Annotated in this window: 53 protein-coding genes; 36 read left to right on the forward strand and 17 right to left on the reverse strand. The window is 70.7% G+C overall.

The genetic code is table 11. From position 1 onward, the window contains the following. Positions 1-138: 138 nt before the first annotated feature. Both ACWGJ5_RS40280 and ACWGJ5_RS40285 read right to left on the reverse strand, forming a co-directional pair. Positions 139-1,050 (reverse strand): carbohydrate kinase family protein, encoded by a 912-nt coding sequence (locus ACWGJ5_RS40280; protein ID WP_453314580.1) that lies wholly within the window; start codon positions 1,048-1,050, stop codon positions 139-141. Further along, the gene (locus tag ACWGJ5_RS40285; protein ID WP_453314581.1) at positions 1,047-2,177 is read right to left on the reverse strand and encodes a LacI family DNA-binding transcriptional regulator; all 1,131 of its coding nucleotides are present in this window, start codon (positions 2,175-2,177) and stop codon (positions 1,047-1,049) included. The genes ACWGJ5_RS40280 and ACWGJ5_RS40285 overlap by 4 nt, the downstream gene beginning before the upstream one ends. A 241-nt stretch (positions 2,178-2,418) precedes the next feature. On the opposite strand from ACWGJ5_RS40285, the gene ACWGJ5_RS40290 reads away from it, so the two are divergent. Continuing rightward, positions 2,419-2,847 (forward strand): Rieske 2Fe-2S domain-containing protein, encoded by a 429-nt coding sequence (locus ACWGJ5_RS40290; protein ID WP_453314582.1) that lies wholly within the window; start codon positions 2,419-2,421, stop codon positions 2,845-2,847. A 427-nt stretch (positions 2,848-3,274) separates the two neighbouring features. On the opposite strand, the gene ACWGJ5_RS40295 is transcribed toward ACWGJ5_RS40290, so the two are convergent. Beyond that, the gene (locus ACWGJ5_RS40295) at positions 3,275-4,222 is read right to left on the reverse strand and encodes a hypothetical protein (RefSeq protein ID WP_453314583.1); all 948 of its coding nucleotides are present in this window, start codon (positions 4,220-4,222) and stop codon (positions 3,275-3,277) included. A gap of 283 nt (positions 4,223-4,505) precedes the next feature. Here ACWGJ5_RS40295 and ACWGJ5_RS40300 point away from each other — a divergent pair, with 283 nt between their 5' ends. The 15 genes from ACWGJ5_RS40300 (at position 4,506) to ACWGJ5_RS40370 (ending at position 21,693) form a co-directional block, all read left to right on the forward strand. Further along, the gene (locus tag ACWGJ5_RS40300; RefSeq protein WP_453314584.1) at positions 4,506-4,634 is read left to right on the forward strand and encodes a hypothetical protein; all 129 of its coding nucleotides are present in this window, start codon (positions 4,506-4,508) and stop codon (positions 4,632-4,634) included. A gap of 5 nt (positions 4,635-4,639) precedes the next feature. Then, positions 4,640-4,879, forward strand: a complete 240-nt coding sequence (locus ACWGJ5_RS40305) for a hypothetical protein (RefSeq protein ID WP_453314585.1) — start codon at positions 4,640-4,642, stop codon at positions 4,877-4,879. A gap of 66 nt (positions 4,880-4,945) precedes the next feature. Further along, positions 4,946-7,042, forward strand: a complete 2,097-nt coding sequence (uvrC, locus tag ACWGJ5_RS40310) for an excinuclease ABC subunit UvrC (protein ID WP_453314586.1) — start codon at positions 4,946-4,948, stop codon at positions 7,040-7,042. Further along, positions 7,039-8,058: an RNase adapter RapZ gene (gene rapZ / locus ACWGJ5_RS40315; protein ID WP_453314587.1), complete on the forward strand. Its 1,020-nt coding sequence runs from the start codon at positions 7,039-7,041 to the stop codon at positions 8,056-8,058. Before uvrC ends, rapZ begins: the two co-directional genes overlap by 4 nt. After that, positions 8,055-9,146 (forward strand): gluconeogenesis factor YvcK family protein, encoded by a 1,092-nt coding sequence (locus tag ACWGJ5_RS40320; protein WP_453314588.1) that lies wholly within the window; start codon positions 8,055-8,057, stop codon positions 9,144-9,146. Before rapZ ends, ACWGJ5_RS40320 begins: the two co-directional genes overlap by 4 nt. Beyond that, entirely contained in the window at positions 9,137-10,126 is a 990-nt protein-coding gene (whiA, locus tag ACWGJ5_RS40325) for a DNA-binding protein WhiA (RefSeq protein WP_351217830.1), read from the forward strand. The genes ACWGJ5_RS40320 and whiA overlap by 10 nt, the downstream gene beginning before the upstream one ends. Before the next feature lie 173 nt (positions 10,127-10,299). After that, positions 10,300-13,263, forward strand: a complete 2,964-nt coding sequence (locus ACWGJ5_RS40330; RefSeq protein WP_453314589.1) for a M14 family zinc carboxypeptidase — start codon at positions 10,300-10,302, stop codon at positions 13,261-13,263. A 343-nt stretch (positions 13,264-13,606) separates the two neighbouring features. Next, positions 13,607-14,614: a type I glyceraldehyde-3-phosphate dehydrogenase gene (gene gap, locus ACWGJ5_RS40335; protein ID WP_069781521.1), complete on the forward strand. Its 1,008-nt coding sequence runs from the start codon at positions 13,607-13,609 to the stop codon at positions 14,612-14,614. Between the two features lie 144 nt (positions 14,615-14,758). Further along, positions 14,759-15,970: a phosphoglycerate kinase gene (locus tag ACWGJ5_RS40340; protein WP_453314590.1), complete on the forward strand. Its 1,212-nt coding sequence runs from the start codon at positions 14,759-14,761 to the stop codon at positions 15,968-15,970. A 3-nt stretch (positions 15,971-15,973) separates the two neighbouring features. Beyond that, positions 15,974-16,750: a triose-phosphate isomerase gene (gene tpiA, locus ACWGJ5_RS40345; RefSeq protein ID WP_453314591.1), complete on the forward strand. Its 777-nt coding sequence runs from the start codon at positions 15,974-15,976 to the stop codon at positions 16,748-16,750. 108 nt (positions 16,751-16,858) lie between these two features. Further along, on the forward strand, positions 16,859-17,095 hold the full coding sequence (secG, locus tag ACWGJ5_RS40350; protein WP_453314592.1) for a preprotein translocase subunit SecG: 237 nt from the start codon (positions 16,859-16,861) through the stop codon (positions 17,093-17,095). Positions 17,096-17,328: 233 nt separating this feature from the next. Beyond that, complete coding sequence (locus ACWGJ5_RS40355; RefSeq protein WP_003976875.1) at positions 17,329-17,664, forward strand: RNA polymerase-binding protein RbpA; 336 nt, start codon at positions 17,329-17,331, stop codon at positions 17,662-17,664. A 129-nt stretch (positions 17,665-17,793) separates the two neighbouring features. Continuing rightward, positions 17,794-19,056 (forward strand): MFS transporter, encoded by a 1,263-nt coding sequence (locus ACWGJ5_RS40360; RefSeq protein ID WP_453314593.1) that lies wholly within the window; start codon positions 17,794-17,796, stop codon positions 19,054-19,056. Between the two features lie 52 nt (positions 19,057-19,108). After that, complete coding sequence (pgi, locus tag ACWGJ5_RS40365; RefSeq protein WP_453314594.1) at positions 19,109-20,797, forward strand: glucose-6-phosphate isomerase; 1,689 nt, start codon at positions 19,109-19,111, stop codon at positions 20,795-20,797. A gap of 110 nt (positions 20,798-20,907) precedes the next feature. Then, the gene (locus ACWGJ5_RS40370; RefSeq protein WP_453314595.1) at positions 20,908-21,693 is read left to right on the forward strand and encodes a hypothetical protein; all 786 of its coding nucleotides are present in this window, start codon (positions 20,908-20,910) and stop codon (positions 21,691-21,693) included. Positions 21,694-21,711: 18 nt separating this feature from the next. On the opposite strand, the gene ACWGJ5_RS40375 is transcribed toward ACWGJ5_RS40370, so the two are convergent. Genes ACWGJ5_RS40375 through ACWGJ5_RS40385 form a run of 3 tightly spaced genes read right to left on the reverse strand, consistent with a single transcriptional unit; the run spans position 21,712 to position 25,270 of the window. Then, a complete protein-coding gene (locus ACWGJ5_RS40375; protein WP_453314596.1) occupies positions 21,712-24,012 on the reverse strand; it encodes an ABC transporter permease in 2,301 nt (766 codons plus the stop codon). Positions 24,013-24,014: 2 nt separating this feature from the next. Further along, on the reverse strand, positions 24,015-24,767 hold the full coding sequence (locus ACWGJ5_RS40380; protein WP_453314597.1) for an ABC transporter ATP-binding protein: 753 nt from the start codon (positions 24,765-24,767) through the stop codon (positions 24,015-24,017). Continuing rightward, complete coding sequence (locus tag ACWGJ5_RS40385; RefSeq protein ID WP_453314598.1) at positions 24,764-25,270, reverse strand: PadR family transcriptional regulator; 507 nt, start codon at positions 25,268-25,270, stop codon at positions 24,764-24,766. The genes ACWGJ5_RS40380 and ACWGJ5_RS40385 overlap by 4 nt, the downstream gene beginning before the upstream one ends. A gap of 130 nt (positions 25,271-25,400) precedes the next feature. Here ACWGJ5_RS40385 and ACWGJ5_RS40390 point away from each other — a divergent pair, with 130 nt between their 5' ends. The 5 genes from ACWGJ5_RS40390 to ACWGJ5_RS40410 all read left to right on the forward strand — a co-directional run bounded on the left by ACWGJ5_RS40390 (position 25,401) and on the right by ACWGJ5_RS40410 (position 31,985). Further along, entirely contained in the window at positions 25,401-26,672 is a 1,272-nt protein-coding gene (locus ACWGJ5_RS40390) for an ABC transporter substrate-binding protein (protein ID WP_453314599.1), read from the forward strand. Positions 26,673-26,807: 135 nt separating this feature from the next. After that, positions 26,808-28,418, forward strand: coding sequence for a glycoside hydrolase family 13 protein (locus ACWGJ5_RS40395; RefSeq protein WP_453314600.1), 1,611 nt, complete (start codon positions 26,808-26,810; stop codon positions 28,416-28,418). 28 nt (positions 28,419-28,446) lie between these two features. Beyond that, the gene (locus ACWGJ5_RS40400) at positions 28,447-29,772 is read left to right on the forward strand and encodes an ABC transporter substrate-binding protein (RefSeq protein ID WP_453314628.1); all 1,326 of its coding nucleotides are present in this window, start codon (positions 28,447-28,449) and stop codon (positions 29,770-29,772) included. A 12-nt stretch (positions 29,773-29,784) separates the two neighbouring features. After that, positions 29,785-31,137, forward strand: coding sequence for an ABC transporter permease subunit (locus ACWGJ5_RS40405; protein WP_453314601.1), 1,353 nt, complete (start codon positions 29,785-29,787; stop codon positions 31,135-31,137). A gap of 8 nt (positions 31,138-31,145) precedes the next feature. Beyond that, on the forward strand, positions 31,146-31,985 hold the full coding sequence (locus ACWGJ5_RS40410) for a carbohydrate ABC transporter permease (protein WP_453314629.1): 840 nt from the start codon (positions 31,146-31,148) through the stop codon (positions 31,983-31,985). Between the two features lie 15 nt (positions 31,986-32,000). On the opposite strand, the gene ACWGJ5_RS40415 is transcribed toward ACWGJ5_RS40410, so the two are convergent. From ACWGJ5_RS40415 to tkt, 7 genes are all read right to left on the reverse strand, one after another. After that, complete coding sequence (locus ACWGJ5_RS40415) at positions 32,001-32,423, reverse strand: hypothetical protein (RefSeq protein ID WP_453314602.1); 423 nt, start codon at positions 32,421-32,423, stop codon at positions 32,001-32,003. Positions 32,424-32,479: 56 nt separating this feature from the next. Further along, positions 32,480-32,974, reverse strand: coding sequence for a lamin tail domain-containing protein (locus tag ACWGJ5_RS40420; protein ID WP_453314603.1), 495 nt, complete (start codon positions 32,972-32,974; stop codon positions 32,480-32,482). Between the two features lie 116 nt (positions 32,975-33,090). Further along, the gene (gene pgl, locus ACWGJ5_RS40425; RefSeq protein ID WP_453314604.1) at positions 33,091-33,873 is read right to left on the reverse strand and encodes a 6-phosphogluconolactonase; all 783 of its coding nucleotides are present in this window, start codon (positions 33,871-33,873) and stop codon (positions 33,091-33,093) included. Next, a complete protein-coding gene (gene opcA, locus ACWGJ5_RS40430; protein WP_453314605.1) occupies positions 33,870-34,925 on the reverse strand; it encodes a glucose-6-phosphate dehydrogenase assembly protein OpcA in 1,056 nt (351 codons plus the stop codon). The genes pgl and opcA overlap by 4 nt, the downstream gene beginning before the upstream one ends. Then, complete coding sequence (zwf, locus tag ACWGJ5_RS40435; protein ID WP_453314606.1) at positions 34,922-36,460, reverse strand: glucose-6-phosphate dehydrogenase; 1,539 nt, start codon at positions 36,458-36,460, stop codon at positions 34,922-34,924. Before zwf ends, opcA begins: the two co-directional genes overlap by 4 nt. Before the next feature lies 1 nt (position 36,461). Continuing rightward, positions 36,462-37,580, reverse strand: coding sequence for a transaldolase (tal, locus tag ACWGJ5_RS40440; protein ID WP_453314607.1), 1,119 nt, complete (start codon positions 37,578-37,580; stop codon positions 36,462-36,464). 33 nt (positions 37,581-37,613) lie between these two features. After that, the gene (gene tkt / locus ACWGJ5_RS40445; RefSeq protein ID WP_453314608.1) at positions 37,614-39,716 is read right to left on the reverse strand and encodes a transketolase; all 2,103 of its coding nucleotides are present in this window, start codon (positions 39,714-39,716) and stop codon (positions 37,614-37,616) included. Between the two features lie 379 nt (positions 39,717-40,095). On the opposite strand from tkt, the gene ACWGJ5_RS40450 reads away from it, so the two are divergent. From ACWGJ5_RS40450 to ACWGJ5_RS40465, 4 genes are all read left to right on the forward strand, one after another. Beyond that, positions 40,096-41,052 (forward strand): heme o synthase, encoded by a 957-nt coding sequence (locus ACWGJ5_RS40450; protein ID WP_453314630.1) that lies wholly within the window; start codon positions 40,096-40,098, stop codon positions 41,050-41,052. A gap of 69 nt (positions 41,053-41,121) precedes the next feature. Continuing rightward, positions 41,122-41,442 carry a hypothetical protein gene (locus tag ACWGJ5_RS40455; protein ID WP_228624112.1) on the forward strand — a complete coding sequence of 107 codons (321 nt, stop codon included), beginning with the start codon at positions 41,122-41,124 and terminating at the stop codon, positions 41,440-41,442. Positions 41,443-41,599: 157 nt separating this feature from the next. After that, a complete protein-coding gene (locus ACWGJ5_RS40460) occupies positions 41,600-42,706 on the forward strand; it encodes an amidohydrolase family protein (RefSeq protein WP_453314609.1) in 1,107 nt (368 codons plus the stop codon). Positions 42,707-42,724: 18 nt separating this feature from the next. Next, positions 42,725-43,465 (forward strand): nucleotidyltransferase domain-containing protein, encoded by a 741-nt coding sequence (locus ACWGJ5_RS40465; protein WP_453314610.1) that lies wholly within the window; start codon positions 42,725-42,727, stop codon positions 43,463-43,465. 1 nt (position 43,466) lies between these two features. Here the strand turns inward: ACWGJ5_RS40465 and ACWGJ5_RS40470 are convergent, their stop codons facing one another. The 4 genes from ACWGJ5_RS40470 to ACWGJ5_RS40485 all read right to left on the reverse strand — a co-directional run bounded on the left by ACWGJ5_RS40470 (position 43,467) and on the right by ACWGJ5_RS40485 (position 47,372). Continuing rightward, entirely contained in the window at positions 43,467-44,477 is a 1,011-nt protein-coding gene (locus ACWGJ5_RS40470; protein WP_453314611.1) for a COX15/CtaA family protein, read from the reverse strand. A 48-nt stretch (positions 44,478-44,525) separates the two neighbouring features. Then, complete coding sequence (locus ACWGJ5_RS40475; RefSeq protein ID WP_453314612.1) at positions 44,526-45,299, reverse strand: ABC transporter permease; 774 nt, start codon at positions 45,297-45,299, stop codon at positions 44,526-44,528. A 272-nt stretch (positions 45,300-45,571) separates the two neighbouring features. Then, positions 45,572-46,495: an ABC transporter ATP-binding protein gene (locus tag ACWGJ5_RS40480; protein ID WP_453314613.1), complete on the reverse strand. Its 924-nt coding sequence runs from the start codon at positions 46,493-46,495 to the stop codon at positions 45,572-45,574. An 82-nt stretch (positions 46,496-46,577) separates the two neighbouring features. Continuing rightward, positions 46,578-47,372 carry an aminoglycoside N(3)-acetyltransferase gene (locus tag ACWGJ5_RS40485; RefSeq protein ID WP_453314614.1) on the reverse strand — a complete coding sequence of 265 codons (795 nt, stop codon included), beginning with the start codon at positions 47,370-47,372 and terminating at the stop codon, positions 46,578-46,580. Between the two features lie 184 nt (positions 47,373-47,556). On the opposite strand from ACWGJ5_RS40485, the gene ACWGJ5_RS40490 reads away from it, so the two are divergent. From ACWGJ5_RS40490 to dapD, 11 genes are all read left to right on the forward strand, one after another. Then, positions 47,557-48,291 (forward strand): helix-turn-helix transcriptional regulator, encoded by a 735-nt coding sequence (locus ACWGJ5_RS40490; RefSeq protein ID WP_228624100.1) that lies wholly within the window; start codon positions 47,557-47,559, stop codon positions 48,289-48,291. Next, complete coding sequence (gene sufB / locus ACWGJ5_RS40495; protein WP_031166078.1) at positions 48,288-49,709, forward strand: Fe-S cluster assembly protein SufB; 1,422 nt, start codon at positions 48,288-48,290, stop codon at positions 49,707-49,709. The genes ACWGJ5_RS40490 and sufB overlap by 4 nt, the downstream gene beginning before the upstream one ends. A gap of 65 nt (positions 49,710-49,774) precedes the next feature. Beyond that, on the forward strand, positions 49,775-50,959 hold the full coding sequence (sufD, locus tag ACWGJ5_RS40500) for a Fe-S cluster assembly protein SufD (protein WP_453314615.1): 1,185 nt from the start codon (positions 49,775-49,777) through the stop codon (positions 50,957-50,959). After that, positions 50,956-51,273, forward strand: coding sequence for a non-heme iron oxygenase ferredoxin subunit (locus tag ACWGJ5_RS40505; protein WP_228624096.1), 318 nt, complete (start codon positions 50,956-50,958; stop codon positions 51,271-51,273). Before sufD ends, ACWGJ5_RS40505 begins: the two co-directional genes overlap by 4 nt. A 7-nt stretch (positions 51,274-51,280) precedes the next feature. Beyond that, complete coding sequence (gene sufC, locus ACWGJ5_RS40510) at positions 51,281-52,045, forward strand: Fe-S cluster assembly ATPase SufC (RefSeq protein ID WP_228624094.1); 765 nt, start codon at positions 51,281-51,283, stop codon at positions 52,043-52,045. After that, a complete protein-coding gene (locus tag ACWGJ5_RS40515) occupies positions 52,042-53,298 on the forward strand; it encodes a cysteine desulfurase (RefSeq protein ID WP_453314616.1) in 1,257 nt (418 codons plus the stop codon). The genes sufC and ACWGJ5_RS40515 overlap by 4 nt, the downstream gene beginning before the upstream one ends. 18 nt (positions 53,299-53,316) lie before the next feature. Beyond that, positions 53,317-53,784, forward strand: coding sequence for a Fe-S cluster assembly sulfur transfer protein SufU (sufU, locus tag ACWGJ5_RS40520; protein WP_453314617.1), 468 nt, complete (start codon positions 53,317-53,319; stop codon positions 53,782-53,784). After that, positions 53,781-54,113: a metal-sulfur cluster assembly factor gene (locus ACWGJ5_RS40525; RefSeq protein ID WP_228624088.1), complete on the forward strand. Its 333-nt coding sequence runs from the start codon at positions 53,781-53,783 to the stop codon at positions 54,111-54,113. The genes sufU and ACWGJ5_RS40525 overlap by 4 nt, the downstream gene beginning before the upstream one ends. A gap of 431 nt (positions 54,114-54,544) precedes the next feature. Then, entirely contained in the window at positions 54,545-54,868 is a 324-nt protein-coding gene (locus tag ACWGJ5_RS40530) for a DMT family transporter (protein ID WP_228624086.1), read from the forward strand. Beyond that, positions 54,868-55,401: a TetR/AcrR family transcriptional regulator gene (locus ACWGJ5_RS40535; RefSeq protein WP_453314618.1), complete on the forward strand. Its 534-nt coding sequence runs from the start codon at positions 54,868-54,870 to the stop codon at positions 55,399-55,401. The genes ACWGJ5_RS40530 and ACWGJ5_RS40535 overlap by 1 nt, the downstream gene beginning before the upstream one ends. A gap of 64 nt (positions 55,402-55,465) precedes the next feature. Next, positions 55,466-56,452 (forward strand): 2,3,4,5-tetrahydropyridine-2,6-dicarboxylate N-succinyltransferase, encoded by a 987-nt coding sequence (dapD, locus tag ACWGJ5_RS40540; RefSeq protein ID WP_453314619.1) that lies wholly within the window; start codon positions 55,466-55,468, stop codon positions 56,450-56,452. Positions 56,453-56,625 lie beyond the last annotated feature (173 nt).

A 56,625-nucleotide genomic window follows, 5' to 3' on the forward strand; every position in this document is an offset into this window, starting at 1 on the left:
CCGCGGGAACTCCCCGCGGGGCGCCGCTCGTTCCACCATCAGCCACCCCGGCTGCGAGGTACGCCAGGCCCCCGCGTCACGGTCCGGGCCGCACCTTGACAACAGCAGAGAGGAAAACAGCAGAGAGAAGAGGGCCGCTCACAGATCACCGAGCTCGGCAGCGAACGGCGGCTCGGCCCCCGCCCGCGAGCAGGTGATCGCAGCCGCGCGTGCCGCGAAGCGCAGCAGCCGCGTCCAGCCCTCCGTCCCGAGGGCGGCGAGTGCTTCCTCCGACAGCGCGTCCATGGCGGAAAGCCCGTGCAGCAAGGCCGCGTTGACCGTGTCACCGGCGCCGATGGTGTCCACCACGGCGACCTTCTCACCCTGCACGGAACACTCCGCGCCGTCCCGGGTGAACGCGGTCAGCCCGTCCCCGCCCCGGGTCACCACCACCGCCGCCGGTCCCGCGGCCAGCCACTCGCGCGGGGTGCCGCCCAGCCACTCGGCGTCCTCCGCGGAGAGCTTCAGTAGCGTCACCGAGGGCAGCCAGCTCTTGAAACGCGCCCGGTAGGCGTCCGCGTCCGGGATCAGCCCCGCCCGGACATTGGGGTCGAGCGCCGTGAACAGCCCCTGCCCGGCCGCCGTGCGCATCAGCTCCGCATAGGCGCTCGCCCCCGGTTCCAGGACGAGCGAGCAGGTGCCGAAGGACACCGCGCGGGTACCGGCGGGCAGCGTGGCGGGGGCGGTGAACAGGCGGTCGGCGGTGCCGTCCACATAGAAGGAATAGGCGGCGGAGCCGCTGTCGTCGATCGTGGCCACCGCCAGCGTCGTCGGCTCCGCCCCGCGCTGCACGCCCGACACGTCCACCCCCGCCCGCCGCAGCCCGTCCAGCAGGGCCTCGCCGAAGGCGTCGTGCGACGTCCGGGAGCAGAACGCGGTGCGGGAACCGAGCCGACCAAGGGCCACGGCGGTGTTGTACGGGCCGCCGCCGAGCGCCGGCTTCAGGCCCGCGAGGGCGCCGGAGCCCTGCGGTACCAGGTCGATCAGTGCCTCACCGGCGACGACGATCACGAGGCGGTTCCCTTCTCCGACGGCGTGGATGATGCGGTGCGCCCGGGCTGCTCGGACCCGCCCGGCTCCGCGGGGCACCCGCAGGACGTGCGATGGACGAACGCGCACGGCAGCCGCACCGTGCGGGTCGGCCGACGCGGCTCGCCCAGACGGTCGAGGAGTACCTGGACCGCCCGCGCGCCCAACTCCCTGCTGGGCTGGGCGATGACGGTGAGCCGGGGTGAGAACAGATCGGCCCAGGCGAAGTCGTCGAAGCAGCACAGGGCGATGTCGTCCGGTACGGACAGGCCGTGCCGGCGCAGAGCGCGCAGGGCGCCGATGGTCATCGCGTTGTTGGCGGTGACGAGTGCCGTGGGCGGCTCGGGAAGGGCGAGCAGGGTGGCCGTGGCCTGCTCGGCACCCGAGGACTCGGAGTTGCCCGACACGAGGAGCCGTTCGTCGAGGTCCAGCCCGGCGGCGCTGAGGCCGTCCTGGTAGCCGGAGACGCGCTCACTGGTGGTGCTGAGCCCTGGCAGGCCCGCGACCAGGCCGATCCTGTGGTGGCCCAGCCCGGCGAGATGGGTGACCAGACGAGCGGTCGGCTTGGCGCTGTCGGCGCAGACCTGGTCGTACCAGGGCGCGTCCTCGTCGGGGGCGGCGCCTGCCCCGGCACCCGCCGCGGAGCCGTCCGTCGCGCCCGCGTCGATCATCCGGTCCAGGAACACGGTCGGCACGGCATGGCGGCGGAGATAGCCGACCAGGTCGTGGGGATCCGCGGAGGGAGCGACGATCAGGCCGTCCACCCGACGCTCATGCAGGAGCTGCACGACCTTGCGTTCGTGCCCGGGGTCATCGTGCGGGTCCGCGATGAGCAGGCTGTAGCCCGCCTCCAGGGCGGCGGCCTCGACGCCCTGGAGGATCTCCGTGAAGTACGGGTTGCTGATCGCCGACACCGCGAGTCCGATGGAGCGCGTGCGGGAGGTCACCAGGGATCGTGCCAGGGTGTTCGGGGTGTAGCCGAGCGCGTCGATGGCGTCGAGCACGGCCTGGCGGGTGTGGGGCAGCACCGGGCGGGTGTCGTTCAGGACGTGGGAGACGGTCGCCACGGAGACTCCGGCGCTCCGCGCGACGTCCGCCATCGTGGGCATCGTCTCTTCCTCCTGAACCTACCGGGCGCAGTCCTTCCGGCCGGGACCGTATCCCATCGACCCCCTCCGCGTAAACGCTTGCGCAAACGTTTACGCCCCTTCCTTCCCCGGCCCTCCCCACGCATCCCCTCGCTCCTCACTGCAACGCCCGGCACCCCGTAGTCACCGCCCCCGCCGGCGGGGGCGGCCCTTGTGCCCGGGTATCGTCGCCCTGCACACCCCTTGAACAGTGGAGTCCAAGATGCCCGCCCGACCGTCCGCGAGCCGTCGTACCGTCCTTCGAGGGGCCGCCGTGGCCCCGGTCGCGGGGCTCGGCCTGGCCGCGTGCTCGGCGCCGGGCCAGGGCAGCGCGGTCGCGGCGACCCCGACCGCGCCGGTGGACCTCGGTGCCGAGAGCGAGGTCTCGAAGGGCGGCGCCAAGCTCTACCGGGACCACAACGTGGTCGTCGGCCGCGACGGGAGCGGCAAGCTGAAGGCCTACAGCACGATCTGCACGCATGCGGGGTGCCCCATCAACAAGCTCCAGGGGACGACCCTGATCTGCCCCTGCCACGGCAGCCAGTTCGACGCCGTGACGGGCAGGGTGGTCCAGTCACCGGCCACCGAGCCCCTGGCCGAGCTGCCGGTCAAGACCGAGAACGGCAGGATCATCGCCGGCCCGGGCGCCTGAACGAACAGCCGCGCTGACACCCCGGGTGCCTGAACGGGGTGTACGGCCGCACAACACCGCCGGCACAGCCGCGCGTGCCGCCATGCTCCGGCGCGACCGTGCTGTCACAGCGCTGCACCGGGAAGCCGCATTCCTGCCGGCCCCCGGCCCTGTCCGCCGCGCCTTCCCCCATTACCGTCTTCTTGGCCCCGCAACGGGGTTCCCGGCCTCCGGGCCCGGCATGACTGGTCCCCCCTGTTGACCATGATCTGGGGGGTGGTGTCACTGGGCCGGGAGGCACTCCGCGATGGCACCTTCTACGACCCCCAACCCGCACCCGCAGGTTGACGAACCCCATAGAGGCACCCCCCCCGGCGAGCCCGGGCCCATCGCCCGCGCGACGCATCCCTACCGTCTCAACCTCAAGGGCCGCACACCCGAGGCGATTTCACTCCCACTCCCAAGCGATGCCGACGATGCCCGGGCGGATCCGTGGTTCGACCACGTGGACGCAGTGGTGGGGGCCGGTGACCGGCAGGTCGTGGCGGCCGGTGCGGGGGGCCGCCGTCGAGTGCTGGGTGAAGCGATGGCAGCGGGCCGGCAGGGCGGCAGCGGCGAACCGCACCTGGAGGGCGTACTGGCCACCGGGGAAGCCGAAGCGGTGGAGGTACTCGCGGCAGGGCCCGGCCGTGCCGTCCTCGATGCCGTACCGGAAGAGGAAGGTGTCGCCGGCGCGCAGCCGGGTGTCGAAGAGCAGCTCCGCGGCCAGCACACCGGTGTCCTGGTCCCAGCGGACTCGTCCCGTACGGCAGTTCTCCACGGCCCGCACCCTGATGTCGTGCGGGCGGCAGCCGGGGTCGCCGTGGTGCACGGCGACGAAACGGTCGACGCCGTCACGGTGGGCCCGCACGATGTGGTGGGCCTCGCGGCCTGCCAGCTCGCGCCGGGCGCCGATGCGGACGCATTCGTGGTGGCCCAGGGTGTGCAGCCCGCCGTCCAGGGACCAGCCGAGCTCGGCCCGGAGCCGGTCCAGGACGTCCGAGGCCTCGATCAGGGAGCGGTAGGAGCGCCCCGCCGGGCGGCCGGCCGTCGCGCGCCCGTCGGCCTCGGCGAGCAGCCGGATCAGTGACTCGTCCGGCAACTGGAGGATCTCCTCCAGTGCCCGTACGGCCCGCAGCGACTCCGGGCGCTGGGGGCGGCGAGCGCCCTGCTGCCAGTAACTCAGGCTGGTGACACCCACCTTGACCCCGTGCCGGGACAGATGGTGCTGGACGCGCTGGAGCGGCAGCCCGCGTGCGGCGATCGCGGCGCGCAGCGCCACGTGGAAGGGGCCGCCCCGCAGGGCCGTGTCCAGTTCCGCGGTGGGGAGGTGCGCGTGCTCTGTGGCATGCCGCATGCGGGGGCGCCTTTCTGTGAGGTGTCGCTACGGCTGGTCAGGCCGCCTGCGCTGGTGTCCGGGGCCCACCCCCGTGGGCGTCGTGGACGCCCCTGGCTGCGCATGCCGCGCGGGTACGCGTGCGTGCACGGCCCCGAGTTCCCCCGCATTGAAGCGTGTTGACCAGACCCCGACAACACCTCGAACCCGCCATGGCCGCCCCCGGCCGGGCCGCGGCTCTGCGCCGGAGCCTCCGGTCTCGGGCGTCACGCCCGCCCGAGCCGACCGATGGGAAGATCGACGCGTGACGGAGACCCGGACCTTCGACGGTGATCGCACGGCCGTGACGGCGGAGGAGGCGGTCACCGTGCTGCAGCGGCGGATCGCCGAGGGCCGTCTCGAAACCCGGCTGACCGGCTCCGCCGCCTGCTGACCGTGGTGAACAATATTGAACGCGCCCTGGTGATGTTTCTCGACGGAGCGGACGACCCGGGCGCCCACGCCGTCTCCGCGGGATCCGGGGGAGGGGTGAGCGGGGGTTTCCGGCTGGCGAACGGGCAGTGCGACACGTACCCCGACGAGGACACCGTGCCGCTCGACGAGGCGTTCCGGATCGTCCGGCACATGATCGGTACGGCCCTGCCGCCCGCGGACACGCGATGGGCTGTGGACAGGTGAGCGGCAGGGGCGGGCGTTGTCCACAGGCCCGACGCGGTGTCGGTGCTCGCCAGTAGGGTGTGAGACATGGCCGATCCCTCCAGCTACCGCCCCAGGCCGGGTGAGATCCCGGACTCTCCCGGGGTGTACAGGTTCCGTGACGAGCACCGCCGGGTGATCTACGTCGGAAAGGCGAAAAGCCTGCGCCAGCGCCTGGCGAACTACTTCCAGGACCTGGCGAACCTGCACCCCCGCACCCGGACGATGGTGACCACCGCCGCGTCCGTGGAGTGGACCGTGGTGTCCACGGAGGTCGAGGCCCTCCAGCTGGAGTACTCCTGGATCAAGGAGTACGACCCCCGGTTCAACGTCAAGTACCGCGACGACAAGAGCTACCCGTACCTCGCGGTGACGATGAACGAGGAGTTCCCGCGCGTGCAGGTGATGCGCGGTCACAAGAAGAAGGGTGTCCGGTACTTCGGGCCGTACGCGCACGCATGGGCCATCCGGGACACCGTCGACCTGCTGCTGCGCGTGTTCCCGGTGCGCACCTGCTCGGCCGGCGTGTTCAAGAACGCCGCCCGCACCGGCCGCCCCTGCCTGCTCGGCTACATCGGCAAGTGCTCCGCCCCCTGCGTCGGCCGGATCAGCTCCGAGGACCACCAGGAGCTGGCCGAGGAGTTCTGCGACTTCATGGCCGGCCGCACCGGCACCTACCTCCGCCGTCTGGAGAAGCAGATGATGCAGGCGGCCGAGGAGATGGAGTACGAGCGGGCGGCGCGGCTGCGCGACGATATCGAGGCCCTGAAGAAGGCCATGGAGAAGAACGCCGTCGTGCTCGCCGACGCGACGGACGCCGACCTCATCGCCGTCGCCGAGGACGAGCTGGAGGCGGCCGTGCAGATCTTCCATGTGCGCGGCGGCCGGGTACGCGGACAGCGCGGCTGGGTGACCGACAAGGTCGAGGAGATCACCACCGGCGCCCTGGTCGAGCATGCCCTGCAGCAGCTCTACGGCGAGGAGACCGGGGACGCCGTCCCCAAGGAGGTCCTGGTCCCGGCGCTGCCCGAGCCCGTCGAGCCGGTCCAGGAGTGGCTGACGGGCCGCCGCGGGGCCAACGTCTCGCTGCGTATCCCGCAGCGCGGCGACAAGAAGGCGCTCATGGAGACCGTGCAGCGCAACGCCCAGCAGGCCCTCGTGCTGCACAAGACCAAGCGCGCCTCCGACCTGACCACGCGCTCGCGCGCCCTGGAGGAGATCGCCGAGGCCCTCGACCTGGACAGTGCCCCGCTGCGCATCGAGTGCTACGACATCTCGCACCTCCAGGGGGACGACGTGGTCGCCTCCATGGTCGTCTTCGAGGACGGCCTGCAGCGCAAGAGCGAGTACCGCCGCTTCCAGATCAGGGGCTTCGCGGGCCAGGACGACGTCCGCTCCATGCACGAGGTGATCACCCGCCGCTTCAAGCGGTACCTCGTGGAGAAGGAGAAGACGGGGGAGTGGGCCGAGGGCTCCGGCACCGAGGACGCTCTCACCGACGGCGACGGCACGCTCACCGGCCCGGACGAGATCACCAACTCACTCAAGGACGACGACGGCCGGCCGAAGAAGTTCGCCTATCCGCCGCAGCTCGTCGTGGTCGACGGCGGGCAGCCGCAGGTCGCCGCGGCCCGGCGCGCCCTGGACGAGCTGGGCATCGACGACATCGCCGTCTGCGGCCTCGCCAAGCGACTGGAGGAGGTCTGGCTGCCCGGCGACGACGACCCGGTGGTCCTGCCCCGCACCAGCGAGGGCCTCTATCTGCTCCAGCGCGTCCGTGACGAGGCCCACCGGTTCGCGATCACCTACCAGCGCACCAAGCGCGCCAAACGCTTCCGGGCCGGCCCCCTGGACGACGTCCCCGGCCTCGGCGAGACACGCAAACAGGCGCTCATCAAGCATTTCGGCTCGGTGAAAAGGCTGCGGTCCGCCACAATCGAACAGATCCAGGAGGTGCCCGGGATAGGCCGGAAGACGGCCGAGACCATCGCCGCGGCCCTCGCCCAGGCGGCTCCGGCCGCACCCGCCGTGAACACGGCGACTGGAGAGATCATTGATGACGAGGAACCCGATACGACGGCGGGTTCCTCGGGGGAGCCCGTAACCGCGGGCCTCCCGGACGAACGACGGGGGCAGGAGAGATGACGGACCACGACGCACAGCCCACAGCGGAGCGAGATCGGGCCCACGGGGAAGCGGGGCAGGATCAGTCACACCCCGCGGCCGGCGAGCAGCCGGCGGCCCAGGAAAACGGAGCACAGGTGAGCACGGACGGTACGCCGGCCGCAGGCCCGGAAGCGGCCATCCCCGAACTGGTGATCATCTCCGGCATGTCCGGAGCGGGACGGTCGACGGCGGCGAAGTGTCTGGAGGACCTCGGCTGGTTCGTCGTGGACAACCTCCCGCCCGCCCTCATCCCCACCATGGTGGAGCTGGGCGCCCGCTCACAGGGCAACGTGGCGCGGATCGCGGTCGTCGTGGACGTACGCGGCCGGCGCTTCTTCGACAATCTGCGCGAATCCCTCGCCGACCTCGACACCCGGGGCGTCACCCGGCGGATCGTCTTCCTCGAGTCCTCCGACGAGGCCCTGGTGCGCCGCTTCGAGTCGGTGCGCCGCCCGCACCCGCTGCAGGGCGACGGCCGCATCGTGGACGGCATCGCCGCCGAGCGCGAGCTGCTGCGCGAGCTGCGCGGCGACGCCGACCTGGTGATCGACACCTCCAGCCTGAATGTGCACGAGCTGCGCGCCAAGATGGACGCCCAGTTCGCCGGCGAGGAGGAGCCCGAGCTGCGGGCCACCGTGATGTCCTTCGGCTTCAAGTACGGCCTCCCGGTCGACGCCGACCTGGTCGCGGACATGCGGTTCCTGCCCAACCCGCACTGGGTCCCGGAGCTGCGCCCGTTCACCGGCCTGAACGAGGAGGTGTCGGCGTACGTCTTCAACCAGCCCGGCGCGAAGGAGTTCCTCGACCGGTACGCCGAACTGCTGCGGCTCATCGCCGCCGGCTACCGGCGCGAGGGCAAGCGGTATGTGACCATCGCCATCGGCTGTACGGGCGGCAAGCACCGCTCGGTGGCGATGTCGGAGAAGCTCGCCGCGCGCCTCGCGGCCGAGGGCGTGGAGACGGTGATCGTGCACCGGGACATGGGACGGGAATGACGGAACGTACACGGCGGCTCGGCATGCTGCGCCGGATGGTGCCGGAGGGGCGCTCCGGCCGTGCCGCGGCCGAGGGGACGGCCCGCCCCGCCGAGGCCCGCGGCGGCCGGCCCCGCCGCCGGGGCGCTCAGCCCAAGGTGGTCGCGCTCGGCGGCGGCATGGGCCTGTCCGCCTCGCTCGCCGCGCTGCGCCGGATCACCGGCGACCTCACCGCCGTCGTCACCGTGGCCGACGACGGCGGCTCCAGCGGCCGGCTCCGTGACGAACTGGGCGTGCTGCCGCCCGGCGACCTGCGCAAGGCGCTGGCCGCGCTGTGCGGCGACGACGAGTGGGGCCAGACCTGGGCCCGGGTCATCCAGCACCGCTTCCAGTCCAAGGGCGATCTGCACGAGCACGCGGTCGGCAATCTGCTGATCGTCGCCCTGTGGGAGCAGCTCGGCGACCATGTCCAGGCCCTGGACCTGGTCGGCAAGCTGCTCGGCGCGCACGGCCGGGTGCTGCCCATGTCCGCCGTACCGCTGGAGCTGCAGGCCCTGGTCAAGGGGCACGACCCGGAGCGCCCGGAGGACGTGGACACCGTGCGCGGGCAGGCGAACGTTGCCCTGACGCCCGGCGAGGTCCAGTCGGTGCACCTGGTGCCGCACGACCCGCCGGCCGTGCCCGAGGCCGTGGCGGCGGTGCTGGACGCGGACTGGGTGGTGCTCGGCCCCGGCTCCTGGTTCTCCTCGGTGATCCCTCACCTGCTCGTCCCCGAGCTGCTGGACGCCCTCACCGAGACCAGGGCACGCAAGGTGCTGTCGCTGAACCTCGCCCCGCAGCCGGGAGAAACCGAGGGCTTCTCCCCGCAGCGTCATTTGGAGGTTTTGGGCCGACACGCCCCTAAACTCGCCCTGGACGTGGTGCTGGCCGACGAGGCCGCCGTGCCCGACCGCGACTCGCTCACCGAGGCCGCCAAACGGCTGGGAGCCGCGATCGAGCTGGCGCCGGTGGCCCGGACCGACGGAACACCCCGGCACGACCCGGAGCTGTTGGCCGCCGCGTACGACCGTATTTTTCGGATGCATGGAAGGATCGGCCCATGGCGATGACGGCAGCGGTGAAGGACGAGATCTCCCGGCTCCCCGTCACCCGGACCTGCTGCAGGAAGGCGGAGGTCTCCGCCATTCTGCGGTTCGCCGGCGGCCTTCACCTGGTGAGCGGGCGCATCGTGATCGAGGCGGAGCTGGACACCGCGATGGCGGCCCGCCGTCTCAAGCGGGACATCCTGGAGATCTTCGGCCACAGCTCCGAGCTGATCGTGATGGCGCCCGGCGGGCTGCGCCGCGGCTCGCGGTACGTCGTGCGGGTTGTCGCGGGCGGTGACCAGCTGGCCCGGCAGACCGGCCTGGTCGACGGCCGCGGCCGGCCCATCCGCGGGCTGCCGCCGCAGGTGGTCTCCGGCGCCACCTGTGACGCGGAGGCCGCCTGGCGCGGGGCCTTCCTGGCGCACGGCTCGCTGACCGAGCCCGGCCGTTCCTCCTCCCTGGAGGTGACCTGCCCGGGCCCGGAGGCCGCGCTCGCCCTGGTCGGCGCCGCCCGCCGGCTGTCGATCGCCGCGAAGGCGCGCGAGGTGCGGGGCGTGGACCGGGTGGTCGTCCGCGACGGCGACGCGATCGGCGCGCTGCTGACCCGGCTCGGCGCGCACGAGTCCGTGCTGGCCTGGGAGGAGCGCCGGATGCGCCGCGAGGTGCGCGCCACGGCCAACCGGCTCGCCAACTTCGACGACGCCAACCTGCGCCGCTCGGCCCGGGCCGCCGTGGCCGCGGGTGCGCGGGTGCAGCGGGCGCTGGAGATCCTGGGCGACGAGGTCCCCGAGCACCTCGCCGCCGCCGGCCGCCTGCGCATGGAGCACAAGCAGGCCTCGCTGGAGGAGCTGGGCGCGCTCGCCGACCCGCCGCTGACGAAGGACGCGGTCGCGGGCCGTATCCGCCGCCTGCTGGCCATGGCCGACAAGCGCGCCGCCGACCTGGGCATCCCGGGCACGGAGGCCAACCTCAGCGAGGAGCTGGCGGACAACCTGGTCGGCTGAACCAGCCAGACCAAAAGACCGGTACCGAGGCCCAGTTGGAGTTTCGGTACCGGTCTTCGCGTACCCGGCGCACCTCCGTTCAGGTGGCCGTTAGGCGCTCTTGACTCCATCTCGGACTGACATGAGCCTGGCAATCTGTTCGCCGCTGTGGCGGACCACCGCTAGGGGGGTTCATGAGACACAGAGCGAGATCGATCCTCGCTGTCGGCGCGCTCCTGATCGGCGGAGCGAGCCTCGCACCCGTAGCCCAGGCACAGAGCGCAAGCCCGGCGAAGCCCGACCCGGACGCGGTCAAGGTCTTCCGCGCCGAGGTCAGCAGGCAGCAGATGCCGCTGCTGCTCCAGGCCGGCCAGGACGGTGACGAACTCGCCGAACAGGTCACCGGAGGCGGAAAGGCCGGGAAGTCCGAGGTCGAGGTCTACCTCACCGACCAGCAGGCCGCGAAACTCCGCGCACAGGGCGTCGACCTCACCGAGCACGCCGTCCCGGCCAAGGCGCAGGCGCGCATCGAGAAGGCGTCCCAGGGCGTGTTCCGCCCGTACACCGGTAAGGGCGGGCTCAAGGAGGAGATCCTCCGCACCGCCCAGGCCAACCCCGGCCTGACCAAGGTCGAGTCCATCGGCAGGACGGTCGACGGCCAGGACATCCTCGCCCTCAGACTGACCAGGGACGCCAGGAAGACGAAGGACGGCTCGAAGCCGTCCGTGCTGTATCTGTCCAACCAGCACGCGCGCGAGTGGATCACACCGGAGATGACCCGGCGTCTGATGCACTACTACCTGGACCACTACAAGTCCGACAAGCGCATCCGGAGGATCGTCGACTCCACCGAGATGTGGTTCGTCATCTCGGCCAACCCCGACGGCTACGACTACACGTTCAAGAACTCCACGACCCGCCTGTGGCGCAAGAACCTGCGGGACGTCAACGCGGACGGTGCCATCGGCACGGGTGACGGCGTCGACCTCAACCGCAACTTCCCCTACAAGTGGGGCTACGACGACGAGGGTTCGTCCCCCGACCCGACCAGCGAGACCTACCGCGGCGCGAGCCCCGAGTCCGAGCCCGAGACCAAGGCGCTGGACGGCTTCGAGAAGCGCATCGGGTTCAGGTACGCCGTCAACTACCACTCCGCCGCCGAACTCCTCCTCTACGGCGTCGGCTGGCAGGTCGCCACCCCCACCCCGGACGACGTCCTCTACAAGGCGCTCGCCGGCACCCCGGACAACCCGGCCATCCCCGGCTACCGTTCGCAGGTCTCCTCGGAGCTGTACACCACCAACGGCGAGGCGGACGGACACGCGTCGAACGTCAACGGCATCGCGATGTTCACCCCCGAGATGTCGACCTGCCAGACCGCGTCGCAGATCGACCCGAACGACGCCTGGAAGCCCGAGGACTGCCAGTCGGTCTTCAACTTCCCCGACGACGAGAAGCTGATCCAGCAGGAGTTCGCCAAGAACATCCCGTTCGCGCTCTCCGTCGCCGAGACCGCCGTGCACCCGGACCGGCCCGTCTCCTCGGTCGGGCTGAGCGCCGCCGACTTCACCCCGGCCGCGTTCCCCACGTCGTACTCCCGGGGCGCGGACCAGGAGGTCTCCGTCGTCGTCCGCAAGGCGATCCACGACAAGGAGCTGAAGTACCGCGTCGACGGCGGCCGTACGCACGACCGGGCGCTGCGGCGCTGGAAGGGCGGCAAGACCTACGGCGGCAAGGACGACCTGTACTTCGACGAGTACCGCGCCAGGGTGCAGGGCGGTGAGCCGGGCGACAGGGTCGAGGTGTGGTTCACCGGCCGGACGAAGAGCGGAAAGAAGGTCTCCAGCTCGCACTTCACGTACACCGTCGCCGAGCGGCCAAAGGCCGACACGCTCGTCGTCGCCGAGGAGGGCGCAGCCGCCGCACAGGCGCAGAAGTACGTGGACGCGCTGAAGGCGGCCGGGCACCGGGCGATCGTGTGGGACGTCGCCACGCAGGGCGCCCCGGACGCGCTCGGCGTGCTGAAGCACTTCCCGACGGTCGTGCACTACTCGGGCGCGAACGGCCCCGGCAACGCCACCCAGCTCCAGCTGCGCGCCTACCTCAACGAGGGCGGCCGGCTGATCGAGGCCGGTGAGCTGGCCGGCGGCAGCGTCGACCTCGGTGACGGCACCCTCTCGGACGACTTCAGCCAGTACTACCTGGGCGCCTACAGCCGTACGTCGACCAAGGCAGCCACCGGCTTCACCGGTACCGGCGCCCTGGACGGCTACTCCGGCGCCCTCGGCGACGCACCCGGCAATCCGCTGGACAAGGCCGGCACCTACGGCGTCACCTCCGACGAGCTTGCGGCGTCCGCGTATCCGCAGTTCAAGAGCGCCGGCGCGGGCCGGTTCGCCGGGGCGGTGAGCCCCTACGGGCCGTACTCCGGCTCGTACATGGCCGCCGCCGTGCACACCGACGACGCCTACAAGCGCCTCACCCGCACCATCGACCTCACCGGTGTTCGCGCCGCCGACAAGCCGGCCTTCACCACCCGGCTGCTGTGGGACACCGAGCCGGGCTACGACCACGCGGTGATCGAGGCGCACACCGTGGGCGCCGACGACTGGACCACGCTGCCGGAGGCCGGGGGCGCCACGAAGACGGCCGTGCCGGCGGACTGCGGGCAGGGCTTCCTGATCGCCGAGCACCCCTGGCTCAAGCACTATCTGACGCTCGCGAACAACGCCTGCACCGCGACCGGCACGACCGGCTCCTGGAACAGCCTCACCGGCAGCTCCGGCGGCTGGCAGCAGGCCACCTTCGACCTGAGCGCCTACGCCGGGAAGCCCGTCGAGGTCTCGATCAGCTACATCACCGACCCGGGCACCGGCGGACACGGCGTGCTCGCGGACGACGCCTCGCTCGTCGTCGGCGGAACGGCGAAGGAGACCGAGGGATTCGAGTCGTCCCTGGGCGCCTGGCACGTGGCCGGACCGCCCGCGGGCAGCCCGCCGGCCCGGAAGGACTGGGCGCGCTCCGGGGCGCTGTTCCAGACGTACGCGGCGGTCACCACGGACGACACCGTGCTGCTCGGTTTCGGCCTGGAACAGGTGTCGTCGGCGGCCGACCGGGCAGCCCTGGTGAGGAAGGCGTTCGCGGCGCTCGGCGGGTGAGGGGCGCCACGTTGACAGATCCCGCTCACCTTGTTCCAACAGGTGAGCGGGAGCCCTCTCAACGGTGCGCGGAAGGGGCTCTGATCAAGTGAGCCGACCCGCTCACGAACGAGTGAAGACGACGCAAAAACCGCCCGGCATTCCGTACTAAATACGAGTGAATCCACTGCCGTTCCGGCACGGTCCGTACCCCTACTGGCGGGTACGGACTGCCTGCCCGTGTATGGGCCATCTCGATGTCACCCCGGGGCCCTCCGGGAGGTAGGGTCGGTGGTGGTCGGGGACATCCCAAACAGAGCTCGCCGGCACCGCATGGCCGGCGTACCAACGAGGAGATCGGTTCGTGACGATCCGCGTAGGCATCAACGGCTTCGGCCGCATCGGGCGTAACTACTTCCGCGCGCTGCTGGAGCAGGGGGCGGACATCGAGGTCGTGGCTGTCAACGACCTCGGTGACACCGCGACCACCGCTCACCTGCTCAAGTACGACACGATCCTGGGTCGCCTCAAGCAGGAGGTCTCCCACACCGCCGACACCATCACCGTGGACGGCCACACCATCAAGGTGCTGTCCGAGCGCAACCCGGCCGACATCCCCTGGGGCGAGCTGGGCGTCGACATCGTCATCGAGTCGACCGGCATCTTCACCAAGAAGGAAGACGCCGCCAAGCACATCGCCGGCGGCGCGAAGAAGGTCCTCATCTCGGCCCCGGCCAAGGACGAGGACATCACCATCGTGATGGGCGTCAACCAGGACAAGTACGACCCGGCGAACCACCACGTCATCTCCAACGCCTCCTGCACCACCAACTGTGTGGCCCCGATGGCGAAGGTCCTCGACGAGAACTTCGGCATCGTCAAGGGTCTGATGACCACGGTGCACGCGTACACGAACGACCAGCGCATCCTGGACTTCCCGCACAAGGACCTGCGCCGCGCCCGTGCCGCCGCCGAGAACATCATCCCGACCACCACCGGTGCCGCGAAGGCCACCGCGCTGGTCCTGCCCCAGCTCAAGGGCAAGCTGGACGGCATCGCCATGCGCGTCCCGGTCCCGACCGGCTCGGTCACCGACCTGGTCGTGGAGCTCGGCCGCGAGGTCACCAAGGAAGAGGTCAACGCCGCCTTCCAGAAGGCCGCCGAGGGCGAGCTGAAGGGCCTGCTCGACTACACCGAGGACCCGATCGTCTCCTCGGACATCGTCAACGCCCCGGCTTCCTGCACCTTCGACTCCTCCCTGACCATGGTCCAGGAGGGCAAGAACGTGAAGGTCATCGGCTGGTACGACAACGAGTGGGGCTACTCCAACCGCCTCGTGGACCTCACGGTCTTCGTCGGCAACCAGCTCTGATCGCCGAAGATCGCAGCAGCAGGACCTTGAAGTGAGAGCAGGGCTCGGGCAGCGCACCGCCGCGCTGTCCGGGCCCTGTCTCGCGTACGGACCACGTCCTTTTACGATCAGGTGCACCACGAGCCCTCCTTTGGAGTCCACTCAATGAAGACGATCGACGAACTTCTCGCCGCCGGCGTGAGCGGCAAGCGGGTCTTCGTCCGCGCCGACCTCAACGTGCCGCTGGAGAGCGGCACCATCACCGACGACGGACGCATCCGTGCCGTCCTGCCCACCGTCAAAGCCCTCGCGGACGCGGGCGCCAAGGTGGTCGTCGCCTCGCACCTGGGCCGCCCCAAGGGCGCCCCGGACCCGGCCTTCTCCCTCGCGCCGGCCGCCTCCCGCCTGGGTGAACTCCTCGGCTCCGCCGTGGCCTTCGCGACCGACACCGTCGGCCGGTCCGCCCAGGACACGGTCGCGGGCCTCACCGACGGCCATGTCGCCGTCCTGGAGAACCTCCGCTTCAACCCCGGCGAGACCAGCAAGGACGACACCGAGCGCGGCCGGTTCGCCGACCAGCTCACCGCTCTGGCCGACGTCTACGTCGGCGACGGCTTCGGCGCGGTCCACCGCAAGCACGCCTCCGTGTACGACCTCCCGGCCCGGCTGCCGCACTACGCCGGCTACCTCATCGCCACCGAGGTCGGCGTCCTGAAGCAGCTCACCGAGGACGTCAAGCGCCCTTACGTCGTCGCGCTCGGCGGTGCCAAGGTCTCCGACAAGCTCGCCGTCATCGACCAGCTGCTCGGCAAGGCCGACCGCCTGCTCATCGGCGGCGGCATGGCCTACACCTTCCTCAAGGCCAAGGGCTACGAGGTCGGCATCTCCCTCCTGCAGGAGGACCAGGTCCCGGTCGTCACGGAGTACATGGAGCGCGCCGAGAAGCAGGGCGTCGAGCTGGTACTCCCCGTCGACGTCCTGGTCTCCCGGGAGTTCCCGGACCTGAAGACCAAGGCGCCCGCCGTCCACGACGTGGTCGACGCGGACAAGATCCCCGCCGACCAGGAGGGCCTGGACATCGGCCCGAAGACCCGGGAGCTGTACGCCTCGAAGCTCGCCGACGCCGCGACCGTGTTCTGGAACGGTCCCATGGGCGTCTTCGAGCACCCCGACTACGCGGGGGGCACCGCGGCGGTGGCCCAGGCCCTCCTCGACTCGGACGGCTTCACCGTCGTCGGCGGTGGTGACTCCGCCGCGGCCGTGCGTACGCTCGGCTTCGACGAGAACGCATTCGGCCACATCTCGACCGGTGGCGGCGCCTCCCTCGAATACCTCGAGGGCAAGACGCTCCCCGGCCTTGCCGCACTGGAGGACTGACCTTTGAGCACCCGCACGCCGCTGATGGCGGGCAACTGGAAGATGAACCTCAACCACCTCGAGGCCATCGCGCACGTCCAGAAGCTCGCCTTCGCCCTGGCCGACAAGGACTACGAGGCCGTCGAGGTCGCCGTCCTGCCGCCCTTCACCGACCTGCGCTCCGTGCAGACCCTGGTCGACGGCGACAAGCTCAAGATCAAGTACGGCGCCCAGGACATCTCGCAGCACGACTCCGGTGCCTACACCGGCGAGATCTCCGGCCCGATGCTGGCCAAGCTGAAGTGCACGTACGTGGTCATCGGCCACTCCGAGCGCCGCCAGTACCACAACGAGACCGACGAGCTCGTGAACGCCAAGGTCAAGGCCGCCTACAAGCACGGCCTGACCCCGATCCTGTGCGTCGGCGAGGAACTGGACGTCCGCGAGGCGGGCGACCACGTCGCCCACACCCTCGCCCAGGTCGAGGGCGGTCTGAAGGACCTCCCGGCCGAGCAGGCCGAGACCGTCGTGATCGCCTACGAGCCCGTGTGGGCCATCGGCACGGGCAAGGTCTGCGGCGCCGCGGACGCCCAGGAGGTCTGCGCCGCCGTCCGCTCCAAGATCGCCGAGCTGTACTCGCAGGACGTGGCCGACAAGGTCCGCATCCAGTACGGCGGCTCCGTGAAGTCGGGCAACGTCGCCGAGATCATGGCGCAGGCCGACATCGACGGCGCTCTGGTCGGCGGCGCCTCGCTGGACGCCGACGAGTTCGTCAAGATCGTGCGTTTCCGCGATCAGTGACGCACGCTGCGAGTAGGCGGTAGCGACGATACGTCGTACCCTTGCGGGGGCACAGCCGACGTGCTGTGCCCCCGTCGTCCATCCGAATCCGAGGAAGTTGGTCCAGCCGTGGTTCTGGGGTTCTCGATCGCCCTGATCGTCTTCAGCCTGTTGCTGATGCTGCTGGTGCTGATGCACAAGGGGAAGGGCGGCGGCCTCTCCGACATGTTCGGTGGCGGCATGCAGTCCTCCGTCGGCGGCTCCTCGGTCGCCGAGCGCAACCTGGACCGGATCACGATCGTGATCGGCCTGCTGTGGTTCGCGTGTGTCATCGCCCTCGGCATCCTGATGAAGACGAACAGCTGATACGAACAGCTGACACGCCGCGCAGCACACACATCACGCATATTCGGTACGTAAGGCCCCATGTTCGGTACGCGCTCCTGGGCGCGGCCTATCATGGGGCTTGCGTCTAGGAGCGGGGCCCTTGTAACTCCAATCACTGGACGCGCGTTGGGCCTTACGTAGACTGAGGCGCTCGCAGCGAAGCGCGAAACGCCGACTCGCTTCGCGGCACCATCACGCAGGGAGTTACGACCGTGGCAAGTGGCAACGCGATCCGAGGAAGCCGGGTCGGGGCGGGGCCGATGGGCGAGGCCGAGCGCGGCGAGTCCGCGCCGCGTCTGCGCATCTCCTTCTGGTGCTCCAACGGGCACGAGACGCAGCCCAGCTTCGCCAGCGACGCGCAGGTGCCCGAGACCTGGGACTGCCCGCGTTGCGGCTTCCCGGCCGGTCAGGACCGGGACAACCCGCCGGACCCGCCGCGCACCGAGCCGTACAAGACGCACCTCGCGTACGTACGGGAGCGGCGCAGCGACGCGGACGGCGAGGCGATCCTCGCCGAGGCGCTCGCCAAACTGCGGGGCGAGATCTAGCACTTGACACCGGCCGGGCGCTTCGAGGTGCCTGGCCGGAGCCGTATCGCTCCGCTCGGCCGACCGATTGTCAGTGGTGCCCTCTACGGTTTTTCGTGAAGGCGAAAACCGTGCGGGGGAGTTCTGACAATGGTCCAGACGGGGGAGAGGCATGCGCCGGCGTGGCGCGGGGGCTTCGGACGGTTGTGGACGGCCGCCGTGGTCTCCCGGTTCGGGGACGCCCTGAGGGGAGCCGCGCTACCGCTGCTCGCCGCGTCGCTGACCGACCGGCCCCTGCTCATCGCCTCGGTCACCGCCTGCGGGTATCTGCCCTGGATCGTCTTCGGACTGCTCGGCGGCGCGGTCGCCGATCGCGTCGACCAGCGGCGCGCGATGTGGACCGTGGACGCCGTGCGCGGGCTGCTCATGGGTTCCTTCGCGGTGGCCGTCGCCCTGGGCCACGCCTCGATCGCGCTGCTCGTCGCCCTGGCCTTCACGCTGACCACCCTCCAGACGCTGTTCGACAACGCCGCCACGGCCCTGTTGCCGGCCCTGGTGGACCGGCAGGCGCTCGGCAGTGCCAACGCCAGGCTGATGACCGGCCAGAAGATCGCCGGCGGTCTGCTGGGGGCGCCCGTCGTGCCGGTGCTGATCGCCGCCGGCGCGGCCGTCCCCTTCGCGGCCGACTCCGCCACCTTCCTCGCGGCCGCCGCGCTGGTCGCCTCCCTGCGGACCGAAGCACCCGAGCGCGCGGCCGGACCGGCGGGCAGCAGCCTGCGCGGGGAGATCGCCGCAGGACTGCGCACCCTGTGGCACGACCGGGCCCTGCGCGGGCTGTGCACCGCCACGGCGCTGTGCAACATCGGCATGGGCGCCCTGATCGCCACCCTGGTGGTCCTGGTGACCGGCTGGCTGCACGCGGGCACGGCGGGATACGCGGCGGCGACGACCGCGTACACCCTCGGCGGTCTGGCCGGCGGAGCGCTCAACCGGTGGGTCACGGCGCGGCTCGGCCCGCTGCGGACCGTGCTGCTCGCCGGCGCCGTGCAGATCGGCGCGCTCGTCGTCATGGGCTCCGTGCGCAGCCTGACCGCTCTGGTGGCCGCCCTCGCCGTGTTCGGCTGCATGGGCATGCTCTGGAACGTCAACACCACGACCCTGATGCAGCAGCGCACACCCGCCGGGCTGCTGGGCCGGGTCAGCTCCGCCTTCCGCACCCTGGCCGTCGCCGGAGCCCCGCTGGGCGCCCTGCTCGGCGGCGCAGCGGCCACGGCCTGGGGCCGCAACACGCCGGCCCTGCTGACGGCGGCCTTCTTCGTCCTGTCCGTCACCGCGCTGATACCGGCCCGCAAGCCGGACGTACCTGTTGTTGCGCCGCACGACGGCGCCACGACGGCTCGTGCCGTGCGGTGATCAATTAGGTTGGAACAGCTGGGACAGGCACGAAAGAAGGCGGAAGTCGGAAATGAACGCAGACGGCCGGACCAGGCTCAACCAGACGCCCGAATGGACCGCTCTCGCCAAGCACCGCGAGGAGCTGGCCGACACCCATCTCAGGGAGCTGTTCGCCGCCGATCCGGGGCGCGGTGAGGAGTACACGCTCCAGGTCGGCGACCTGTACCTCGACTACTCGAAGCACCTGGTCACCGACGAGACGCTGCGGCTGCTGCGCGAGCTGGCCGCCGCCACGGACGTGTTCGCCCTCAGGGACGCCATGTTCCGCGGCGAGAAGATCAACGTCACCGAGCAGCGGGCCGTGCTGCACACCGCGCTGCGCGCCCCGCGGGAGGCGGTGATCGAGGTCGACGGGGAGAACGTCGTCCCGAAGGTGCACGCCGTCCTCGACAAGATGGCCGACTTCGCCGACCGCGTCCGCTCCGGCGAGTGGACCGGCCACACCGGCAAGCGCATCAGGAACGTGGTCAACATCGGCATCGGCGGCTCCGACCTGGGCCCCGCGATGGCCTACGAGGTGCTCCGCAGCTTCACCGACCGCGCCCTGACGGTCCGCTTCGTCTCCAACGTGGACGGCGCCGACCTGCACGAGGCCACGCGGGACCTGGACCCGGCCGAGACGCTGTTCATCATCGCCTCCAAGACCTTCACCACCATCGAGACGATCACCAACGCCACCTCGGCCCGGAAGTGGCTGCTGGACGCGCTCGGTGGGGGCACCTCCCGCTCGGGCGATGCCGGGAGCGGGGGAGAGCCGGCGGTCGCCCGGCACTTCGTGGCGCTGTCCACGAACGCCGAGAAGGTGACCGAGTTCGGCATCGACCCGGAGAACATGTTCGAGTTCTGGGACTGGGTCGGCGGCCGGTACTCGTACGACTCCGCGATCGGCCTGTCCCTGATGATCGCCATCGGTCCCGACCGGTTCCGGGAGATGCTCGACGGCTTCCGGCTGGTCGACGACCACTTCCGCACCGCGCCCGCGGAGTCCAACGCGCCTTTGCTGCTGGGCCTGCTGGGCATCTGGTACGGCAACTTCCACGACGCCCAGTCGCACGCGGTGCTGCCGTACAGCCACTACCTGTCGAAGTTCACCGCCTACCTCCAGCAGCTGGACATGGAGTCCAACGGCAAGTACGTGGCGCGGGACGGCGGGCAGGTCGAGTGGCAGACCGGCCCGGTGGTATGGGGAACCCCGGGCACCAATGGGCAGCACGCCTACTACCAGCTGATCCACCAGGGCACCAAGCTCATCCCGGCGGACTTCATCGGCTTCGCCGAGCCGGTGGGCGAGCTCAGCGGTGAACTCAAGGCGCAGCACGACCTGTTGATGGCCAACTTCTTCGCCCAGACCCAGGCGCTGGCCTTCGGAAAGACTGCCGAGGAGGTCCGTGCGGAGGGCGTGCCGGAGGAGCTGGTGGCGCACAAGACCTTCCAGGGCGACCGGCCGACGACGACCGTCCTGGCGAAGGAACTGACCCCCTCCGTCCTCGGCCAGCTGGTCGCGCTCTACGAACACAAGGTGTTCGTGCAGGGCGCCGTGTGGCACATCGACTCCTTCGACCAGTGGGGCGTGGAGCTGGGCAAGGTACTGGCCAAGCGGGTTGAGCCGGCGCTCACCGAGGGCGCCGAGGTCGAGGGCCTCGACGCGTCGACGAAGGCACTCGTCGCCAAGTACCGGCAACTGCGCGGCCGTAGCTGACGGGGCGGCACACGGGAGCCGGACGCGGCCAGGCCCTTCCGGGGGACGGGCCCGCCGGTTCCCGTAGACTCCCCGACGATCATGTGCGTCACGACTCGGGGGAGTACGCGGTGGCCGCTGCGCGGGGGAGCCGTACCGGATACGCGGAGCGCGGGCGGAACTATCTCAAGGCGCATCACGCCGCCTGGGCGGTGTTCCACCCCGCGTGGATACCCGAACCGCTCGATCCGTCGGTGGAGCAGCTCAAGCGGATCCGCGTCGCCGCCGGCACCGTCGCAGCGGTCGGTGTCTACACCTTCGTCGAGGGCGGCTTCGCACCCGAGGAGATGCTCCAGAACCTGCTGATCGCCTCGGGCGTCCTGCTGTTCGTCACCCCGCTCACCGTCGGCGTGATGCTCTGGATGTGGCGGCGCACCGGCAGCCTGCGCCCGCTGCGCCCCGCGCTGCTGAGGGCCCTGGGGCTGTTGCTGACCTTCGTGGGCTCGGTCGTCACGACCGTCCTGTTGCTGCAGAACGCCAATGCCCTGGCCGGCGGCCTGCTGATCATCCCGGTGAGCCTGGTGACGCTGTGGATGGTCTGGTTCGTCGGCGCCGGAGCCCTCCGGATCAACGGGAACTTCTTCGGCACGGCGGCCGTGCACCCCTGTCTCCCGCCGCTGCTGGCCACCGTCACCAGCTGGCTGATGGCCCTGCCCGACCTCCTCACCGGTGACCTGCACGGCCTAGGACTGATGCTGGGCATCGTGTTCATCCTCGGCGCCCCCGTGACGGTCACGGCCATCGCGCTGTACGAGATGGCCCTGCTCAAGCGGAGACACGGCATCCGGCTGACCGCCCACCCGGCACCGGGCGCACCCCGGGGGCCGTACAACAGCCGCCATCCGTACGGCCGTTGAGCTCCTCGGGAGCTCCGGTCAGGCCACCGCGCTCAGCGTGTCCGCGAGGCGGCTGCGGGCCGCGCGGGCCGCGGGCAGCGCCGCCAGCGCGGCCGCCCCGAGCACGGCGGCGGCGCCCAGTGCGAGCAGCAGCCCGGGTGAGGGGGTCTGGGCGATCCCGGCGCCGATGCCGCTGGAGCTGCCCTGGGCGTCGATCAGCCGGCGGCCCAGCGGCAGTCCCAGCGCCGTGCCGGCGATCACCGCGGCCAGGGCCGTGCAGCTCGCCGCCGTGACGGTGATCGCGGTGATCTGCCGCGGCGACATGCCGATCGCCTTCAGCGCCAGCACGTCCCGCTCGCTCTCGCGGACGCTGCCCCCGATGGCGGTGAGCAGCTCGACCAGCCCGATCAGGGCCAGTACGGCGATCAGCCCGGCGACGACCGCGCGCAGCGGGGACAGGCCGTCGGCCGGGTTCGTCGCCGTGTGCACGTCGAGGTGGCCGTGGCCGGCCCGGGCCAGTGCGGCGGCCACGCGCTGCGGCTCGGTGCCGGGGCGCAGGCGCAGCTCGTAGAAGGCGGGGGTCAGCCCGGGGTCGTTCTCGCGGAGGGTGTCCAGGGAGGTGGTCACGACCCGGCCGGCGTTCTGCGGCTCGATGCTGCGGCCCACGATGTGCAGGATCTGCGGCCGGTCGCCCACCGTCATGCGCACCCAGTCACCGACCCGGGCGTGCAGCAGGTCCAGCAGGCCCTGTCCGGCCACCGCCTCGTCGGGTCCCTGTGCGGCCCGGCCCTCGGCGAGGGCGTAGGGGTAGGGCTCGGCGCGGGTGCCGACGCCGCGCAGCGCGATGGTGCCGGTCTGGCCGGGGACCAGCGCGGCGACCTCGACCCCGGGATAGGCGGCGGCGACCCGATGATCGCCGGTGAGCAGGGCCCGTACGGCGGACGTGTCCATGGCACCGTCGGAGCGGACCGACAGGGACGTCGGCAGACCCATGCGGTCCGGGCTGTTGTGGAAGCGGTCGATCGTGGTCCAGGCGCTGAGCGCCACCACGATGAGCAGCAGCGGCAGCGTCAGCCGGGCCACGGTGGCCAGCGACCGGCCGCGCCCCGCGAACGCCTTGTGACAGCCGAGGACCAGCGCGGCCGGCAGCCGCAGCCCGAGCGCCTGCCGGGCAAGGCCGGTCAGCCGCCCGCCGGCCGCTGTGGTCCGGCGCGGCACCGGAACCGGTGGCACCCGCCCGGCCCGCCACGCCGCGAGCCCCGTGGTCAGGCCGATGAACAGCACCGCACCCACGGGCACCACGAAGAGGGCCACGGTGTGCCCGGGCAGCCCCTGCCACAGGCCCACGGCGTCACCGAGCCGGCCGGGGATCGTTCTGCCCAGGGTCTGGGTGAGCGCCGCGGCGGCCACCGAGCCGAGCAGCGCGTACGCCAGATGCTGGAGCAGGAAGATCCGGACGACCTGGCCGGGTGTGAAGCCGATCGCCTTCAGCACCGAGATGTCCCGCAGATGCCCCCGGATGCGGGTGGCGATCGCCCCGTGCACGGCGAACCCGGCGGCGATCAGGGCGCCCAGACCGAACAGGCCGAGCACCTGGCCCAGCAGCCGGTTGTCACCCTGGGCCGCGGCGCGCGCCTGCTGCCAGGTGGAGACCTCGCCGACCGCGCCCGCGCCCAGCACCGTGACGGCCCGCTGCACCGCGTAGTCCGTGTCGCCCGGGTCGGCGAGGCGCAGCCCGATCACCTGGCCGCCCGGAGCGTGCACGGCGGAGGGCAGGGCCCACACCAGGCCCGGCTGCTCGCCCGGGCTGTAGTGGGGTTCGGCACTGTCCGCGATGCCCTCGACGGTCAGGGAGCGGGCGGTACCGGGCAGGGTGAGGGTGTCCCCGGGCTCGGCCAGCAGCGCCCGGGCCAGGCTGCTCTCGAGCACCACGCCGCCCGGTTCGGCCGGATCCAGCCAGTGCCCGGCGGCGAGCAGCGGCCGGCCGACGGAGGGCAGCTGCGGGGTGCCGCGCAGTTCGACGGAGGCGCGGGTGCCGCGTACGGCGACGGTGGCGGACTCGGTGCGGAAGGGGCCGGCCACGGACTCGACACCGCCCAGCCGGGACAGCCCGCGGGCGTCGGCCGACGGCACGGTGTGGATCCACACATGCGCCCCGCGGGCCTGTGTGAAGACGCGCTGCCAGGGGTTGGTCGCGTACCCGAACAGGGCGGTGGCCAGCAGCAGCGAGACGACGATCCCGGCGGTGGCCAGCACGAGGAACAGCGCCTCGCCACGGTGGGTGCGCAGATCGGAGTGCGCCCAGCGCAGGGTGGCTCGTACGTCCCGGAGATCCAGCACCGTCAGTCCCTCAGCTCCAGCACACCGGAGATGCCGCCGCGCCGGGGCGGCGGGGTGCCGTCCAGGGCGGCGTCGTCGGCTATCCGGCCGTCGAAGAAGCTGATCACGCGGTCGGCGGCGCTCGCCAGCCGGGCGTCATGCGTCACCAGCACGATCGTCTGGCCGCGTCCGTGGAAGCGGGACAGCAGCCGCATGACCTCGCGGGTGCCCTTGCTGTCCAGGCTGCCGGCGGGTTCGTCGGCCAGCAGCAGCGGGGGATGGTTGACCAGGGCCCGGGCGAGCGCGACCCGCTGCTGTTCGCCGCCGGACAGCTCGCCCGGCATGCTGCGCTCCTTGCCCGTGAGTCCCAGCTCGGCCAGCAGCTCCTCGCGCTCGGCGCGGGCCTTCTTCGGCGGGACGCCGGCGAGCAGGGCGGGCAGTTCGACGTTGTCGGCGACCGACAGGTTCGACACCAGGTTGAAGAACTGGAACACGATCCCGATGGCCTTGCGGCGTTCCACCGCCCAGCGCGCCTCGCCGAAGGAGTCCGTGCACCGGCCGTCCAGCCAGATGCTGCCCTCGTCCGGCCGCTGGAGCCCGCCGAGCAGATGCAGCAGGGTCGACTTGCCGGCCCCGGACGGACCGGTGATCGCCACGAACTCGCCCCGGAGCACGCTCAGGTCGACCCCGCGGACGGCGTGCGCGGGGGCGCCCTCGCCGTGGTGGGTCTTCACCAGCCCCTGGGCCCGGAGCACCGGAACCTGGTCCTCGCTCATTCCAGTTCCTCCTGGCACCGCTCCAGCCAGTCGAGGTCGGCCTGCAGGTGCAGCATCGCGCCCTCGATGAGCAGCAGGGCGACGCGGTTGTCGCGGTTCTCGGCCGCGGCCAGCTTCGACAGGTTGCGCATGGTGTTCAGGTACTGGCGCCGCTGCCTGTTGATGAGGGCGATCTGGTCGGTGAGACCGGTCTGCGGGGCGAGGGCGAGTTTCATGAAGAACTCGTCCCGCACCCGCGGCTCGTCCTCGGTCTCCTCGAACCAGGCGTGCAGCGCCTCGCGCCCGGCGTCGGTGAGGTGGTAGACCTTCTTGTTGGGCCGGCTGGACTGTTCGACGTCCTCGCCCTCGATCAGTCCCGACTTCTCGAGGCGGCCGAGGGTGACGTATATCTGGCCGACGTTGGGCTGAGGGTACGCGGAGCCCAGCAGTTGCTCAAGGTCCTGCTTGAGCTCGTAGCCGTGGGCCGGGCCGCGGGCGAGGAGTGCCAGGAGGGGCAGGCGCACTCGTGCTGTCCTCCTGTCCTCTCACAATGTGCTCCAGGCCCTAGTATCGCCCATACCTAACAGGTATACATGGCCTCTGACTCCCGGGCGAGGGTGCCCGGAGCCGTGTGTACGTGTCAGGGAGGAACCTATGCGGTGGATACGCGCCGCCGGTAGGGGCCTCCTCGTTCTCGCCGTGATCCTCACCGGGTACGTCGCCTCCGGCGCGCACGCCGACGAGGACGCGGGCGACGGCCGCGGCCCGCTCACCCTGGCCACCGCAGGCGACCTCACGGGCTATCTCGCCCCGCTGCTCCAGGGCTGGAACCGCACCCATCCCGGCGAGAAGGTCACCCTCGTCGAGCTGCCCGACTCCGCCGACGAGACCCATGCGCAGATGACCACCGACCTGCGCGGCGGCGACCGGGGCCGGTTCGACGTCCTCAACATCGACGTCAACTGGACCTCGGAGTTCGCCGCGGCAGGCTGGATCCGCCCACTGCCGCCGGACCGCTTCCCGCTGACGAGCTTCCTGCCGCCGGTCGTGGACACGGCCACCTACGACGGCCGGCTGTACGCCGTCCCGTACGTCACGAATGCCGGACTTCTCCTGTATCGCAAGGACATCCTCGCGAAAGAGGGCGTGCCGCCGCCGCGCACCTGGGCCGAGCTGGAGCACGATGCGAAGACCATCGCGCCGAAGTACGGACTCGGCGGTTACGCGGGCCAGTTCCTGCCCTACGAGGGTCTCACCGTGAACGCGGCCGAGGCCGTCTACTCGGCGGGCGGCACGATCCTCGGCGACGAGGGCACCCGGGTCACCGTCGACTCCTCCGCCGCCCGCGAGGGCATCGGCTTCCTCGCCCGCGGCGTCCGCGAGGGCTGGATACCGAAGGCCGCGCTGACGTACAAGGAGGAGGAGTCCAAGCAGGCCTTCCAGGACGGCAGGCTGCTCTTCCTGCGCAACTGGCCCTACGCCTACGCCGTCGCCTCCGCCAGGGGCTCCAAGGTCGCCGGGAAGATCGGCGCCGTACCGCTGCCCGGACCCGACGGACCGGGGACCAGCGTGCTCGGCGGCTCCAACCTCGCCGTCAACTCCCATACGGCGCACCCCGATTCGGCCGCCCGGCTGATCGCCTACCTCACCAGCGCGCCCGTCCAGCGCCAGGTGCTCACCCGGGGCGCGCTGCCTCCCGTACGCGCCGCGCTCTACGAGGACCCCGGACTCGTACGGCGGTTCCCCTATCTGCCGACCCTGCGCACCGCCGTGCTCACCGCCCGGCCGCGCCCCAAGAGTCCGCACTACGACCAGGTCAGCCTGGTGGTGCAGGCCGTGATGCAGGATGCGCTCAGCGGGCGGGAGACGCCCGAGCAGGCCGTGCGCAGGCTCGCGCGCGAGCTCGACGCGATCGCCCGCCGATAGTTACTTGTTAAGTAACGCGCAGATCTCATCTCGGCGCGCGATGCCCGGTTAAGTCCGATTTTGCGCCCTCAACTCACCAGTAGCTTCCGTTCTTTTCGTTGACACCCTCACGACACGCCTACCTAACATGCATGCATGCTGAGTAAGTGCCACTGGTGGCGTGACGCGGTGATCTACCAGGTCTACGTCCGCAGCTTTCTCGACAGCACCGGCGACGGAGTCGGCGATCTGGCCGGCGTCCGGGCCGGGCTGCCGTACCTGAAGAAGCTGGGCGTCGACGGGATCTGGCTGAGCCCGTTCTATCCCTCGCCGCAGCACGACCACGGCTACGACGTGGCCGACTACTGCGGGGTCGACCCGCTCTTCGGCGACCTCGCCGAGTTCGACCTGCTGATGGCCGCCGCGCACCGGCTCGGCATCAAGGTGCTCCTGGACATCGTCCCCAACCACTGCTCCAGCGAGCACCCGTGGTTCCGTGAGGCGCTGGACGGCGCGCCCGGCAGCCCGGCCCGCGCCCGCTTCCACTTCGCCGACGGCCGCGGTCCGGACGGCGGCGAGCCGCCCAACAACTGGCACGCCATGTTCGGCGGCCCCGCCTGGACCAGGGTCGCCGACGGCCAGTGGTACCTGCACATGTTCACGCCCGAGCAGCCCGACTGGAACTGGCGCACCCCCGAGGTCGCCGCCGAGTTCGACCGCGTCCTGCGCTTCTGGCTGGACCGGGGCGTCGACGGCTTCCGCATCGACGTCGCCGCCGGCCTCTACAAGCACCCCGCACTGCCCGACTCCGACGACCCCGAGGCCGACGCCCGCACCCGCGACTCGGTCAACCCGCTCGCCTGGAACCAGCCCGAGGTGCACGAGGTGTGGCGGCAGTGGCGCGCGACATGTGAGGAGTACACCGCACGCGACGGCCGCGAACGCCTCCTCGTCGGCGAGGTCTCCGTCCCCACCGCCCGCGAACACGCCCTGTACGTCCGCCCCGACGAACTGCACCAGGCCTTCTTCTTCGACCTGCTCGGCGCCCCCTGGGACGCCGACGCCTTCCGCAAGGTCATCTCCGAGGCCATGCAGGACATCGCCGGCACCGGCTCCACGGTCACCTGGGTCCTCAACAACCACGACCAGGTCCGCACCGTCACCCGCTACGGCGAACCCGCCCCCGAGGGCAGCGGCCTCGGCGCCGCCCGTGCCCGCGCCGCCGCGCTGCTGATGCTGGCGCTGCCCGGAGCCGCGTACATCTACCAGGGCGAGGAACTCGGTCTGCCCGAGGTCGTCGACCTGCCCGACGACGTCCTCACCGACCCCATATTCCGCCGCACCGGAAGCCGTGCCCGCATCCGGGACGGCTGCCGGGTGCCGCTGCCCTGGTCCGGGCAGGCCTCCCCGTTCGGCTTCACCTCCGGCGTCGACGGTGTGAAGCCCTGGCTGCCGCAGCCGGAGTACTTCGCCGAGTACGCCACCGACCGCGCCCTCGCCGACACCCGCTCCTTCTGGCACCTGTACCGCGACGGCCTCCAACTACGCGCCACCCTGCCCCAGTTGGGCGAGGGCACGCTCCACTGGCTGGACGCCGCGCCCGGCGTCCTCGCCTTCACCCGCGGCGACGGCCTGGTCTGCGCCGTCAACTTCGGTACGGCCCCCACGCCCGCCCCGGTCTCCGGCACCCCCCTGCTCTCCAGCGGCCCCTGTCCGGCGGGCGTCCTGCCCGGCGCCACGGCCGCCTGGTGGCTCACCGACCTGTGATCAACCGCCTCTCGAAGGGACATCGATGATGATGCGACGACGTACCACCCTGCTCACCGGCTGCACGGCCCTCGCCCTGGCGCTCGGCGCGACCGCCTGCGGCGGCGGGCCCGTCTCGGCCGGCGGCGGCGACAAGGCGCTCAGCGGCCAGACCGTCACCGTGGCCGGTGTCTGGACCGGCAGCGAGCAGAAGAACTTCCAGAAGGTCCTGGACGCGTTCACCGCGAAGACCGGCGCCAAGACGCAGTTCATCTCCACCGGCGACAACGTCTCCACCGTCGTCGGCAGCAAGATCGAGGGCGGCAACGCGCCCGACGTCGTGATGGTCCCGCAGGTCGGCGTCCTGCAGCAGTTCGCCAAGAAGGGCTGGCTCAGGCCGCTGTCCCCGACCGCCCAGCAGACGGTCACCGCCGACTACGCACCCGTGTGGACGAAGTACGGCAGCGTCGACGGCACCCTGTACGGCCTGTACTTCAAGGCCGCCCACAAGTCGACCGTCTGGTACAGCCCCGACGCGCTCACCCAGGCCGGGGTCAAGCCGCCCAAGACGTACGACGAGCTGCTGAAGGCCGGGCACACCGTCTCCGACTCCGGACTCGCCGCCTTCGCCGTCGCCGGTGAGGACGGCTGGACCCTCACCGACTGGTTCGAGAACATCTACCTCTCCCAGGCCGGACCCGAGAAGTACGACGCCCTCGCCGCGCACAAGCTGAAGTGGACCGATCCGTCCGTCGTGAAGGCGCTCACCACCCTCGGCAAGCTGTTCAAGGACAAGCAGCTCGTCGCGGGCGGCCAGAAGGAGGCCCTGAACACCGACTTCCCGAGCTCGGTGGAGAAGGTGTTCGGGCCCAAGCCCGAGGCCGGCATGGTCTTCGAGGGCGACTTCGTGGCCGGCGTCGCGCACGACCAGTTCGGCAAGGCCATCGGCAAGGACGCGAACTTCTTCCCGTTCCCGGCGGTCGACGGCGGTACGGCACCCGTCGTCAGCGGTGGTGACGCGGCCGTCGTACTGAAGGACGGCAAGAACGCCAAGGCCGGCATGAAGCTCCTGGAGTACCTGGCGAGCCCCGAGGCCGCTGCCGTGTGGGCGAAGGCGGGCGGCTTCCTGTCCCCGAACAAGAAGCTCGGCCTCGCCTCCTACAGCGACGACGTCACCCGCGCCACCGCCAAGTCCCTGATCGACGCGGGCGACTCGGTCCGCTTCGACATGTCCGACCAGGCCCCGGCTGCCTTCGGCGGCACCAAGGGCGCCGGCGAGTGGAAGCTGCTCCAGGACTTCCTGCGCGACCCGTCGGACCCGAAGGGCACCGCGGCGAAGCTGGAGTCCGCCGCGGCCCAGGCCTACCAGGGCTGACCGGAAGCGATCATGACCGCCACCACTCTTGTGAAACAGCAGGCGGGCCCGCGGGCCGCCGGCGAGGCGCGCGGGCGCCGCAGCCGGCGGCGCGCCCGGCTGATCGCCCTGCTCTTCGTCTTCCCCGCGCTGCTCCTGCTCGGCGCGCTCGTCGTCTACCCGGTGCTGTTCTCCGTCGGCCGCAGCTTCTTCGACGCCTCCGGCACCCGGTTCGTCGGCGGCGACAACTACGCCGAGATGTTCCGTGACCCGGCGACCCTGAAGGCCATCCGCAACACCGCCATCTGGGTGGTGGTGGCCCCGTCCCTGCTGACCGGCCTGGGCCTGATCCTGGCCGTCCTGGTCGAGAAGGTCCGCTGGGCCACCGCCTTCAAGCTCCTGCTCTTCATGCCGATGGCGGTGTCCTTCCTGGCCGCCGGCATCATCTTCCGGCTCGCCTACGACCAGGACCCGAACAAGGGCGTGCTGAACGCGGCCGTGGTCTCCGTCCACGACGCCTTCGAGGGCACGTCGTCGTACCCGACGGCGCGCGGCCGCGGGGGCCTGCTGACCCAGGACCACGACGGCTCCTACCGTACGACCGCCACCGCCGGCCACACGGTGACGCTGCCGATGGTCGGCGTACTGCCCAAGGACCTGCCGAAGGGAGCCGAGCCCGCTGGTGCGGCGGCCTCCCGCAAGGCCGGGCCCGGCGAACTGCGCGGTGTCGTCTACCTGGACTTCACCCCGGGCGGGGGCGGCAGGCAGGGCCAGGTCGACCCGAAGGAGAGCGGTCTGCCCGGCATGCAGGTCCAGGCGGTGCGCGACGGGCACACGGTCGCGAGCACGACCACCGCGGGCGACGGTTCCTTCCGGTTCTCCGGGCTGCGCGCGGGCTCGTACACGGTGAAACTGCCCGAGTCCAACTTCGCCCCGCCCTACCAGGGCGTGTCCTGGCTCGGCCCGACGCTGGTCACCCCGGCGATCATCGGCGCGTACCTGTGGATCTGGACCGGCTTCGCGATGGTGCTGATCGGCGCGGGCCTGTCGACTCTGCCCCGGGACGCACTGGAGGCGGCCCGGATGGACGGCGCGAACGAGTGGCAGATCTTCCGCCGGATCACCGTCCCGCTGCTGGCGCCCGTGCTCACCGTCGTCTTCGTGACCCTCGTCATCAACGTGATGAAGGTCTTCGACCTCGTCTACATCATCGCGCCCGGGCCGGTGCAGGAGGACGCCACGGTCCTCGCCACCCAGATGTGGCTCGTGTCCTTCGGCGGCGGCAACAACCAGGGCCTCGGCAGCGCGCTGGGCGTGCTGCTCCTGCTCCTGGTGATCCCGGCGATGGTCTTCAACGTCCGCCGCTTCCGAAGGAGCCAGCGATGAACTCGGCGATGAACGCGATCAGGCGGGGCCTGGGCAACGGCGTGGTGCAGGCCTTCCTGGTGGTGATCGGCCTGGTCTGGCTGACCCCGCTCGCGGGCCTGTTCGTGTCCTCCCTGCGCTCGGCGCAGGACACCGCGAAGGGCGGCTGGTGGACGGCGCTCACCAGCCCCGGCCAGCTGTCCTTCGACAACTACTCGGCTCTGCTGAAGAACTCCGGCATGACGCAGGCCTTCTGGAACACGGTCCTGATCTCGGTGCCGGCCACGGCGCTCGTCGTCGTCATCGCCGCCCTCGCCGGATACGCCTTCGCCTGGCTGGACTTCCCGCTGCGCGAGCCCCTCTTCCTGCTGGTGGTGGCCCTGTTGGTGGTGCCGGTGCAGATCGGACTGCTGCCGGTGGCCAAACTCTTCGGCGCGCTGGGCCTGTTCGGCACGATCCCCGGAGTCGTCCTCTTCCACGTGGCGTACGGGCTGCCCTTCGCCGTGTTCCTGCTCCGCAACTACTTCGCGGAGATGCCGAAGGAGATGCTGGAGGCGGCCCGGATGGACGGCGGCAGCGAGTGGCGCATCTTCACGCGGCTGGTCCTGCCGGTGGGCCGGCCCGCGATCGCCTCGCTCGCGATCTTCCAGTTCCTCTGGGTCTGGAACGACATGCTGGTGGCCCTGCTGTTCGCCGACAGCTCCTCGCAGCCGCTGACCGTGGAACTCCAGTCCCAGATCCGGCAGTTCGGCAGCAACATCGACGTCCTGGCGCCGGGTGCGTTCCTGTCCCTGATCGTGCCGGTGGTGGTGTTCTTCGCCTTCCAGCGGCACTTCGTGCAGGGCGTGATGGCGGGCTCGGTCAAGTGACCGAGCCCGCCCGGCTCACGCGTATGTCCAGCGCCAGGCGCTGCCGCTGTAGGAACACGTGATCGGCGTACCGCTCGCGGTGGTGGTCGTCGCCCCGTGGTCGCTGCTGCGGCAGAACTGTCCCGCCTGGTAGCAGTTGCCCGCGTTGGAGACGATGGAGCAGGTGCCGCCGCCGGTGCCGGTGCCGGTGTCGTCACTGCGTACGGTGCCGGAGGCGGCCTCGGTGACGGTGACGGTCGGTCCGGGCGTTCGGACGGTCTTCGTCCTGGTGACCGTCGGCCCGGGCTCGGGCCGGGCGGTCACGGTGGTCGTCGCCGTGACGGTCACGGTGGGCCGGGGCGCCGGTGCCGACGCCTTGGCCGCGCTGTCGTGCGTGGGCTGGCCACAGCCGGCCGCGCCGGCGGCCAGCAGGGCGACGCAAGCGGCCCACACCCGCATGCGTCGGTGCGGACTCCTGTACGGATTCACGGTCACTCTCCCGGGACGGTTCGGTGTCAGCCGTGGAAGGTGATGTAACCGTTGCCGTCCGGGTCGTTGCCGGACCTGGTGTAGGCGTGGGTGTCCGCGTGGGCCCCGGACGGCTTGTACAGGTAGATGGTGTCCCTGTCGTTGTTCCACATGAAGTTGCAGTTCTGGCGGTAGACGACGTTGTTCGCGTCCGAGTCGGTGCCCTTGCCGCCGCGCAGCTTCACGTAGTCGCCGGGCTCGAGGTAGTGGTTCGAGGGAAACGTGAACCGGTTCCCGGCGGCGTCCTTGACGACGTAGCCCTTGAGGTTGACGGTCGTGCTGCGCGAGTAGTTCTTGATCGTCAGGTACTCGTCGCGGGTGTTGCCCGTCCGGCAGTTGTTGGAGTCCCGCCCCGGGGCGTCGTACTGGACGCCCTTGATCTTCAGGGCGGAGGAGTACTCGGTGGCCTGGGCCGGCGCCGCGATGACGACGGCGAGCGTGCCAGCCGTGACAACGGCGGCCAGCGCGAAGCGTATACGCATGAGGTCCCCCCTCAGTGGTGCGATTTCAGCGCCAGGGAGCTTACACAAAAGTTGACGGTTGCACGGATATTTCGTGCAGAAAATGTGAAGCTCCGTCGAGGGGGGACCTCAGTGGTTCACGGCGAAGCCGGCGGATACAGCGACCTGGGCAGCTGCGAGGCCGCGGCGGCGTCCAGCAGCCACAGCGTGCGCGAGCGGCCGTACGCCCCCGCCGCAGGGGCCTGGATCTCACCCGCGCCCGACAGGGCGATGGCCGCGGCCTCCGCCTTGTCCTCCCCGGCCGCGAGCAGCCAGACCTCGCGGGCCGAGCGGATCGCGGGGAGGGTGAGGGAGATCCGGGTCGGCGGCGGCTTGGGGGCGCCGTGGACGCCGATCACCGTGCGTTCCGTCTCCCGTACCCCCGGATGCTCCGGGAAGAGCGAGGCCACGTGGGTGTCCGGGCCGACGCCCAGCATCAGGACGTCGAAGGTGGGTACCGAGCCGTGGTTCTCGGGCCCGGCCGCCTTCGCAAGCTCCGCCGCATACGCCTCCGCCGCCGCGTCGACGTCCGTGCCGTACGGGCCGTCGGAGGCGGGCATGGCGTGCACGCGCTCCGGGGCCAGCGGGACGGAGTCGAGCAGGGCCTCGCGGGCCTGCGTGACATTGCGCTCGGGGTCGCCCTCGGGGAGGTAGCGCTCGTCGCCCCACCACAGGTCGAGCCGGCCCCAGTCGATGGCGTCCCGGGCCGGGGCCGCCGCCAGCGCGGCCAGCAGGCCGTTGCCGTTGCGGCCGCCCGTGAGGACCACGGACGCGGTGCCCCGGGAGGCCTGCGCGTCCACGATCTTCGTGATCAGGCGGGCCGCGGCGGCCTGCGCCATCAGTTCCTTGTCGCGGTGGACGACCAGCTGCGGAGTGCTCACTTCGCCGCCGCCTTCCTCGCCGGGGTCTTCTTCGCGGTCTTGGCCGCCGCCTTCTTGGCCGGTGCCTCGGCCGCCTCCGCCACGGCCTCCGGCTCGGCCACCGCCTCCCCGGCAGACTGCTCCGGGACCGTGTTGAGCCGCTCCACGCCGTAGCGCAGCGCCGACGCGTAGGTGTCGTCCGGGTCGAGCCGGCGCAACTCCTCCGCGATCAGCTCGGCGGTCTCCCGCCGCTTCAGCGCCACCGCGCGGGCCGGCTGGCCCTCGATGGACAGCGTGGCCAGCGTGCCGTCCGCGCGGTCCAGGACGATCGAGCCGCAGGTGGTGTCCATGCGGACCGCGGTCAGCCCCGGGCCGCCCGACAGCGACCGCCGCACCGGTACGTCCAGCCGGTCCGCGAGCCACATCGCCAGCAGCTCACAGCTCGGGTTGAACTCCTCGCCCGCCACCTCGACGGCCTTCACCTCGCAGGTGACCTGGTCGAGCGCCGCCGCGAGCATGGAACGCCACGGCGTGATCCTCGTCCAGGACAGGTCGGTGTCGCCGGGCGTGTACGACGCGGCACGGGCGGACAGCTCCCGCACCGGCTGCTCGGCGGTGTAGGTGTCGGTGACCCGGCGCTGGGCGAGCGCGCCCAGCGGGTCCTTCGCCGGGTCCAGCGGGGCGTTCACCGGCCACCACACCACCACGGGCGCGTCCGGCAGCAGCAGCGGCAGCACGACCGAGTCGGCGTGGCCCGCGACCTCGCCGTACAGGCGCAGCACGGCCGTCTCGCCGGTGCCCGCGTCCGCGCCCACCCGCACCTCGGCGTCCAGACGCGAGGAGGTGCGGTCGCGCGGGCCGCGGGAGACCCGCTTGATGACCACCAGCGTGCGCGAGGGGTGCTCGCGCGAGGCGTCGTTGGCGGCCTTCAGGGCGTCGTAGGCGTTCTCCTCGTCGGTGACGATGACGAGGGTCAGGACCATGCCCACGGCAGGGGTGCCGATGGCGCGGCGGCCCTGCACGAGCGCCTTGTTGATGTCGCCGGCGGTGGTGTCGGTCAGGTCTATCTTCATGGCCGGCGCCAGCTCCGTCCGTCTCGTGCGAGCATCTCGTCCGCCTCTTGCGGACCCCAGGTGCCCGACTTGTACTGCGCGGGCCTGCCGTGGCTGTCCCAGTACTCCTCGATCGGGTCGAGGATCTTCCAGGACAGCTCGACCTCCTCCGTGCGCGGGAAGAGGTTGGCGTCGCCGAGCAGCACGTCCAGGATCAGGCGCTCGTACGCCTCCGGGCTGGACTCCGTGAAGGACTCGCCGTAGGCGAAGTCCATGGAGACGTCCCGGATCTCCATCGAGGTGCCCGGCACCTTGGAGCCGAAGCGGACCGTGACGCCCTCGTCCGGCTGGACGCGGATGACGATCGCGTTCTGGCCCAGCTCCTCCGTCGCCGTGGTGTCGAAGGGGGAGTGCGGGGCCCGCTGGAAGACGACGGCGATCTCGGTCACCCGGCGGCCGAGGCGCTTGCCGGTGCGCAGGTAGAAGGGCACGCCCGCCCAGCGGCGGTTGTCTATCCCCAGCTTGATCGCCGCGTACGTGTCGGTCTTCGACTTCGGGTCGATGCCCTCCTCTTCGAGGTAGCCGATGACCTTCTCGCCGCCCTGCCAGCCGGCCGCGTACTGCCCGCGCACGGTGCTGTGGCCCAGGTCCTTGGGCAGCCGTACCGCGCCGAGCACCTTCTCCTTCTCCGCGGCCAGCGCGTCCGCGTCGAAGGAGGCGGGCTCCTCCATGGCGGTCAGCGCCATGAGCTGCAGCAGGTGGTTCTGGATGACGTCACGGGCGGCGCCGATGCCGTCGTAGTAGCCGGCGCGGCCGCCGATGCCGATGTCCTCGGCCATGGTGATCTGCACGTGGTCCACGAAGGACCGGTTCCAGATCGGCTCGAACATCGTGTTGGCGAAGCGCAGCGCCAGGATGTTCTGGACGGTCTCCTTGCCGAGGTAGTGGTCGATGCGGAACACCTGGTCCGACGAGAACACCTCGTGCACGATCGCGTTCAGTTCCTCGGCCGACTTCAGGTCGTGCCCGAACGGCTTCTCGATGACCGCGCGCCGCCAGGAACCGCTCGACTGGTCGGCCAGGCCGTGCTTCTTCAGCTGCTGGATGACCACCGGGAAGGACCGCGGCGGCACCGACAGGTAGAAGGCGAAGTTGCCGCTCGTGCCCTGTGCCTTGTCCAGCTCGTCGATGGTGGAGCGCAGCCGCTCGAACGCGTCGTCGTCGTCGAAGGTGCCCTGGACGAAGCGCATCCCCTGGATGAGCTGCTGCCAGACCTCCTCGCGGAACGGCGTTCGGGCGTGCGCCTTGACCGCGTCGTGGACCTCCTGCGCGAAGTCCTCGTTGGCCCACTCGCGGCGGGCGAAGCCCACCAGCGAGAAGCCCGGCGGCAGCAGACCCCGGTTGGCGAGGTCGTACACCGCGGGCATCAGCTTCTTGCGGGACAGGTCGCCCGTGACACCGAAGATGACCAGACCCGACGGCCCCGCGATGCGCGGGAGCCGTCGGTCGGCCGGGTCACGAAGCGGGTTCGCTCCGGAACCGGAAAGGGGTGACAACTCAGCCCTCCGAAGGGGCGAGGCGCTCGATCTCCGCCTGGGTGGACTTCAGCAGGTCGTTCCAGGACGCCTCGAACTTCTCGACGCCCTCGTCCTCCAGCACCTGTACGACGTCGTCGTACGAGATGCCGAGCTTCTCCAGCGCGTCGAGGTCGGCACGCGCCTGCTCGTAGGTGCCGGCGATGGTGTCGCCGCTGATCCGGCCGTGGTCCTCGGTGGCCTCCAGCGTGGCCTCCGGCATGGTGTTGACCGTGTTCGGCGCGACCAGCTCGGTGACGTACAGGGTGTCCGAGTACGCCGGGTCCTTCACACCGGTCGACGCCCACAGCGGACGCTGCTTGTTGGCACCCGAGTTCTCCAGCGCCTGCCAGCGGTCGGAGGAGAAGACCTCCTCGTACGCCTGGTAGGCGAGGCGCGCGTTGGCGACGGCGGCCTTGCCGCGCAGCGCCTTGGCCTCGTCGGTGCCGATGCCGTCCAGCCGCTTGTCGATCTCGGTGTCCACGCGGGAGACGAAGAAGGACGCCACGGAGTGGATCAGCGACAGGTCCAGGCCGCGCTCCTTGGCCTTCTCCAGGCCGGAGAGGTAGGCGTCCATGACGGCCCGGTACCGCTCCAGGGAGAAGATCAGGGTGACGTTGACGCTGATGCCGTGGCCGATCGTCTCGGTGATCGCCGGCAGACCCGCCTTGGTGGCCGGGATCTTGATCAGGGTGTTGGGGCGGTCCACCAGCCAGGCCAGCTGCTTGGCCTCGGCGACGGTGGCCCTGGTGTTGTGCGCCAGGCGCGGGTCGACCTCGATGGAGACCCGGCCGTCCTTGCCGCCGGTGGCGTCGAAGACCGGGCGCAGGATGTCGGCGGCGTCGCGGACGTCCGCCGTGGTGATCATGCGGATGGCCTCTTCGACGGTGACCTTCCGGGCGGCCAGGTCGGCGACCTGCTGCTCGTAGCCGTCGCCGCCGCTGATCGCCTTCTGGAAGATCGTCGGGTTGGTGGTGACGCCCACGACGTGCTGCTGGTCGATCAGCTCGGCGAGGTTGCCGGACGTGATCCGCTTGCGCGACAGGTCGTCCAGCCAGATCGCGACGCCTTCGTCGGAGAGGCGCTTGAGTGCGTCTGTCATGGAATTACATCTCCTACGTGTCGTATATGAGCGTCAGCGCTGGGCGGCGGCGAGGGATTCCCGGGCCTTGGCGGCCACATTCTCGGCAGTGAAGCCGAACTCGCGGAAGAGCACCTTGCCATCGGCGGAAGCACCGAAGTGCTCCAGGGAAACGATGCGGCCGGCGTCCCCGACGTAGCGGTACCAGGTCAGCCCGATACCCGCCTCCACGGCCACGCGGGCCCTGACGGACGGCGGGAGCACGGAGTCCCGGTACCCCTGGTCCTGCTCCTCGAACCACTCGACGGACGGCATCGACACGACACGCGTCGGAACGCCCTCAGCCTGGAGCTGCTCACGCGCCTCAACGGCCACGTGCACCTCGGAACCGGTGGCGATCAGGATCACCTGCGCCGCCGCGCCCTGCCCTTCGGGCCCTTCGGCCTCGAACAGGACATAGCCGCCCTTGGCCGCGTCCTCGTTGGGCTCGTACGTCGGCACGCCCTGGCGGGTGAGGGCGAGGCCGTGCGGCTGCCCCTTGCCGAACTCCTTCGTCCAGCGCCCCAGGATCTCGCGCCAGGCGATCGCCGTCTCGTTGGCGTCGGCCGGGCGGACGATGTTCAGACCGGGGATCGCGCGCAGTGAGGCCAGGTGCTCGACCGGCTGGTGGGTGGGACCGTCCTCACCGAGGCCGATGGAGTCGTGCGTCCACACGTACGTCACCGGCAGGTGCATCAGGGCCGACAGGCGCACCGCGTTGCGCATGTAGTCGGAGAAGACGAGGAACGTACCGCCGTAGACACGGGTGTTGCCGTGCAGCGTGATGCCGTTCATCTCGGCGCCCATCGAGTGCTCGCGGATGCCGAAGTGGATGGTGCGGCCGTACGGCGTGGCCTCGGGCAGCGGGTTGCCCTCGGGCAGGAACGAGCTCTCCTTGTCGATGGTCGTGTTGTTCGACCCGGCGAGGTCGGCGGAACCACCCCACAGCTCGGGGATCAGCGCACCCAGCGCCTGCAGCACCTTGCCGGAGGCGGCACGCGTCGCGACGCCCTTGCCCGGCTCGAAGACCGGGATCTTCTCCTCCCAGCCGGTGGGCAGCTCGCCTCGGCTGATGCGGTCGAACTCGGCGGCGCGCTCGGGGTTGTCGTCCCGCCACTGCTGCAGGGACTTCTCCCACTCGGCCTTCGCCTGGGCGCCGCGCTCCAGGGCCTTGCGGGCGTGGGTGATCACCTCGTCCTCGACGGCGAAGCTCTTCTCCGGGTCGAAGCCGAGGACGCGCTTGGTGGCCGCGACCTCCTCCTCGCCCAGCGCCGAGCCGTGCGCGGCCTCGGTGTTCTGCGCGGACGGGGCCGGCCAGGCGATGATCGAGCGCATCGCGATGAAGGACGGCTTGTCCGTGACCGCCTTGGCCTTCTGGACCGCCTCGTAGATGGCGGCCGGGTCCAGGTCGCCGTTCTCCTGAGCCTCCACGCGCTGCACGTGCCAGCCGTAGGCCTCGTACCGCAGAGTGGTGTCCTCGGACACGGCCGTCTCGGTGTCGCCCTCGATCGAGATGTGGTTGTCGTCCCACAGCAGGATCAGGTTGCCGAGCTTCTGGTGGCCGGCCAGCGAGGAGGCCTCCGCGGAGATGCCTTCCTGCAGGCAGCCGTCACCGGCGATGCAGTAGACGAAGTGGTCGAAGGGTGACTCGCCCTGCGGGGCCTCCGGGTCGAACAGACCGCGCTCGTAGCGGGCGGCCATCGCCATGCCCACGGCGTTGGCGACACCCTGGCCGAGCGGACCCGTGGTGGTCTCGACGCCCTTGGTGTGCCCGTACTCCGGGTGGCCCGGGGTCTTCGAACCCCAGGTGCGGAAGGACTCCAGGTCCTCGAGCTCCAGGCCGAAGCCGGCCAGGTAGAGCTGCGTGTAGAGGGTCAGGGAGGAGTGGCCGGCGGACAGCACGAAGCGGTCGCGCCCGACCCACTCCGGGTCGGCCGGGTCGTGCCGCATCACCTTCTGGAAGAGGGTGTAGGCGGCCGGGGCCAGGCTCATCGCCGTACCGGGATGGCCGTTGCCGACCTTCTGTACGGCGTCGGCGGCCAGGACACGGGCGGTGTCCACGGCCCGCCGGTCCAGCTCGGTCCACTCAAGGTCTGTGGTGGTCGGCTTGGTGCTCACCCTGGGTCAGGGCTCCTCTCCACATGTCGGTCGCCGGTCTTCGGGGCATGCCCCCATCCGGCCGCCGGCGCGCTTGCCGCCCGCCGGCCGCTGACGAGCCTACCCCCGTGAGGACGTGCATTTTTTCGAGTGTTTCCAGACTGCCGGGAGTCGGTTGGATCCGCCTCCCGACTGGCCGAACGCGCCATTTGGCACATGAATACGGAGGCGGTCATCTGAGCGCTCAATCGAGTGCCCACTCCCCTCTTATGGGGCGTGCGCCAACACGACCCCACCCCCGCGAAGGCCGGGGTATGGGCAACGTCTAAAGTGGCGTGGTACGCGCGAGCCTTTACCGGGACTTCACACGGGGAGGCTTGCTGGGATGTCTCTGTCAGGGGTGTGCGTGACGGCCGTCGAATCACGTCCAGCGGGCGTGCTGGGTGGTGCGAGCCAGGGCCCGGTTCACCGGCCGTTCGGGGCCCGTGTCAAGGCGTTCGTGGCGTTGACCAAGCCGCGGATCATCGAGTTGCTGCTCATCACCACCGTTCCGGTGATGTTCCTGGCCCAGCAGGGCGTGCCCGACCTCGGGCTGGTCCTGCTGACCTGTGTCGGCGGCTACCTCTCGGCGGGCGGCGCCAACGCGCTGAACATGTACATCGACCGGGACATCGACGCCCTGATGGACCGCACCTCGCAGCGGCCGCTGGTGACCGGCATGGTCAGCCCGCGCGAGTGCCTCGCCTTCGGCATCACCCTCGCGGTCGTCTCGACGCTCCTGTTCGGCCTCACCGTCAACTGGCTGTCCGCCTGGCTGTCCCTCGGCGCGCTCCTCTTCTACGTCGTCGTCTACACGATGATCCTCAAGCGGCGCACGTCGCAGAACATCGTGTGGGGCGGCATCGCGGGCTGCATGCCCGTGCTCATCGGCTGGTCGGCCGTGACGAACTCGCTCTCCTGGGCGCCCGTCATCCTGTTCATGGTGATCTTCTTCTGGACCCCGCCGCACTACTGGCCGCTGTCCATGAAGGTCAAGGACGACTACGCGCGCGTGGGCGTGCCGATGCTCCCGGTCATCGCCTCCAACAAGGTCGTCGCCAAGCAGATCGTCATCTACAGCTGGGTGATGGTCGCCGTGTCCCTGCTGCTCACCCCGCTCGGCTACACCGGCTGGTTCTACACGGCCGTCGCGCTGGCCGCCGGCGGCTGGTGGCTGTGGGAGGCGCACGCGCTGCAGAACCGGGCCAGGGCCGAGGCCACGGGCGTGAAGCTGAAGGAGATGCGGCTGTTCCACTGGTCGATCACCTACGTGTCGCTGCTGTTCGTGGCGATCGCGGTGGACCCGTTCCTGCGCTGACACACGCCGGGCGTACGTCACAGAGCCCTGCTCTCGTCAGCTGATCTACCCGCGAGTAGCATCCTGCCCATGGCAGACACGCAGCAGGTTGACGCGAGGGCCGAGCGCAGGGCCGCGAAGCTCGCCCGGGAGATCAGCGCCTTCGCCAAGGCGCACGGCGGTGCCGAGGGTCAGGTGGCCTACATCGGCGAGCGCGGCGCCCGCATCGTCCTCGTCGGCGAGGACGGCGGCTGGGGCGACCTGGTGGCCCCCAGCACCGAGATCGCCGAGAAGGCCGTCGAGAAGTCCGGCATCACCGTCCACGAGTCCTTCGACGGCGAGTTCGCCGCCAAGGTGACGACGGGTTCGTACGAGTGGAAGAGGATGGCCGGCATTCAGCTCGGCGGGTGATGAGCGCGCTCCGAAGGGGTGCGGGGAGCTGAGCGACAAGCCACAGGCGGCCCCCGGCCGCCGATGAACCCGCAGTCCCGACCGCGACCTCGAACCCCGTTCACCCGTTAGGACCTGTAGGCCAGCGCAGCGTCCACGCGTCCTACGGGGAGTCCGGATGATCGAAACGCCGTCCCTCGTGGACCAGTACTGCCACGGCGTACTGCGAACAGAGCTGGGCCTCGGCACCTTCGAGGCCCAGCTCTCCCGCACCGAAGGACCGCCCGCGGCCGGCACCACCCTCTTCGACACCCAGACGGGATTCGCCGTACGGCGCTGGTGCCCGCCCCTGCTCGGCCTGGAGCCGCACTGCCCGCCCGCCCGCTATCTGGCCCGGCGCCGGGAACTGGGCGTCCTGGAAGCGGGCCGCAGGCTGCTGCGCGGCAGCGGCATCACCACCTACCTCGTCGACACCGGCCTGCCCGGCGACCTCACCGGCCCCGCCGAGCTGGCCTCCGCCGGCTCCGCCCAGGCCCACGAGATCATCCGGCTCGAGCAGCTCGCGGAGCAGGTCGCCGACACCTCCGGCACCGTCGAGTCCTTCCTCGCCAACCTCGCCGAATCGGTGCACGGAGCCGCCGCGAACGCGGTCGCCTTCACCTCCGTCGCCGGGCTGGGACACGGCCTCGCGCTCGCGCCCGAGCCGCCGGGACCGGGGGAGGTGCGGGGCGCGGTGGGCCGCTGGCTGGCCGGGCGGCGGGTCGGCGGGCCGCTCACCGACCCCGTGCTGCTACGGCACCTGCTGTGGATCGCCGTGGCCTCCGGCCGCCCGCTCCAGCTGCACGCCGGGCTCGGCGAGCCGAGCTCCCGCATCGACCGCACCGACCCCGTGCTGCTCACCGACTTCGTGCGGGCCACGGCGGGCCTCGGCACGGACCTGATCCTGCTGCACGGTTACCCCTACCACCGTCACGCCGCCCATCTGGCCGGCGTCTTCCCGCACGTCTACACCGACTCCGGCGCCGCACTCGTGCGCACCGGCGCCCGCGCGGCCACCGTCCTCGCCGAGATCCTGGAGCTGGCCCCGTTCGGCAAGATCCTCTTCTCCACGGGCGCGCACGGCCTGCCCGAGCTGCACGTGGTGGGAGCACGGCTGTTCCGCGAGGCCCTCGGCCGGGTCCTGGGCACCTGGGTCGCCGAGAGCGCCTGGTCCCTGGAGGACGCTCAGCGGGTGGCCCGGATGGTCGCGGCGGACAACGCGCGCCGGGTTTACGGACTGGCGTGAGCTGTCCAGACTGGGCGGATGCCGACCGCATCGCTGCTCGACCGGTTCCTCGACGGACTCACGCCGCTGCGACCCCGCGCGGTGTGGGCACACGGCTCACTGGCCGGGGGTGACTATCAGGAGGGCCGCAGCGACCTGGACCTGATCGCCGTACTGCCGGGGCCGGTGCGCCTCGGGACCGTACGGCGGGTGGTGAAACTGCACCGGCGGCTGCGGGCCGAACCCCTCGCCGCGAAACTCCACTGCAGCTATCTGACCCCGGCCACCCTGGGCGACCCGGACCACTCGCACCTCACCTGGGCCCACGGACGCCCGATGCGCCGCCCGGTCACCCCCGTCACCCGGCGCGAGCTGCACGACTTCGGGCGGGTGCTGCACGGCGCGTCGCCGGCCGGGCTGCTCCCGCCGGTGCCGGAGCGGCAGCTGCACGACTTCGTCGTACGGGACCAGCGGGACTACTGGCGTCCGGCGGTGGACAGGGCCCGGCTGTGGCGGCAGGACGCGTGGGTGGACCTGGGCCTGCTGACCTTCGCCCGGGCCACGGTGACCCTGCGGGACGGGCGGCTGATCTCGAAGCGGGAGGCGCTCGCCGAACTCCCGGCGCTCAGTGCCCCGGTGGAGGTCGTCGAGGACATCACTCGCCGGCGTTACGACGACGCTCCCGCCCCCGCGGACGGGGACTGGCTCGACCGCCGCGCCGAGCTGACCCGCGCCTATCTCGCCCCGGCGATCGACACGCTGGTCACCACCTACGGGTGACTCACGCGCGCGTGCCCACCGTCACCTCGGCCGAGGGGCCGGGCAGGTCCAGGGTGGCCTCCGGGCGTTCGCGGAGCGCCAGCAGGACGCGCAGGACGCCGATCCACACCAGGCAGGAGCCGAGCATGTGCAGGCCCACCAGCAGTTCGGGCAGGTGGGTGAAGTACTGCACGTAACCGATCACACCCTGGGCGAGCAGGATCAGGAACAGATCGCGGGTGCGGGCGAGGGGCCCCTTCGGCGCGTCCACCGCCTTCAGCACGAACCACAGCGCGAACGTCAGCGTCACCACGATCCAGGCGAGCACCGCGTGCAGCTTGGCCACCGTCTCCCAGTCGATGGGGATCCGCTTGACGTCGCTGGAGTCGCCCGCGTGCGGACCGGCTCCGGTCACCACCGTGCCGACCGCGATGAGCAGCAGGGACGCCGCCACCAGGAACCACACCAGCTGCCCCACGGCCTTGCCGACCAGCGGCCGGGGCGCGCCGTCGCCCTCGCGGGTGCGCTGCCACATCACCGCGGCGACGGTGGTCAGGGCCGTCGCGAGCAGGAAGTGGGCCGCGACGGTGTACGGGTTGAGGCCCACGAGCACCACGATGCCGCCGAGGACCGCGTTGCTCATCACCAGCCAGAACTGCGCCCACCCGAGCCGGGTCAGGCTGCGCCGGTACGGCTTCTCGGAGCGGGCGGCGATGATCGCCCAGCCGACGGCGGCGCACAGCACGTACGTCAGCATCCGGTTGCCGAACTCGATCGCGCTGTGGTAGCTCAGCGCGGTCGTCGGCGTCAGCGAGCCGTCGGTGCACTCGGGCCAGGTCGGGCAGCCCAGGCCGGAACCGGTCAGGCGGACGGCACCGCCGGTGACGACGATGACCACCGACATCACGAGCGCGGCGAGGGCCGCCCGCTGGACCGTCCTGGGGGACGGGGTCCAGCGTTCGGCGATGAAGGCGAGCGGGTTGCGCACGGCCGCTGCGGCGTCGGCGGGGTTCAGCTTGGGCACGCCCCCCATCGTAGGCCGCCGCTTGTGCACGCTTTCACGAGGGTCCACCGTGACGCCTCACTCCCAGCGGAAGAACTTGCCCGCCGCGGCCAGCCCGACGACCGCCCACACCGCGAGGATGCCCAGGTCGCCCCACGGCATCCCGGTGCCGTGCTGGAGCACGTCCCGCAGCCCGCCGGAGAGCGCCGAGATGGGCAGCAGTCCGAGCACGTGCTGCGCGGCCGGGCCGAACTTGTCCAGCGGCACGATGACCCCGCCGCCGACGAGCAGCAGCAGGAAGACCAGGTTGGCGGCGGCCAGGGTCGCCTCCGCCTTCAGGGTGCCCGCCATCAGCAGGCCGAGCCCGGAGAAGGCGGCCGTACCGAGGATCAGCAGGAGCAGGACGGCGGCCGGGTTGCCGTGCGGGGACCAGCCCAGCGCGAAGGCGATCACCGTCAGCAGGATCACCTGGAGGATCTCGGTGACCAGCACGGACGCGGTCTTCGCGGTCATCAGGCCCCAGCGGGGCAGCGGCGAGGAGGCGAGCCGCTTGAGCACGCCGTAGCGGCGCTCGAAACCGGTCGCGATGGCCTGCCCGGTGAACGCCGTCGACATCACGGCGAGCGCCAGGATGCCGGGGGCGAGGAAGTCGACGGCCTTGCCCTTGCCGGTGTCCACGATGTCCACCGAGCCGAAGAGCACCAGAAGCAGGGTCGGGATGACGACCGTCAGCAGCAGCTGCTCGCCGTTGCGCAGCAGCATCTTCGTCTCCAGCGCCGCCTGCGCCGCGATCATGCGGGGGAGGGGCGCCGCGCCCGGCTTGGGGGCGTATGTACCGGTCGCGGTCGTCATGAGCGCAGCTCCTTGCCCGTCAGCTCCAGGCTGTGTCCTTCCGGGGGGCAACCCCCGGGCCCCCGGCCGGTCTCCGTGTGAGCGGGAATCATGACCGCAGCTCCTTGCCCGTCAGCTCCAGGCCGTGTCGTTCCGGGGGGCAACCCCCGGGCCCCCGGCCGGTCTCCGTGTGAGCGGGAATCATGACCGCAGCTCCTTGCCCGTCAGCTCCAGGCTGTGTCCTTCCGGGGGGCAACCCCCGGGCCCCCGGCCGGTCTCCGTGTGAGCGGGAATCATGACCGCAGCTCCTTGCCCGTCAGCTCCAGAAATACGTCCTCCAGCGTGTGCCGTTCCACCGAGATCCGGTCCGGCATCACTCCGTGCTGGGCGCACCAGGAGGTCACGGTGGCCAGCAGCTGCGGGTCGACCTTGCCGACGACCCGGTAGGCGCCCGGGGTGAGCTCGGCGGCCGTGCAGTCGGCCGGGAGGGCCTTCAGCAGGGAGCCCACGTCGAGGCCGGGGCGGCCGGTGAAGCGCAGGGTGTTCTCGGCGCCGCCCTTGCACAGCTCCTCCGGGGAGCCCTGGGCGATGACCCGGCCGCCGTCGATGATCGCCACGTCGTCGGCGAGTTCCTCGGCCTCTTCCATGTGGTGGGTGGTGAGGATCACCGAGACGCCGTCGGCGCGCAGGTCCCTCACCAGGTCCCAGGTGGCCCGGCGGGCCTGCGGGTCCAGGCCGGCCGTCGGTTCGTCCAGGAACACCAGCTCCGGGCGCCCGACGACGGCCATGGCGAGCGCGAGGCGCTGCTGCTGGCCGCCGGACAGCCGCCGGTAGCCGGTCCGGCCGCAGCTGCCCAGGCCCAGCCGCTCGATCAGGGCGTCCACGTCCAGCGGGTGCGCGTGCAGCTTCGCGACGTGTCTGAGCATCTCGTCGGCCCGGGCACCGGAGTACACGCCGCCGGACTGGAGCATCACGCCGATACGGGGACGCAGCTCGGCGGACTGGCGTACGGGGTCGAGGCCCAGGACGCGCACCGTGCCGGAATCCGGCTTCCGGTACCCCTCGCAGGTCTCGACCGTCGTCGTCTTCCCCGCCCCGTTGGGGCCGAGTACGGCGGTCACGCCCGTTTTGGCCACCAGGTCGAGGCCGTCCACCGCGGTCTTCGTGCCGTACCGCTTCACCAGGGCCTGGACCTGGACCACGGGCTCGCTTCGCATGAATCCAGAGTCTAGGGAGACCCCGGACCGCTCGGGCGCGGGGGTGGGCGAAGTCCTTCGCACGGGGTTCTGGCGGGCCGGGCTACTCCTCGCGGGGCCGGTGCAGCGGCAGCCACCGCTCGGCGTAGGCGACCGCGTCCGCCACCGGGAACAGCCGTGCGTCCGCCGCGCCGACCCTGCCGCGTACGACGGGCCGGTCCCGTTCGAAGTCGTGGCCGAGTTCGTCGAACCGGTCGGAGTCGATCGACACCTCGACCAGTGTCTCCCAGCCGCCGCCGGGAGCGGGCCGCCCGACCTCCACCAGCGGGGCGGGTATCCGGTACTCGGCCAGGTGGAAGGCGGTGCAGGAGTCGTAGCCCGCGCCGAGCAGCAGGACCCGGGCACCCAGCTTCTCCAGCCGGGCCAGCGGGCTGCGCTCGCCGAGCCGGCAGTCGGGGGCGTGTCCGTCGGTGATCTTCCGCGCGCGGGGTCCGAGCGCCGCGAACGAGGTGTGCGGGTGCGCGCTGCGCAGGGCACCCGGCCAGGTCCGCACGGTCTCGGGGACCACACCGACCCCGCGGGTTTGGGTGATCAGCGGGTCGTACGGCGGCATGGTGGCCCGGATGCGGTCCCACCACTCCCGGGGCACGGGCGGCCTGCCCCACAGCGCGGGGTCCGACAGGTCGGCCGACTGGGCGGGCACGACGAGCGTGCCCGAGGGGCCGAGGGCGTCGAGAAGTCCCTGGACGACCGCGACGGCCCCTCCGTTGACCCAGCCGAGGGAGCTGAGCGAGGAGTGGACGAGGAGGGTCTCGCCGGTCTCGACACCCAAGAGGCGTAGTTGTGCGGCAAGAGTGTCGCGGGTGACAAGAGGGCCGGTCGGAGGGGGTGTCGGCATGGTGGGCGAGTCTTCCGGACGGGAGTGCGTACCGCCACTGATTTGCCTGCTCACGGCCTTGGCGGATGATCGATCAAAGATCGTTTCCGCAGGTCGGATTAGGTATGCCTAAGTGATGCAGGGCACCGCTCGATGATCCGGACGGCGCTTGTCAGGCCCCGAGGAATTACGCAACAATGGCGTTGTGAAAAACGTCGGCGAGGCTCGGGAGACCCCCCTGGGGGCCCCGCAGGAGGAACTTGCGACCGGTGAGCGCTCCACGCGCAACCGTGTCGCGCGCTCCATCCTGGACCACGGCCCGTCCACCGTCGCCGAACTCGCCGGCCGGCTGGGACTGACCCAGGCGGCCGTCCGGCGTCACCTGGACGCACTGGTCGCCGACGACGTCGTGGAGGCCCGCGAACAGCGTGTGTACGGCACGCGCACGCGCGGCCGCCCCGCCAAGGTCTTCGCGCTGACCGACTGCGGCCGGGACGCCTTCGACCAGTCGTACGACAAGCTCGCCGTGGACGCGCTCCGCTGGATCGCAGAGCAGGGCGGGGGCCCCGAGGCGGTCGCGGCCTTCGCCCGCGCCCGGATCGCCGCCCAGGCGAGCGCGTACCGCAAGGCGATCGAGGCGGTCACGCCGGACAAGCGCGCCGAAGCCCTGGCCAAGGCCTTGAGTGTCGACGGGTACGCTGCTACGGCGCGCAGCGCACCGGTCGGCGAGCAGCTGTGCCAGCACCACTGCCCGGTCGCCCACGTCGCGGAGCAGTTCCCGCAGCTGTGCGAGGCGGAGACGGAGATCTTCGCGGAGCTGCTGGGTACCCACGTCCAGCGACTGGCGACCATCGCGCACGGCGACGGCGTCTGCACGACGTTCATCCCCAAGACATCCACTGACGCACCTGCAAGCACGGCCGGGAGGAACCCCGCATGACTCTCCCCACGGAGACTGCCCACCCCGAACTCGAGGGCCTGGGCAAGTACGAATACGGCTGGGCCGACTCCGACGTGGCCGGTGCCTCCGCCAGGCGCGGCCTGAACGAGGAGGTCGTCCGCGACATCTCCGGCAAGAAGTCGGAGCCGGAGTGGATGACCAAGCTGCGCCTGAAGGGCCTGAAGCTCTTCGAGAAGAAGCCGATGCCGAACTGGGGCTCCGACCTCTCGGGCATCGACTTCGACAACATCAAGTACTTCGTGCGCTCCACGGAGAAGCAGGCGGAGTCCTGGGAGGACCTGCCCGAGGACATCAAGAACACGTACGACAAGCTGGGCATCCCGGAGGCGGAGAAGCAGCGCCTCGTCGCCGGCGTCGCCGCCCAGTACGAGTCGGAGGTCGTCTACCACCAGATCCGCGAGGACCTGGAGGAGCAGGGCGTCATCTTCCTCGACACCGACACCGCGCTGAAGGAGCACCCGGAGCTCTTCAAGGAGTACTTCGGCACGGTCATCCCGGCCGGTGACAACAAGTTCGCCGCGCTGAACACCGCCGTGTGGTCGGGTGGCTCCTTCATCTACGTCCCGAAGGGCGTCCACGTCGAGATCCCGCTGCAGGCCTACTTCCGCATCAACACGGAGAACATGGGCCAGTTCGAGCGGACCCTGATCATCGTCGACGAGGGTGCCTACGTGCACTACGTCGAGGGCTGCACGGCCCCGATCTACAAGTCGGACTCGCTGCACTCCGCGGTCGTCGAGATCATCGTCAAGAAGAACGCCCGCTGCCGCTACACGACCATCCAGAACTGGTCGAACAACGTCTACAACCTGGTCACCAAGCGCGCCGTGGCCTACGAGGGCGCGACCATGGAGTGGATCGACGGCAACATCGGCTCCAAGGTGACGATGAAGTACCCGGCCGTCTACCTGATGGGCGAGCACGCCAAGGGCGAGACCCTGTCCATCGCCTTCGCGGGCGAGGGCCAGCACCAGGACGCCGGTTCGAAGATGGTCCACATGGCGCCGAACACCTCGTCCAACATCGTCTCCAAGTCGGTGGCGCGCGGTGGCGGCCGTACCTCGTACCGCGGCCTGGTCGAGATCGGCGAGGGTGCCCACGGCTCCAAGTCCAACGTGCTGTGTGACGCGCTGCTGGTCGACACCATCTCCCGCTCCGACACGTACCCCTACGTCGACGTCCGCGAGGACGACGTGTCCATGGGTCACGAGGCGACCGTCTCCAAGGTCTCCGAGGACCAGCTCTTCTACCTGATGAGCCGCGGTCTCACCGAGTTCGAGGCGATGGCGATGATCGTGCGCGGCTTCGTCGAGCCGATCGCCAAGGAACTGCCCATGGAGTACGCCCTCGAGCTCAACCGGCTGATCGAGCTGCAGATGGAAGGCGCTGTCGGTTAGTCACCGGTCCGCCCGACGAACAGCACGCAGATTTCTTGACGTAGGAAGAGAGCACAACGACAGCCATGGCTGAGGCCCAGAACATCCCGGTGGGCTCCACCACCGCCGGCCAGATCGCGGTCGCCGCCGAGTCGACCGTCGTCTCGCGCATGAGCGCGCCCCCGTCCTTCGACGTGGCGGACTTCCCGGTACCGCACGGCCGCGAGGAGGAGTGGCGGTTCACGCCGCTCGAGCGCCTGCGCGGTCTGCACGACGGCACCGCCGTCGCGAACGGCGACGGTGTGAAGGTCGACGTCCAGGCCCCCGAGGGCGTCACCGTCGAGACCGTCGGCCGTGACGACGCGCGCCTCGGCAGGGCGGGCACCCCGGTGGACCGCGTCGCCGCCCAGGCGTACTCGGCCTTCGAGAAGGCCTCGGTCGTGACCGTCCCCAAGGAGACCGTCCTCACCGAGCCGATCCGCATCGCGGTGCACGGCCAGGGCGGCACCGCCTTCGGCCACCAAGTGATCGAGCTGGGCAACTTCGCCGAGGCCGTCGTGGTCATCGACCACACCGGTGACGCGGTGCTCGCCGCCAACGTCGACTACGTCCTCGGTGACGGCGCCAAGCTGACCGTCGTCTCCGTCCAGGACTGGGACGACAAGGCCGTGCACGTGGGCCAGCACAACGCGCTGGTCGGCCGGGACGCCTCCTTCAAGTCCGTGGTCGTCACCTTCGGCGGCGATGTCGTCCGCCTGCACCCGCGCGTGTCCTACGCCGGCCCCGGCGGCGAGGCCGAGCTGTTGGGCCTGTACTTCACCGACGCCGGACAGCACCAGGAGCACCGCCTGCTGGTCACCCACAACACCCCGCACTGCAAGTCGAACGTCGTCTACAAGGGCGCGCTCCAGGGCGACGACGCGCACGCGGTCTGGATCGGTGACGTGCTCATCGAGGCCAAGGCCGAGGGCACGGACACCTACGAGATGAACCGCAACCTGGTCCTCACGGACGGCGCGCGCGTCGACTCGGTGCCGAACCTGGAGATCGAGACCGGCGAGATCGTCGGCGCCGGCCACGCCTCCGCGACCGGCCGCTTCGACGACGAGCAGCTCTTCTACCTGATGGCCCGCGGCATCCCGGAGCACGAGGCCCGCCGCCTGGTGGTCCGCGGCTTCTTCGCCGAGCTGGTCCAGCAGATCGGTGTCGCCGACATCGAGGAGCGCCTGCTCGCCAAGATCGAGGAGGAGCTGGAGGCTTCGGTCGCATGACCTTCGTACGCGTCTGCGGGCTGAGCGAGCTGGAGGAGGACACCCCGAAGCGGGTGGAGATCGACAGCACGCCGGTCTCGGTCGTCAAGACCGAGGGCGAGGTGTTCGCGATCTACGACATCTGCTCCCACGCGAACGTCTCGCTCTCCGAGGGCGAGGTGGAGGACTGCCAGATCGAGTGCTGGCTGCACGGCTCCGCCTTCGACCTGCGCACCGGCAAGCCGTCCGGCCTCCCGGCCACGCGCCCCGTCCCCGTATACCCCGTAAAGATCGAAGGGGACGACGTACTCGTCTCCCTCACCCAGGAGTCCTGAGGCACCCATGGCAACGCTTGAAATCCGAGACCTGCACGTCACCGTCGAGGCCGACAACGCCACGAAGGAGATCCTCAAGGGCGTCGACCTCACCGTGAAGCAGGGCGAGACGCACGCCATCATGGGCCCCAACGGCTCCGGCAAGTCGACCCTCGCCTACTCCCTCGCGGGTCACCCGAAGTACACGATCACCAGCGGCACCGTCACCCTCGACGGCGAGGACGTCCTGGAGATGTCCGTCGACGAGCGCGCCCGCGCCGGCCTGTTCCTGGCGATGCAGTACCCGGTCGAGGTCCCCGGCGTCTCGGTCTCCAACTTCCTGCGCACCTCCGCCACCGCCGTCCGCGGCGAGGCCCCCAAGCTGCGCACCTGGGTGAAGGAGGTCAAGGAGGCCATGGAGCGCCTCAACATGGACCCGTCCTTCGCCGAGCGCAACGTCAACGAGGGCTTCTCCGGCGGTGAGAAGAAGCGCCACGAGATCCTCCAGCTGGAGCTGCTCAAGCCGAAGGTCGCGATCCTGGACGAGACGGACTCCGGTCTGGACGTCGACGCGCTCCGCATCGTCTCCGAGGGCGTCAACCGCGTCCGCGAGACCGGCGAGGTCGGCACCCTGCTGATCACGCACTACACGCGCATCCTGCGCTACATCAAGCCCGACTTCGTCCACGTCTTCTCCGCGGGCCGGATCGTCGAGTCCGGCGGTGCCGAGCTGGCCGACAAGCTGGAGGACGAGGGCTACGAGGCATACACGAAGGGTGGCGTATCCGCGTGACACAGCTGCCGGGCCTCCTCGACACCGAGGCGATCCGCAAGGACTTCCCCGTACTGGACCGTCTGGTCCACGACGGCAAGAAGCTCGTGTACCTGGACAACGCGGCGACCTCGCAGAAGCCGCGCCAGGTGCTGGACGCCCTGAGCGAGTACTACGAGCGCTACAACGCCAACGTCCACCGCGGTGTGCATGTGCTCGCCGAGGAGGCCACGGCGCTGTACGAGGGCGCGCGCGACAAGGTCGCCGAGTTCGTCAACGCGCCGAGCCGCGACGAGGTGATCTTCACCAAGAACGCTTCCGAGTCGCTGAACCTCGTGGCGAACATGCTGGGCTGGGCCGAGGAGCCCTACCGGGTGGACCACGAGACCGAGATCGTCATCACGGAGATGGAGCACCACTCCAACATCGTGCCGTGGCAGCTGCTCGCGCAGCGCACCGGCGCGAAGCTGAAGTGGTTCGGTCTCACGGACGACGGCCGGCTGGACCTGACCAACATCGACGAGGTCATCACGGAGAAGACGAAGATCGTCTCCTTCGTGCTGGTGTCGAACATCCTGGGCACGGTCAACCCGGTCGAGGCGATAGTGCGCCGCGCCCAGGAGGTCGGCGCGCTGGTCTGCATCGACGCCTCCCAGGCCGCCCCGCACATGCCGCTGGACGTGCAGGCCCTGCAGGCCGACTTCGTGGCCTTCACCGGTCACAAGATGTGCGGCCCGACGGGCATCGGCGTCCTGTGGGGCCGCCAGGAACTCCTGGAGGACCTTCCGCCCTTCCTGGGCGGCGGCGAGATGATCGAGACGGTCTCGATGCACTCCTCCACCTACGCCCCCGCGCCGCACAAGTTCGAGGCGGGCACGCCCCCGATCGCGCAGGCGGTCGGTCTCGGCGCGGCGATCGACTACCTCCAGTCGATCGGCATGGAGAAGATCCTCGCCCATGAGCACGCGCTGACCGAGTACGCGGTCCAGCGTCTGCAGAAGGTCCCGGACCTGAGGATCATCGGCCCGACCACGGCCGAGGACCGGGGCGCCGCGATGTCCTTCACGCTCGGTGACATCCACCCGCACGACGTGGGCCAGGTCCTCGACGAGCAGGGCATCGCGGTCCGCGTCGGCCACCACTGCGCGCGCCCGGTCTGTCTCCGGTACGGAATTCCTGCGACCACGCGAGCGTCGTTCTATCTGTACTCCACGCCGGCCGAGATCGACGCACTGGTCGAGGGGCTGGAGCACGTACGGAACTTCTTCGGCTGAGAGGCGTGAGCTGAGACCGTGAAGCTGGACTCGATGTACCAGGAAGTCATCCTGGACCACTACAAGAACCCCCACGGGCGTGGTCTGCGGGATGGCGACGCCGAGGTGCACCATGTGAACCCGACGTGCGGCGACGAGATCACCCTCCGCGTGAAGTACGACGGCACGAAGATCGCGGACGTCTCGTACGAGGGCCAGGGCTGCTCCATCAGCCAGGCGAGCGCGTCGGTCCTCAACGAGCTGCTGGTCGGCAAGGACGTGACCGAGGCGCAGAAGATCCAGGAGACCTTCCTGGAGCTGATGCAGTCCAAGGGCCGGATCGAGCCCGACGACGCGATGGAGGAAATCCTGGAGGACGCGGTCGCGTTCGCCGGTGTCTCCAAGTACCCCGCGCGGGTCAAGTGCGCCCTCCTGAGCTGGATGGCGTGGAAGGACGCGACGGCCCAGGCGCTGGGTGGCGCCGACGCCGAAAGGAAGACGGCATGACCGACACCGCAGAGATGAAGCCGGCCTCCGAGGAGGAGCTGCGCGAGGCCCTGATGGACGTCGTCGACCCCGAGCTGGGCATCGACGTCGTCAACCTCGGCCTGATCTACGGCATCCACATCGACGAGTCCAACATCGCGACCGTCGACATGACCCTCACCTCGGCGGCCTGCCCGCTGACGGACGTCATCGAGGACCAGGCCAAGTCCGCCACGGACGGCCTGGTCAGCGAGCTTCGCATCAACTGGGTCTGGATGCCGCCGTGGGGCCCGGACAAGATCACGGACGACGGTCGCGAGCAGCTGCGCGCGCTCGGCTTCAACGTCTGATCCCGTTCGGGTTCAACGCCCGACTCCGCTTCGGCAAAACGGCCGTACCGTTCGCGGTACGGCCGTTTCGCGTGTCCCGTCGTCCATGCCCCACCAGGCGCTCCGAACCGTGGAGCGAAGTCCCGGTTCTCGACGACCACTGTTCTCAACGACGGGGAAAGACAGTGCTGTTCGTACGGATCGGCAGGGAGTGGGCGCGCCTGTTGGCACCCGGACCGGCCGACCGGAGCGGGCCTGCCGAGGCCGCTGTCGTGGGCTCCTTCTCCGTCCGGGCCGGACTGCGCATGCCCGGCCCGAAGAACCTCGTACCTCGTACCCGCACGGAAGAAGGGGGTCCAGCTCGTTCCGGCCCCGGGCGGGGCGGGGCGAGACGCCCTGGCGGCGCGGGGGTGAGGTGCACCTGTGTCCGCGCGATGTGTACGCTCGTACACATGGGATATCTGACACTCGCCGGCGCCATCGCCGCCGAGGTCGCCGCGACGACGGCGATGAAGTACAGCGAGGGATTCAGCCGGTTCTGGCCCTCGCTCGTGACGGCTCTGGGCTACCTCGTCTCCTTCGCGCTGCTCGCCCGGACGCTGAAGACCGTCCAGATCGGCACGGCGTACGCGATCTGGTCCGGCGTGGGCACCGCGGCCATCGCCCTGCTCGGGCTGCTGCTGTTCGGGGAGGGGCTGGGCGTCGCCAAGGTCGGCGGGATCCTGCTGATCATCGGGGGCGTGGTCGTGCTGAACCTGGGCGGGGCGAGCCACTGATGCCCCGCCGCTACGACCCCGACCGGCGCCGGCGCCTCATCGACGCGGCGATCCGCGTGGTCGGCCGGGACGGCATCGCAGGTCTCAGCCACCGCGCCGTCGCCGCCGAGGCCGACGTACCGCTCGGCTCCACGACGTACCACTTCGCCACCCTGGAAGAGCTGATGGTCGCCGCGCTGCGGCAGTCCAACGAGAACTTCGGCCGGGTGCTGGCCGAGCGGCTGCCGAAGGACGGTCAGGGCGATCTCGCCGCCGACCTCGCCGGCGCGCTCGGAGTGTGGCTGGGCGGCGACCGTACCGGCGTGGAGCTGGAGTACGAGCTGTATCTGGCGGCCCTGCGCCGGCCCGCCCTGCGCCCCGTCGCCGCCGAGTGGACCGAGGATGCGGCGGCGCTGCTGGCCCGCCGCACCGACCCGGTCACCGCCCGGGCCCTGCTCGCGCTGTTGGACGGGATCTGTCTGCAGGTGCTGTTGACGGGCGGTTCGTACGACGAGGAGTACGCCCGCGCCGCCCTCGCTCGGCTGATCCCCTGAAGCGGCGCCCGGCACGTGAGACGCGGTTCGCCCCGACCACCCCGCCCACGTTAGGTTTTCTCCCATGACCGACTCTGCTTCCCGTACCACCGGCGCCGTCGCCGCCGGCCTCGCCACCATCGCCTCCGACGGCACCGTCCTCGACACCTGGTTCCCGGCCCCCGAGCTGGTCGCGGAGCCGGGCCCGGCCGGCACCGAGCGGCTCACCGCCGAGCAGGCGGCACAGCTGCTGGGCGGCGGCGCGACCGCGGCGGTCGGCCCGGACGCCCGCCGGGGCGTCGAGGTGGTCGCGGTCCGCACGGTCATCGCCTCCCTCGACGAGAAGCCGCTCGACGCCCACGACGTCTACCTGCGTCTGCACCTGCTCTCGCACCGCCTGGTCAAGCCGCACGGCCAGAGCCTGGACGGCATCTTCGGCCACCTCGCCAACGTCGCCTGGACCTCGCTCGGCCCGGTCGCCGTGGACGACATCGAGAAGGTGCGGCTCAACGCCCGCGCCGAGGGCCTGCACCTGCAGGTCACCTCGATCGACAAGTTCCCGCGCATGACGGACTACGTCGCCCCGAAGGGCGTCCGCATCGCCGACGCCGACCGGGTCCGCCTCGGCGCGCACCTCGCCGCGGGCACCACCGTCATGCACGAGGGCTTCGTCAACTTCAACGCCGGCACGCTCGGCACGTCGATGGTCGAGGGCCGGATCTCCGCGGGCGTCGTGGTCGGCAACGGTTCCGACATCGGCGGCGGCGCCTCCACCATGGGCACCCTGTCCGGCGGCGGCAACGTGATCATCTCCATCGGCGAGCGCTGCCTGATCGGTGCCGAGGCGGGCGTCGGTATCGCGCTCGGCGACGAGTGCGTGGTCGAGGCCGGCCTCTACATCACCGCGGGCACCCTGGTCACCATGCCCGACGGCCAGATCGTCAAGGCCCGCGAGCTGAACGGCGCCTCCAACATCCTCTTCCGCCGCAACTCGGTCACCGGCAAGGTCGAGGCCCGCCCGAACAACGCGGTCTGGGGCGGCCTGAACGACATCCTGCACAGCCACAACTGACGTACGGCGGCCGTGACTTGCGGCCGCCTGATGGATCAACGTCCTGACCTGCTGCTGAGCTGCCGGCAGTTGTCGGCGTTGGTCATCGCTGAGCGCCCTTCCACGGCCCGAGGACGGCCCGGGAGGGCGCTCGTGCATGAGCACCGCACGAGGAGTTCGCTCTACGCCCGCCC

It is taken from the genome of Streptomyces sp. NPDC054783, assembly GCF_053611725.1.

Excerpts from the sequence above, each read along its gene's own strand:
- ACWGJ5_RS40415 (WP_453314602.1), bottom strand. The coding sequence starts at position 32,423 with ATGCGGGTGTGGGCCGCTTGCGTCGCCCTGCTGGCCGCCGGCGCGGCC.
- ACWGJ5_RS40420 (WP_453314603.1), bottom strand. The coding sequence starts at position 32,974 with ATGCGTATACGCTTCGCGCTGGCCGCCGTTGTCACGGCTGGCACGCTC.
- whiA (WP_351217830.1), top strand. The coding sequence starts at position 9,137 with ATGGCGATGACGGCAGCGGTGAAGGACGAGATCTCCCGGCTCCCCGTC.
- uvrC (WP_453314586.1), top strand. The coding sequence starts at position 4,946 with ATGGCCGATCCCTCCAGCTACCGCCCCAGGCCGGGTGAGATCCCGGAC.
- ACWGJ5_RS40395 (WP_453314600.1), top strand. The coding sequence starts at position 26,808 with ATGCTGAGTAAGTGCCACTGGTGGCGTGACGCGGTGATCTACCAGGTC.
- ACWGJ5_RS40530 (WP_228624086.1), top strand. The coding sequence starts at position 54,545 with ATGGGATATCTGACACTCGCCGGCGCCATCGCCGCCGAGGTCGCCGCG.
- ACWGJ5_RS40360 (WP_453314593.1), top strand. The coding sequence starts at position 17,794 with ATGGTCCAGACGGGGGAGAGGCATGCGCCGGCGTGGCGCGGGGGCTTC.
- ACWGJ5_RS40380 (WP_453314597.1), bottom strand. The coding sequence starts at position 24,767 with ATGAGCGAGGACCAGGTTCCGGTGCTCCGGGCCCAGGGGCTGGTGAAG.
- ACWGJ5_RS40400 (WP_453314628.1), top strand. The coding sequence starts at position 28,447 with ATGATGCGACGACGTACCACCCTGCTCACCGGCTGCACGGCCCTCGCC.
- sufB (WP_031166078.1), top strand. The coding sequence starts at position 48,288 with ATGACTCTCCCCACGGAGACTGCCCACCCCGAACTCGAGGGCCTGGGC.
- ACWGJ5_RS40285 (WP_453314581.1), bottom strand. The coding sequence starts at position 2,177 with ATGCCCACGATGGCGGACGTCGCGCGGAGCGCCGGAGTCTCCGTGGCG.
- ACWGJ5_RS40390 (WP_453314599.1), top strand. The coding sequence starts at position 25,401 with ATGCGGTGGATACGCGCCGCCGGTAGGGGCCTCCTCGTTCTCGCCGTG.
- ACWGJ5_RS40330 (WP_453314589.1), top strand. The coding sequence starts at position 10,300 with ATGAGACACAGAGCGAGATCGATCCTCGCTGTCGGCGCGCTCCTGATC.
- ACWGJ5_RS40340 (WP_453314590.1), top strand. The coding sequence starts at position 14,759 with ATGAAGACGATCGACGAACTTCTCGCCGCCGGCGTGAGCGGCAAGCGG.
- ACWGJ5_RS40460 (WP_453314609.1), top strand. The coding sequence starts at position 41,600 with ATGATCGAAACGCCGTCCCTCGTGGACCAGTACTGCCACGGCGTACTG.
- ACWGJ5_RS40475 (WP_453314612.1), bottom strand. The coding sequence starts at position 45,299 with ATGACGACCGCGACCGGTACATACGCCCCCAAGCCGGGCGCGGCGCCC.
- tal (WP_453314607.1), bottom strand. The coding sequence starts at position 37,580 with ATGACAGACGCACTCAAGCGCCTCTCCGACGAAGGCGTCGCGATCTGG.
- sufC (WP_228624094.1), top strand. The coding sequence starts at position 51,281 with ATGGCAACGCTTGAAATCCGAGACCTGCACGTCACCGTCGAGGCCGAC.
- ACWGJ5_RS40410 (WP_453314629.1), top strand. The coding sequence starts at position 31,146 with ATGAACGCGATCAGGCGGGGCCTGGGCAACGGCGTGGTGCAGGCCTTC.
- rapZ (WP_453314587.1), top strand. The coding sequence starts at position 7,039 with ATGACGGACCACGACGCACAGCCCACAGCGGAGCGAGATCGGGCCCAC.
- ACWGJ5_RS40505 (WP_228624096.1), top strand. The coding sequence starts at position 50,956 with ATGACCTTCGTACGCGTCTGCGGGCTGAGCGAGCTGGAGGAGGACACC.
- ACWGJ5_RS40405 (WP_453314601.1), top strand. The coding sequence starts at position 29,785 with ATGACCGCCACCACTCTTGTGAAACAGCAGGCGGGCCCGCGGGCCGCC.
- ACWGJ5_RS40480 (WP_453314613.1), bottom strand. The coding sequence starts at position 46,495 with ATGCGAAGCGAGCCCGTGGTCCAGGTCCAGGCCCTGGTGAAGCGGTAC.
- ACWGJ5_RS40470 (WP_453314611.1), bottom strand. The coding sequence starts at position 44,477 with ATGGGGGGCGTGCCCAAGCTGAACCCCGCCGACGCCGCAGCGGCCGTG.
- ACWGJ5_RS40290 (WP_453314582.1), top strand. The coding sequence starts at position 2,419 with ATGCCCGCCCGACCGTCCGCGAGCCGTCGTACCGTCCTTCGAGGGGCC.
- ACWGJ5_RS40320 (WP_453314588.1), top strand. The coding sequence starts at position 8,055 with ATGACGGAACGTACACGGCGGCTCGGCATGCTGCGCCGGATGGTGCCG.
- opcA (WP_453314605.1), bottom strand. The coding sequence starts at position 34,925 with ATGAAGATAGACCTGACCGACACCACCGCCGGCGACATCAACAAGGCG.
- ACWGJ5_RS40455 (WP_228624112.1), top strand. The coding sequence starts at position 41,122 with ATGGCAGACACGCAGCAGGTTGACGCGAGGGCCGAGCGCAGGGCCGCG.
- ACWGJ5_RS40295 (WP_453314583.1), bottom strand. The coding sequence starts at position 4,222 with ATGCGGCATGCCACAGAGCACGCGCACCTCCCCACCGCGGAACTGGAC.
- ACWGJ5_RS40535 (WP_453314618.1), top strand. The coding sequence starts at position 54,868 with ATGCCCCGCCGCTACGACCCCGACCGGCGCCGGCGCCTCATCGACGCG.
- ACWGJ5_RS40525 (WP_228624088.1), top strand. The coding sequence starts at position 53,781 with ATGACCGACACCGCAGAGATGAAGCCGGCCTCCGAGGAGGAGCTGCGC.
- pgi (WP_453314594.1), top strand. The coding sequence starts at position 19,109 with ATGAACGCAGACGGCCGGACCAGGCTCAACCAGACGCCCGAATGGACC.
- ACWGJ5_RS40465 (WP_453314610.1), top strand. The coding sequence starts at position 42,725 with ATGCCGACCGCATCGCTGCTCGACCGGTTCCTCGACGGACTCACGCCG.
- dapD (WP_453314619.1), top strand. The coding sequence starts at position 55,466 with ATGACCGACTCTGCTTCCCGTACCACCGGCGCCGTCGCCGCCGGCCTC.
- sufD (WP_453314615.1), top strand. The coding sequence starts at position 49,775 with ATGGCTGAGGCCCAGAACATCCCGGTGGGCTCCACCACCGCCGGCCAG.
- ACWGJ5_RS40485 (WP_453314614.1), bottom strand. The coding sequence starts at position 47,372 with ATGCCGACACCCCCTCCGACCGGCCCTCTTGTCACCCGCGACACTCTT.